At 59.4% G+C, this 53,740-nt stretch carries 66 protein-coding genes and 1 pseudogene (2 of these 67 running past the window's edge); 7 read left to right on the forward strand and 60 right to left on the reverse strand.

Annotation, left to right across the window (positions count from 1 at the left end):
• Positions 1-360, forward strand: partial view of a DUF1456 family protein gene (locus tag JFU48_RS01130; RefSeq protein ID WP_003222279.1) — the 3' portion only. 108 nt of this gene lie to the left of the window's left edge; the window shows 360 of its 468 coding nt (coding positions 109-468); its start codon lies beyond the left edge, outside the window; it ends in the stop codon at positions 358-360.
• Positions 361-528: 168 nt separating this feature from the next.
• Positions 529-1,227 (forward strand): tRNA (N6-threonylcarbamoyladenosine(37)-N6)-methyltransferase TrmO, encoded by a 699-nt coding sequence (tsaA, locus tag JFU48_RS01135; protein WP_201135647.1) that lies wholly within the window; start codon positions 529-531, stop codon positions 1,225-1,227.
• Between the two features lie 171 nt (positions 1,228-1,398).
• Here tsaA and fpr read toward each other — a convergent pair whose 3' ends face one another.
• A complete protein-coding gene (gene fpr / locus JFU48_RS01140; RefSeq protein ID WP_003222277.1) occupies positions 1,399-2,178 on the reverse strand; it encodes a ferredoxin-NADP reductase in 780 nt (259 codons plus the stop codon).
• 133 nt (positions 2,179-2,311) lie between these two features.
• Between fpr and JFU48_RS01145 the strand changes: the two genes are divergently transcribed.
• Positions 2,312-3,238 (forward strand): LysR family transcriptional regulator, encoded by a 927-nt coding sequence (locus tag JFU48_RS01145; protein ID WP_045122319.1) that lies wholly within the window; start codon positions 2,312-2,314, stop codon positions 3,236-3,238.
• Here JFU48_RS01145 and JFU48_RS01150 read toward each other — a convergent pair.
• The 3 genes from JFU48_RS01150 to JFU48_RS01160 form a co-directional block, all read right to left on the reverse strand.
• Positions 3,235-3,597 (reverse strand): diacylglycerol kinase, encoded by a 363-nt coding sequence (locus JFU48_RS01150; protein ID WP_003222276.1) that lies wholly within the window; start codon positions 3,595-3,597, stop codon positions 3,235-3,237. The genes JFU48_RS01145 and JFU48_RS01150 overlap by 4 nt on opposite strands.
• 74 nt (positions 3,598-3,671) lie before the next feature.
• A complete protein-coding gene (gene erdR / locus JFU48_RS01155; protein ID WP_003222275.1) occupies positions 3,672-4,322 on the reverse strand; it encodes a response regulator transcription factor ErdR in 651 nt (216 codons plus the stop codon).
• Positions 4,323-4,547: 225 nt separating this feature from the next.
• On the reverse strand, positions 4,548-5,294 hold the full coding sequence (locus JFU48_RS01160) for a tRNA-uridine aminocarboxypropyltransferase (protein WP_201135648.1): 747 nt from the start codon (positions 5,292-5,294) through the stop codon (positions 4,548-4,550).
• A gap of 189 nt (positions 5,295-5,483) precedes the next feature.
• On the opposite strand from JFU48_RS01160, the gene JFU48_RS01165 reads away from it, so the two are divergent.
• Positions 5,484-5,909 carry a PA3611 family quorum-sensing-regulated virulence factor gene (locus JFU48_RS01165; protein WP_201135649.1) on the forward strand — a complete coding sequence of 142 codons (426 nt, stop codon included), beginning with the start codon at positions 5,484-5,486 and terminating at the stop codon, positions 5,907-5,909.
• On the opposite strand, the gene JFU48_RS01170 is transcribed toward JFU48_RS01165, so the two are convergent.
• Complete coding sequence (locus JFU48_RS01170; RefSeq protein WP_003222272.1) at positions 5,910-6,104, reverse strand: hypothetical protein; 195 nt, start codon at positions 6,102-6,104, stop codon at positions 5,910-5,912.
• 352 nt (positions 6,105-6,456) lie between these two features.
• On the opposite strand from JFU48_RS01170, the gene JFU48_RS01175 reads away from it, so the two are divergent.
• Positions 6,457-7,575, forward strand: coding sequence for an LOG family protein (locus tag JFU48_RS01175; RefSeq protein ID WP_201135650.1), 1,119 nt, complete (start codon positions 6,457-6,459; stop codon positions 7,573-7,575).
• 55 nt (positions 7,576-7,630) lie between these two features.
• Here JFU48_RS01175 and recX read toward each other — a convergent pair whose 3' ends face one another.
• The 51 genes and pseudogenes from recX to JFU48_RS01430 form a co-directional block, all read right to left on the reverse strand.
• A complete protein-coding gene (gene recX, locus JFU48_RS01180) occupies positions 7,631-8,101 on the reverse strand; it encodes a recombination regulator RecX (RefSeq protein ID WP_003222270.1) in 471 nt (156 codons plus the stop codon).
• A gap of 8 nt (positions 8,102-8,109) precedes the next feature.
• A complete protein-coding gene (recA, locus tag JFU48_RS01185; protein WP_003222269.1) occupies positions 8,110-9,168 on the reverse strand; it encodes a recombinase RecA in 1,059 nt (352 codons plus the stop codon).
• A gap of 83 nt (positions 9,169-9,251) precedes the next feature.
• Positions 9,252-9,752, reverse strand: a complete 501-nt coding sequence (locus tag JFU48_RS01190) for a CinA family protein (RefSeq protein WP_103484542.1) — start codon at positions 9,750-9,752, stop codon at positions 9,252-9,254.
• Between the two features lie 68 nt (positions 9,753-9,820).
• On the reverse strand, positions 9,821-10,339 hold the full coding sequence (locus tag JFU48_RS01195; protein WP_201135651.1) for a lysis system i-spanin subunit Rz: 519 nt from the start codon (positions 10,337-10,339) through the stop codon (positions 9,821-9,823).
• A complete protein-coding gene (locus JFU48_RS01200) occupies positions 10,318-10,884 on the reverse strand; it encodes a glycoside hydrolase family 19 protein (protein ID WP_201135652.1) in 567 nt (188 codons plus the stop codon). Before JFU48_RS01200 ends, JFU48_RS01195 begins: the two co-directional genes overlap by 22 nt.
• 33 nt (positions 10,885-10,917) lie before the next feature.
• Positions 10,918-11,136 carry a hypothetical protein gene (locus JFU48_RS01205; RefSeq protein ID WP_201135653.1) on the reverse strand — a complete coding sequence of 73 codons (219 nt, stop codon included), beginning with the start codon at positions 11,134-11,136 and terminating at the stop codon, positions 10,918-10,920.
• A gap of 10 nt (positions 11,137-11,146) precedes the next feature.
• Positions 11,147-12,349, reverse strand: coding sequence for a carbohydrate binding domain-containing protein (locus tag JFU48_RS01210; RefSeq protein WP_201135654.1), 1,203 nt, complete (start codon positions 12,347-12,349; stop codon positions 11,147-11,149).
• 32 nt (positions 12,350-12,381) lie between these two features.
• On the reverse strand, positions 12,382-12,822 hold the full coding sequence (locus tag JFU48_RS01215) for a phage tail assembly chaperone (RefSeq protein ID WP_201135655.1): 441 nt from the start codon (positions 12,820-12,822) through the stop codon (positions 12,382-12,384).
• Positions 12,823-12,824: 2 nt separating this feature from the next.
• Positions 12,825-13,745, reverse strand: coding sequence for a gp53-like domain-containing protein (locus JFU48_RS01220; protein ID WP_201135656.1), 921 nt, complete (start codon positions 13,743-13,745; stop codon positions 12,825-12,827).
• A gap of 39 nt (positions 13,746-13,784) precedes the next feature.
• Positions 13,785-14,111 (reverse strand): phage tail assembly chaperone, encoded by a 327-nt coding sequence (locus tag JFU48_RS01225; RefSeq protein WP_446739769.1) that lies wholly within the window; start codon positions 14,109-14,111, stop codon positions 13,785-13,787.
• Positions 14,103-14,420, reverse strand: a pseudogene (locus JFU48_RS30430) (hypothetical protein); the annotation flags it as partial. The pseudogene JFU48_RS30430 and the gene JFU48_RS01225, both read right to left, overlap by 9 nt.
• A gap of 22 nt (positions 14,421-14,442) precedes the next feature.
• Complete coding sequence (locus JFU48_RS01235; protein ID WP_201135657.1) at positions 14,443-15,009, reverse strand: tail fiber assembly protein; 567 nt, start codon at positions 15,007-15,009, stop codon at positions 14,443-14,445.
• A gap of 7 nt (positions 15,010-15,016) precedes the next feature.
• Entirely contained in the window at positions 15,017-16,114 is a 1,098-nt protein-coding gene (locus JFU48_RS01240; protein ID WP_201135658.1) for a phage tail protein, read from the reverse strand.
• Positions 16,115-16,250: 136 nt separating this feature from the next.
• Positions 16,251-16,766 carry a phage tail protein gene (locus tag JFU48_RS01245; protein WP_201135659.1) on the reverse strand — a complete coding sequence of 172 codons (516 nt, stop codon included), beginning with the start codon at positions 16,764-16,766 and terminating at the stop codon, positions 16,251-16,253.
• A complete protein-coding gene (locus JFU48_RS01250) occupies positions 16,763-17,914 on the reverse strand; it encodes a phage tail protein (RefSeq protein ID WP_201135660.1) in 1,152 nt (383 codons plus the stop codon). Before JFU48_RS01250 ends, JFU48_RS01245 begins: the two co-directional genes overlap by 4 nt.
• A 71-nt stretch (positions 17,915-17,985) precedes the next feature.
• Positions 17,986-18,405, reverse strand: a complete 420-nt coding sequence (locus tag JFU48_RS01255; RefSeq protein ID WP_201135661.1) for a tail fiber assembly protein — start codon at positions 18,403-18,405, stop codon at positions 17,986-17,988.
• Positions 18,406-18,422: 17 nt separating this feature from the next.
• Positions 18,423-19,301, reverse strand: a complete 879-nt coding sequence (locus tag JFU48_RS01260) for a gp53-like domain-containing protein (RefSeq protein WP_201135662.1) — start codon at positions 19,299-19,301, stop codon at positions 18,423-18,425.
• A 14-nt stretch (positions 19,302-19,315) separates the two neighbouring features.
• Entirely contained in the window at positions 19,316-19,915 is a 600-nt protein-coding gene (locus tag JFU48_RS01265; protein ID WP_201135663.1) for a YmfQ family protein, read from the reverse strand.
• Positions 19,903-20,949, reverse strand: a complete 1,047-nt coding sequence (locus JFU48_RS01270) for a baseplate J/gp47 family protein (protein ID WP_201135664.1) — start codon at positions 20,947-20,949, stop codon at positions 19,903-19,905. The genes JFU48_RS01265 and JFU48_RS01270 overlap by 13 nt, the downstream gene beginning before the upstream one ends.
• Positions 20,939-21,337 carry a phage GP46 family protein gene (locus tag JFU48_RS01275; protein WP_003222234.1) on the reverse strand — a complete coding sequence of 133 codons (399 nt, stop codon included), beginning with the start codon at positions 21,335-21,337 and terminating at the stop codon, positions 20,939-20,941. Before JFU48_RS01275 ends, JFU48_RS01270 begins: the two co-directional genes overlap by 11 nt.
• Positions 21,337-21,846 (reverse strand): phage baseplate assembly protein V, encoded by a 510-nt coding sequence (locus JFU48_RS01280; protein ID WP_003222233.1) that lies wholly within the window; start codon positions 21,844-21,846, stop codon positions 21,337-21,339. Before JFU48_RS01280 ends, JFU48_RS01275 begins: the two co-directional genes overlap by 1 nt.
• 143 nt (positions 21,847-21,989) lie before the next feature.
• Positions 21,990-23,033: a phage baseplate assembly protein gene (locus tag JFU48_RS01285; RefSeq protein ID WP_201135665.1), complete on the reverse strand. Its 1,044-nt coding sequence runs from the start codon at positions 23,031-23,033 to the stop codon at positions 21,990-21,992.
• A gap of 3 nt (positions 23,034-23,036) precedes the next feature.
• Positions 23,037-24,272, reverse strand: a complete 1,236-nt coding sequence (locus JFU48_RS01290) for a DNA circularization protein (protein WP_201135666.1) — start codon at positions 24,270-24,272, stop codon at positions 23,037-23,039.
• Positions 24,259-25,947: a phage tail protein gene (locus JFU48_RS01295; RefSeq protein ID WP_201135667.1), complete on the reverse strand. Its 1,689-nt coding sequence runs from the start codon at positions 25,945-25,947 to the stop codon at positions 24,259-24,261. Before JFU48_RS01295 ends, JFU48_RS01290 begins: the two co-directional genes overlap by 14 nt.
• Positions 25,948-26,077: 130 nt before the next feature.
• Positions 26,078-26,374 carry a phage tail assembly protein gene (locus tag JFU48_RS01300; RefSeq protein WP_003222226.1) on the reverse strand — a complete coding sequence of 99 codons (297 nt, stop codon included), beginning with the start codon at positions 26,372-26,374 and terminating at the stop codon, positions 26,078-26,080.
• Positions 26,371-26,718, reverse strand: coding sequence for a phage tail tube protein (locus JFU48_RS01305; protein WP_003222224.1), 348 nt, complete (start codon positions 26,716-26,718; stop codon positions 26,371-26,373). Before JFU48_RS01305 ends, JFU48_RS01300 begins: the two co-directional genes overlap by 4 nt.
• A 67-nt stretch (positions 26,719-26,785) precedes the next feature.
• Positions 26,786-28,282: a phage tail sheath subtilisin-like domain-containing protein gene (locus JFU48_RS01310; RefSeq protein WP_201135668.1), complete on the reverse strand. Its 1,497-nt coding sequence runs from the start codon at positions 28,280-28,282 to the stop codon at positions 26,786-26,788.
• Positions 28,282-28,461, reverse strand: a complete 180-nt coding sequence (locus JFU48_RS01315; protein ID WP_103484531.1) for a DUF2635 domain-containing protein — start codon at positions 28,459-28,461, stop codon at positions 28,282-28,284. Before JFU48_RS01315 ends, JFU48_RS01310 begins: the two co-directional genes overlap by 1 nt.
• The gene (locus JFU48_RS01320; RefSeq protein ID WP_201135669.1) at positions 28,458-29,042 is read right to left on the reverse strand and encodes a phage tail terminator protein; all 585 of its coding nucleotides are present in this window, start codon (positions 29,040-29,042) and stop codon (positions 28,458-28,460) included. The genes JFU48_RS01315 and JFU48_RS01320 overlap by 4 nt, the downstream gene beginning before the upstream one ends.
• Positions 29,043-29,201: 159 nt before the next feature.
• Positions 29,202-30,224, reverse strand: coding sequence for a phage late control D family protein (locus JFU48_RS01325; protein ID WP_201135670.1), 1,023 nt, complete (start codon positions 30,222-30,224; stop codon positions 29,202-29,204).
• Between the two features lie 9 nt (positions 30,225-30,233).
• A complete protein-coding gene (locus tag JFU48_RS01330; RefSeq protein ID WP_201135671.1) occupies positions 30,234-30,446 on the reverse strand; it encodes a tail protein X in 213 nt (70 codons plus the stop codon).
• On the reverse strand, positions 30,439-30,822 hold the full coding sequence (locus JFU48_RS01335) for a phage tail protein (protein ID WP_047601251.1): 384 nt from the start codon (positions 30,820-30,822) through the stop codon (positions 30,439-30,441). The genes JFU48_RS01330 and JFU48_RS01335 overlap by 8 nt, the downstream gene beginning before the upstream one ends.
• The gene (locus JFU48_RS01340) at positions 30,822-32,957 is read right to left on the reverse strand and encodes a phage tail tape measure protein (protein WP_201135672.1); all 2,136 of its coding nucleotides are present in this window, start codon (positions 32,955-32,957) and stop codon (positions 30,822-30,824) included. The genes JFU48_RS01335 and JFU48_RS01340 overlap by 1 nt, the downstream gene beginning before the upstream one ends.
• Before the next feature lie 128 nt (positions 32,958-33,085).
• Positions 33,086-33,667 carry a phage tail assembly protein gene (locus JFU48_RS01345; RefSeq protein ID WP_103484526.1) on the reverse strand — a complete coding sequence of 194 codons (582 nt, stop codon included), beginning with the start codon at positions 33,665-33,667 and terminating at the stop codon, positions 33,086-33,088.
• Between the two features lie 152 nt (positions 33,668-33,819).
• Entirely contained in the window at positions 33,820-34,326 is a 507-nt protein-coding gene (locus tag JFU48_RS01350; RefSeq protein WP_201135673.1) for a phage major tail tube protein, read from the reverse strand.
• The gene (locus tag JFU48_RS01355) at positions 34,326-35,492 is read right to left on the reverse strand and encodes a phage tail protein (RefSeq protein ID WP_103484524.1); all 1,167 of its coding nucleotides are present in this window, start codon (positions 35,490-35,492) and stop codon (positions 34,326-34,328) included. Before JFU48_RS01355 ends, JFU48_RS01350 begins: the two co-directional genes overlap by 1 nt.
• A gap of 2 nt (positions 35,493-35,494) precedes the next feature.
• Entirely contained in the window at positions 35,495-35,680 is a 186-nt protein-coding gene (locus JFU48_RS01360; protein WP_003222199.1) for a hypothetical protein, read from the reverse strand.
• Positions 35,681-35,782: 102 nt separating this feature from the next.
• Positions 35,783-36,211: a phage tail protein gene (locus JFU48_RS01365; protein ID WP_201135674.1), complete on the reverse strand. Its 429-nt coding sequence runs from the start codon at positions 36,209-36,211 to the stop codon at positions 35,783-35,785.
• 1 nt (position 36,212) lies between these two features.
• Entirely contained in the window at positions 36,213-38,612 is a 2,400-nt protein-coding gene (locus JFU48_RS01370) for a phage tail-collar fiber domain-containing protein (protein ID WP_201135675.1), read from the reverse strand.
• The gene (locus JFU48_RS01375; RefSeq protein WP_201135676.1) at positions 38,613-39,248 is read right to left on the reverse strand and encodes a phage tail protein I; all 636 of its coding nucleotides are present in this window, start codon (positions 39,246-39,248) and stop codon (positions 38,613-38,615) included. It lies immediately after the preceding gene.
• Positions 39,245-40,240, reverse strand: coding sequence for a baseplate J/gp47 family protein (locus JFU48_RS01380; protein ID WP_201135677.1), 996 nt, complete (start codon positions 40,238-40,240; stop codon positions 39,245-39,247). The genes JFU48_RS01375 and JFU48_RS01380 overlap by 4 nt, the downstream gene beginning before the upstream one ends.
• Positions 40,237-40,569, reverse strand: a complete 333-nt coding sequence (locus JFU48_RS01385; RefSeq protein WP_003222189.1) for a phage baseplate protein — start codon at positions 40,567-40,569, stop codon at positions 40,237-40,239. The genes JFU48_RS01380 and JFU48_RS01385 overlap by 4 nt, the downstream gene beginning before the upstream one ends.
• Positions 40,570-40,583: 14 nt before the next feature.
• Complete coding sequence (locus tag JFU48_RS01390; RefSeq protein WP_201135678.1) at positions 40,584-41,192, reverse strand: phage baseplate assembly protein V; 609 nt, start codon at positions 41,190-41,192, stop codon at positions 40,584-40,586.
• A 3-nt stretch (positions 41,193-41,195) separates the two neighbouring features.
• The gene (locus JFU48_RS01395) at positions 41,196-41,717 is read right to left on the reverse strand and encodes a hypothetical protein (RefSeq protein ID WP_201135679.1); all 522 of its coding nucleotides are present in this window, start codon (positions 41,715-41,717) and stop codon (positions 41,196-41,198) included.
• 183 nt (positions 41,718-41,900) lie between these two features.
• The gene (locus tag JFU48_RS01400) at positions 41,901-42,743 is read right to left on the reverse strand and encodes a putidacin L1 family lectin-like bacteriocin (protein ID WP_201135680.1); all 843 of its coding nucleotides are present in this window, start codon (positions 42,741-42,743) and stop codon (positions 41,901-41,903) included.
• A 37-nt stretch (positions 42,744-42,780) separates the two neighbouring features.
• Complete coding sequence (locus tag JFU48_RS01405) at positions 42,781-42,939, reverse strand: Com family DNA-binding transcriptional regulator (RefSeq protein ID WP_201135681.1); 159 nt, start codon at positions 42,937-42,939, stop codon at positions 42,781-42,783.
• A gap of 35 nt (positions 42,940-42,974) precedes the next feature.
• Positions 42,975-43,322, reverse strand: a complete 348-nt coding sequence (locus tag JFU48_RS01410; protein ID WP_201135682.1) for a phage holin family protein — start codon at positions 43,320-43,322, stop codon at positions 42,975-42,977.
• 145 nt (positions 43,323-43,467) lie between these two features.
• Positions 43,468-43,896: a tail fiber assembly protein gene (locus JFU48_RS01415; protein ID WP_201135683.1), complete on the reverse strand. Its 429-nt coding sequence runs from the start codon at positions 43,894-43,896 to the stop codon at positions 43,468-43,470.
• Between the two features lie 268 nt (positions 43,897-44,164).
• Complete coding sequence (locus tag JFU48_RS01420) at positions 44,165-44,587, reverse strand: tail fiber assembly protein (RefSeq protein ID WP_201135684.1); 423 nt, start codon at positions 44,585-44,587, stop codon at positions 44,165-44,167.
• Positions 44,588-44,636: 49 nt separating this feature from the next.
• Positions 44,637-45,041, reverse strand: a complete 405-nt coding sequence (locus JFU48_RS01425; protein WP_201135685.1) for a tail fiber assembly protein — start codon at positions 45,039-45,041, stop codon at positions 44,637-44,639.
• 511 nt (positions 45,042-45,552) lie between these two features.
• The gene (locus JFU48_RS01430) at positions 45,553-46,287 is read right to left on the reverse strand and encodes a LexA family transcriptional regulator (protein ID WP_103520488.1); all 735 of its coding nucleotides are present in this window, start codon (positions 46,285-46,287) and stop codon (positions 45,553-45,555) included.
• A 209-nt stretch (positions 46,288-46,496) separates the two neighbouring features.
• On the opposite strand from JFU48_RS01430, the gene mutS reads away from it, so the two are divergent.
• Positions 46,497-49,079, forward strand: coding sequence for a DNA mismatch repair protein MutS (gene mutS, locus JFU48_RS01435; RefSeq protein WP_007964305.1), 2,583 nt, complete (start codon positions 46,497-46,499; stop codon positions 49,077-49,079).
• Between the two features lie 163 nt (positions 49,080-49,242).
• Positions 49,243-49,566, forward strand: a complete 324-nt coding sequence (fdxA, locus tag JFU48_RS01440; protein WP_003222178.1) for a ferredoxin FdxA — start codon at positions 49,243-49,245, stop codon at positions 49,564-49,566.
• A gap of 613 nt (positions 49,567-50,179) precedes the next feature.
• Here the strand turns inward: fdxA and rpoS are convergent.
• The 4 genes from rpoS to surE form a co-directional block, all read right to left on the reverse strand.
• On the reverse strand, positions 50,180-51,187 hold the full coding sequence (gene rpoS / locus JFU48_RS01445) for an RNA polymerase sigma factor RpoS (RefSeq protein WP_103486013.1): 1,008 nt from the start codon (positions 51,185-51,187) through the stop codon (positions 50,180-50,182).
• A gap of 105 nt (positions 51,188-51,292) precedes the next feature.
• Positions 51,293-52,174: a peptidoglycan DD-metalloendopeptidase family protein gene (locus JFU48_RS01450; RefSeq protein WP_003222174.1), complete on the reverse strand. Its 882-nt coding sequence runs from the start codon at positions 52,172-52,174 to the stop codon at positions 51,293-51,295.
• Positions 52,175-52,386: 212 nt separating this feature from the next.
• Entirely contained in the window at positions 52,387-53,022 is a 636-nt protein-coding gene (locus tag JFU48_RS01455; RefSeq protein WP_169841266.1) for a protein-L-isoaspartate(D-aspartate) O-methyltransferase, read from the reverse strand.
• A gap of 41 nt (positions 53,023-53,063) precedes the next feature.
• On the reverse strand, positions 53,064-53,740 hold the 3' portion of the coding sequence (surE, locus tag JFU48_RS01460) for a 5'/3'-nucleotidase SurE (protein WP_003222170.1). 73 nt of this gene lie beyond the right edge of the window; 677 of the gene's 750 nt are visible here — the last part of the coding sequence; its start codon lies off the right edge, out of view; it ends in the stop codon at positions 53,064-53,066.

Consider the following 53,740-nt stretch of genomic DNA (forward strand, 5'->3'; position numbering starts at 1 on the left):
GTCGTCGCGTACCTCGACAAGAAAGAAGAAGACGAAGAAGGCTTCGTACGCTGCCCGGACGAAGTCATGGCGCATTTCCTCGACGGTCTGGTGGTGTTCAAGCGCGGCAAGGACGAAAGCCGTCCGCCGCAGCCGATCGAAGTGCCGGTGACCAACAACATCATCCTGAAGAAGCTGCGCGTGGCCTTCGAACTCAAAGAGGACGACATGCACGCGATCCTCAAGGCTGCCGAGTTTCCGGTGTCCAAGCCTGAGTTGAGCGCACTGTTCCGCAAGGTCGGCCACACCAACTACCGCCCGTGCGGCGACCAGTTGCTGCGCAACTTCCTCAAGGGCCTGACCCTGCGCGTTCGCGGCTGATCTGCGCCACAAGCTCTGAATCGGCGGCGCGACCTTCGCGAGCAAGCCCGCTCCCACAGGTTTTGTACTCCACCCGAGATCCCTGTGGGAGCGGGCTTGCCCGCGAAGGCGTCGGCCCGGCCACCTCGGGTTATCATCCCAACCCCGCTCCCACCTTGACTCCAGACCATGACTTACAACGTCTCCCCCATCGGCTTCGTGCGTTCCTGTTTCAAGGAAAAGTTCGCCATTCCGCGCCAGCCGCAATTGGCCCCCGCTGCCCGTGGCGTGCTGGAGCTGGTGGCGCCGTTCGATCAGGGGGACGCCGTGCAAGGGCTGGAGCAGGTCAGCCATGTCTGGCTGTTGTTCCTGTTTCATCAGGCGCTGGAAGAAAAGCCGCGCCTGAAGGTGCGGCCACCGCGTCTGGGCGGTAACAAGTCCATGGGCGTGTTCGCCACCCGTGCGACCCACCGGCCCAATGGCATCGGGCAATCGGTGGTGAAGCTGGACAAAGTCGAGGCCCATCGGCTGTTCATCTCGGGGATCGATTTGCTCGACGGCACGCCGATACTCGATATCAAACCCTACGTGCCTTACGCCGATATCATCGCTGACGCCTCCAACAGCATCGCCAGCGCTGCGCCACAGCTGATTGCCGTGGAGTGGACGGACGTCGCGCTGCAACAGGCGCACGGCCATGCTCAGCGCCTTGGCGAGCCTCTGGTCGAGTTGATCGAGCAGTGCCTGGCGCAGGATCCGCGTCCGGCGTACCAGACGCCGGCGCCGGAGCGCGAGTACGGCGCGCAGTTCTGGGATCTGGACGTGCGCTGGCATTACCCGACGCCGGAGCAGATCCGCGTACTGGAAGTCATCCCCGCCGGCAACTGAACCCCCGGAAACGCAAAAGCCCGCGTTGCCTTCTCAGGCAACGCGGGCTTTTCTGTCTAGCACAAAACCATTGTGGGAGCGGGCTTGCTCGCGAAAGCGGTGCGCCATTCAGCATTGACGTCGACTGACAGCCCCCTTCGCGAGCAAGCCCGCTCCCACAGGTATTGCGGGTTACTTCTCGACGAATGCACGCTCGATCAGGTAGTCACCCGGCTCGCGCATCCGCGCCGAGATCTTCAGGCCGAAGCTGTCGAGCACTTCGCTGGTCTCGTCGAGCATGCTCGGGCTGCCGCAGATCATTGCGCGGTCGTCCTGCGGGTTGATCGGTGGCAGACCGATGTCGCTGAACAGCTTGCCGCTACGCATCAGGTCGGTCAGACGGCCCTGGTTCTCGAACGGCTCGCGGGTCACGGTCGGGTAGTAGATCAGCTTGTCACGCAGCGCTTCACCGAAGAACTCGTTCTGCGGCAGGTGCTCGGTGATGAATTCGCGGTAGGCGACTTCGTTGACGTAGCGTACGCCGTGCACCAGGATCACTTTCTCAAAGCGCTCGTAGGTTTCCGGGTCCTGGATCACGCTCATGAACGGCGCCAGACCCGTGCCGGTGCTCAGCAGATACAGGTGCTTGCCCGGGTTCAGGTCGTCCAGCACCAGGGTGCCGGTAGGCTTTTTCGAGATGATGATCTCGTCGCCTTCCTTCAGGTGCTGCAGCTGCGAGGTCAGCGGACCATCAGGCACTTTGATGCTGAAGAACTCGAGATGCTCTTCCCAGTTCGGGCTGGCGATCGAGTAAGCGCGCATAAGCGGGCGGCCATTTGGCTGTTGCAGGCCGATCATCACGAACTGACCGTTCTCGAAGCGCAGGCCCGGATCGCGGGTGCACTTGAAGCTGAACAGAGTGTCGTTCCAGTGATGAACACTGAGGACACGCTCGTGGTTCATGTTGCTCATGTACGTGGGACTCCTGGATATTGGGTCTGCGCTCGCCTTTGCGGCCGACAGTGCGCAATTGCAACGCATTCTAATAGCGACGACAATATCTGTTAACTGGATTATTAAGATAAGGGTTATCGGTTATATCGATATGCGATTTACTCTTCGTCAACTGCAAGTCTTCGTCGCCGTCGCCCAGCAGGAAAGCGTATCCCGTGCTGCGGGTCTGCTCAACCTCTCGCAATCGGCGGCGAGCACCTCGATCACCGAACTGGAGCGCCAGTCCAGCTGCCAGCTGTTCGACCGCGCCGGCAAACGGCTGAGCCTCAACGCCCTGGGCAAACAGCTGCTGCCGCAAGCGGTGGCCTTGCTCGACCAGTCCAAGGAAATCGAAGACCTGCTCAACGGCAAATCCGGTTTCGGCTCACTGTCGGTGGGCGCCACCCTGACCATCGGCAATTACCTGGCGACCCTGTTGATCGGCGGTTTCATGCAGCGCCATCCGGAAAGCCAGGTGAAGCTGCATGTACAGAACACTGCCAATATCGTGCATCAAGTCGCCCACTACGAAATTGATCTGGGTCTAATCGAGGGCGACTGCAGCCATCCGGACATCGAAGTGCAGAGCTGGGTCGAAGATGAACTGGTGGTGTTTTGCGCGCCGCAGCATCCGCTGGCCAAACGTGGCAGCGCGACCATGGAAGAGTTGACGCACGAGGCGTGGATTCTGCGCGAACAGGGTTCCGGTACGCGCCTGACCTTCGATCAGGCGATGCGTCATCATCGCAGTGCGCTGAATATCCGTCTGGAGCTGGAACACACCGAAGCGATCAAACGCGCGGTGGAATCAGGGCTGGGGATTGGCTGTATTTCGCGGCTGGCGCTGCGTGATGCCTTTCGGCGCGGCAGTCTGGTGGCGGTGGAAACGCCGGATCTGGATCTGTCCCGGCAGTTTTACTTCATCTGGCACAAGCAGAAATACCAGACCTCGGCCATGCGCGAGTTTCTCGAGCTGTGCCGCGCCTTCACCGCCGGGGTGCAGCGCAGCGACGAGATCGTCTTGCCGAGTATCGCTTAGAGCAGAATCACCGCCCATACCAGGGCAATCATGCTCAGGGCCACGAATTGCGCGGCGCTGCCCATGTCCTTGGCGTTCTTCGACAGTGGGTGCAGTTCCAGCGAAATGCGGTCGATGGCCGCTTCCACCGCCGAATTCAGCAACTCGACGATCAGCGCCAGCAGGCAAACGGCGATCAGCAGCGCCTGTTCGACGCGACTGACATTCAGGAAGAACGTCAGCGGAATCAGCACCACATTGAGCAGGACCAGTTGGCGAAATGCCGCTTCACCGGTGAAGGCGGCGCGCAGACCGTCCAGCGAGTAGCCGGATGCGTTGAGGATGCGTTTCAGGCCGGTCTGGCCCTTGAAAGGTGACATAACGTAAAAACCAACCAGAAAGGAGTGGGAAAGCTAGAGCAACAAAAGTCAAAAAAGCGTGAAGACGCCAGCCATTATTGGCTCGGAATTGACTCAAGTTGTTGCAGAAGTAAGGCCGCCTGTGTCCGGGTGCGCACGTTCAACTTGCGAAAGATCGCCGTGACGTGAGCCTTGATGGTCGCTTCGGAGACGTTCAGCTCGTAGGCAATCTGCTTGTTCAGCAGGCCCTCACAGACCATGGTCAATACGCGGAACTGTTGCGGGGTCAGGCTGGCGAGGCCGTCGCTGGCGGCTTTGGCTTCGGCGGAGACGCTGACCGCCTCGAACGCCTGTGGTGGCCAGAACACGTCGCCATCGAGCACTTTGCGCACGGCTTGCTGAATCACGCTCAGGTCGCTGGACTTGGGGATGAAGCCACTGGCGCCGAACTCGCGGGATTTGACCATCACCGAGGCTTCTTCCTGCGCCGAGACCATTACCACCGGGATCTGCGGGTACTGTCCCCGCAGCAGCACCAGTCCGGAAAATCCATAGGCACCGGGCATGTTCAGGTCCAGCAGGACCAGATCCCAGTCAGCCTTTTCGGTCAGGCGGGTTTCCAGTTCGGCGATGCTCGCCACTTCCACCAGCCTTACATCCGGGCCGAGTCCCAGGGTTACTGCTTGATGCAGCGCGCTACGAAACAGCGGGTGATCATCGGCAATCAGGATTTCGTATGTGGCCATTTTTCAAAATGATCCTGTTTTTGATGGCAGGCCCGGTGTATTCGGGCCTGGCCAAAGCAACTCAAGATGCCGCTACAAAGCGGTATCCACAAGGGCACGTTCAACGCCAATCACAAGCAAACACGGCGTTTCAAAACCTTGGCCGCACCCTAATCGGCGCCAAGCATGCCCAGCGCAGCCGGGGTGGTCAAGCAGCACGGCCGGCGCTCTCTGCAGTATGGGCCACTATCGGGCCAACACCGCTTGCGGCTTTCGTATATAAGGCAACAACTCGGCGTGGGCCGGGGTCGCCTCGTTGACGTCCAACTGCTGTTTGGCACCCAGATAATGTTGGCTGAACACATCGAAATAAGCGTCAAGGGCAGAAGCGGCATCACTGTCACCTGCCAGCTCAAGGCACAACGCCGCGACCTCGGCGGTGCACAGGTGCTCACTGCGGGTCGAGCGACGCAGGCGATAACGCGAAAGTTTGTCGGGCAGCAGGCTCAGGATCGGCAAGCGGTCGAAATACGGACTCTTGCGGAAGATCTTGCGCGCCTCGGTCCAGGTCGCATCCAGCAGAATGAACAGCGGACGCTTGCTGCTATCGGGTGCGACGGTGTTGGTCACCCGTGACGGCTCGACGTATTCGCCGGGAAACACCAGGTACGGCTGCCATTGCGGGTCATCGAGCAGCGCCAGCATCTGCGGGTCAGGTTCGGTGCGCGACCAGATGAATGCATGGTTGTCGCACACCACATCGGCGATCAGCCAGCCGGTGTTGCTCGGCTTGAACACTTCCTTGCCGGTCATGATCAGGCATACGCCGGATCGAGTTTCCACCGTCGGACGCCAGGCGCACAGGCAGTGGCTGATGATCACACGACAATCGCGGCAACGCTCGGAACGGAAACCACGGGCCTGGATCGGCTTGATACCTTCATCTTCGCGCTGGTCGCGCAGGCGGGCGACGGCGTTAGGGGCGTGATTCATTGCAGGCAGCGCCCGGAGGCAGGAAAACTCGACACGAACAACACTCGGCAAGGCAATAAAGGCTGGCAGTTTATCAGAGCGACGGGGACAAGCCTGTACCGTCCTGACCGGCTCCCCTATAATTCGCCGCCACTGAACGCACAGCCACGGGGCTGGTCGAACCACCAGTCACTGAATCAGGAGAGTTTCATGCTGCGCCTTATCGTTCCTACCGCGGCCATCGCCATGGCGTTGTCCTTCAGCGCACACGCTGCGTCCCTGAGTGAGCAGAATCTGAACAAAGAGCTGCGCCGTGTCGCCGAGGAAAGCAGCGTGGGCACCCCACGGGCGATCAACGAAGACATTCTCGATCAAGGCTACACCGTCGAAGGCACTACGCTGATCAACCACCTGAGTGTGCAGGCCAGCCACGCCGAGAAGATGCGTGCTGACCCAAAAGCCGTGTATTTCCAGCTGGGCGCTTCGGTGTGCAATAACCCGTCGTACCGCAAGCTGATGGCCAAGGGCGCCGTGATGCGCTACGACTTCAGCGAAGTGAAGACCAACCGCGCAATCGGTTCGGCCAGCTATCAAGAGTCGGATTGTCCGAAAGCTACACCGGCGAAGAAGAAGTAATCATCGGGAATTGGCGCGCCGTTGTTCATCTTCGGCGCGCAATTCGGCCACCAGAGCCTGTAGATAACGCGAACGGCGTTCCCCGCCTGCCAACCGTCGGCAGCACTCCTCTTCGAGACTCACTTGGTTGGTCTCGGCTGATGCTTTCAACATCCGATACAGCTGCGTATCGATTTCCAGAATCACTCTGGCCATCTATCCCGCCTCCTTGCCACCACGAATCCTTGAAAAGCGCGCACCTTGCATACGCCCGTTGACGCGAAGCTGTCGTGCAGTGCCTGTAGGTTAGTAAATCAGAGCGATTGCTCTACGGTGTACGTTCGGACGAGCGGTGACTGATTACGTGAAGAGGCAATCAGCAGTTGCCAGAAAGGATTCTGCGGGGCAATGATCAAGTCAGCGCAAACCCGTGTGAAGGTCTAGATTCAAAGTGTTCCCGATCACTTGTTCACGGCAGCAAAGGAGCTGCCGATCGTGTGTGTTTTTTGCAGCGCGGCACTGACGCCGCACGTCAGGGCCACCCGCTCTGTGCAGAAGGAGACGTTGAATGCCTTACCAACCGAATGACCTGCTCAGTCGGCATTTTCAGGAACAACTCCCCGACCTCATCAGCAAGGTCGAAGAACAACTCAACCAGATTTCCCCCAACAGTCCGAACCTGCCGATTTACCGCGACATGATCCTGACCGTGCTGCGCATGGCCGAGGAAGATCACAACCGCTGGAACGCCAAGATCACCCTGCAGGCCCTGCGCGAACTGGAGCAGGCGTTCCGGGTTCTCGAGAAGTTCAAGGGACGACGCAAAGTCACGGTGTTCGGTTCGGCACGCACGCCGGTCGAGCATCCGCTGTATGCCATGGCCCGGGAACTCGGCGCGGCTCTGACACGCTCGGACATGATGGTCATCACCGGTGCTGGTGGCGGGATCATGGCCGCCGCGCACGAAGGCGCCGGGCGCGACCACAGTCTCGGGTTCAACATCACTCTGCCCTTCGAGCAACATGCGAACCCGACAGTGGACGGCACAGGCAACTTGCTGCCGTTCCATTTCTTCTTCACCCGCAAACTGTTCTTCGTCAAGGAAGCCGATGCACTGGTGCTGTGCCCTGGCGGGTTCGGCACACTGGACGAGGCACTGGAAGTACTGACACTGATCCAAACCGGCAAAAGTCCATTGGTGCCCGTGGTGCTGCTCGATGTGCCGGGCGGAACGTTCTGGCAAGGCGCACTGGATTTCATTCGCCAGCAGCTCGAAGAGAACCACTACATCCTGCCCACCGACCTGAAACTGATGCGCCTGGTCTACAGCGTCGATGAGGCGGTACAGCAGATCAATCAGTTCTACGGCAACTTCCACTCCAGCCGCTGGCTCAAGCGTCAGTTCGTGATTCGTATGAACCACAAGCTTAGCGATCAGGCCCTGGAACATATGCAAGAAGCTTTCGCTGATCTGTGCCTGAGTGACCAGTTCCATCAACACGCCTACAGCGGCGAGGAACACGACGAAGCGCAGTTCAGCCATCTGGTGCGACTGGCCTTCGCGTTCAATGCCCGGAACCATGGCCGACTAAGGGAACTGGTGGACTACATCAACCTCCCGGAAAACTGGGCCCACAGCAAACCGCAGACCACCCAACGTGCGCGTGAGCCATCGAAGGTAATCTGAAGGCAAAAAAAAACGGCCCGCTATTTTCATAGCGGGCCGTTGTTGTTCAACCGTTTTAATCGTCCATCCCTCTACCGCTGAACAAGCGGTTGATCATCTCCATCGAGAAGCCCCGATAGGCGAGGAAGCGGCCCTGTTTGGCGCGCTCCTTGGCATCGATCGGCAAGTGTCCGGAGAACTTGCGTTGCCATGTCTCGCGAAGCTGCTCCTGCCAGTCGATACCGCTTTCACGTAGGGCGAGTTCGATATCGGCGCGTTGCAAACCTCGCTGGCCCAGCTCTTCGCGAATGCGCAAAGGGCCGTAGCCGGAACGGGCACGGTAGGAAACAAAGCTTTCAAGGTAACGGGCTTCGGAAAGCAGCCCCTCTTCCGTCAATCGGTCGAGGGCTGTTTCGATCATTTCCGCCTCAGCGCCGCGCTGACGCAGCTTGCGCGTCAGCTCGACTCGACCATGCTCGCGTCGAGCGAGCAGATCCATGGCGGTTCGCCGCACCGCGACGAGGGTATCGAGTACGGCGGTGGTCATCGCTGTTATCAGATATCAGCGTCGGCCAGATCGTCTTCGGTCTCTTTGACCGCAGAGGCCTTGGAGTCCGCAATCACGGCTGGCGACAGCAGTTTGTCACGCAGCTGCTTCTCGAGCTTGGCAGCGACTTCCGGGTTGTCTGCCAGGAACTTGGCCGAGTTGGCCTTGCCCTGACCGATCTTGGTGCCTTCGTAGGCATACCAGGCGCCGGACTTCTCGACGAAACCGTGCAGCACGCCCAGGTCGATCATCTCACCGTTGAGGTAGATGCCCTTGCCGTAAAGAATCTGGAACTCGGCCTGACGGAACGGCGAAGCCACCTTGTTCTTCACAACCTTGACGCGGGTTTCGCTGCCGACCACTTCGTCGCCTTCCTTCACCGCACCGGTACGGCGGATGTCGAGACGAACCGAGGCGTAGAACTTCAGCGCGTTACCACCGGTGGTGGTTTCCGGGCTGCCGAACATCACACCGATCTTCATGCGGATCTGGTTGATGAAGATCACCAGGCAGTTGGCGTTCTTGATGTTACCGGTGATTTTACGCAGCGCCTGGGACATCAGACGGGCTTGCAGGCCCACGTGCATGTCACCCATTTCGCCTTCAATTTCAGCCTTCGGCACCAGTGCCGCCACGGAGTCGACGATGATCACGTCAACCGCGTTGGAACGCACCAGCATGTCGGTGATTTCCAGGGCCTGTTCACCGGTGTCCGGCTGGGAAACCAGCAGGTCGTCGACGTTGACGCCCAGCTTGCCGGCGTACTCAGGGTCGAGGGCGTGTTCGGCGTCGACGAAGGCGCAGGTCGCGCCGGCTTTTTGAGCCTGGGCGATCACGGACAGCGTCAGTGTGGTTTTACCGGAAGATTCAGGACCGTAGATTTCAACAATACGGCCTTTTGGCAGACCGCCGATGCCGAGTGCGATGTCCAGACCCAGAGAGCCGGTGGAGATAGCCGGGATCGCCTGACGGTCCTGATCGCCCATACGCATCACGGCACCCTTGCCGAATTGACGTTCGATCTGACCCAGGGCCGCAGCCAAGGCTTTCTTCTTGTTGTCGTCCATTAAAGTCCTCACGTAATCAATAAGGCCTGACGGCCAACACCTGTATAAGTAGCCAGTATTATTCCACAGCGTTCGCGGATCGCCTACCCCTGATTTTCGATTTCTCGTGCCGCTAGTCGCAGCAGCCCCTCTAGCGCGGCCTTCACCGTTTGTCGGCGCACCTCGTCGCGGTTGCCCGAGAAGTGCTGAACCTCGCTGGAAACCGCATCGCCCACGCCCCAGGCCAGCCACACCGTGCCCACCGGTTTGTTCGGTGTGCCGCCGTCGGGCCCGGCCACGCCGCTGACCGCCACGGCAAACCGCGCCAGGCTGTGCTTCTGCGCGCCACGCACCATCGATTCGACCACCTCGCGACTGACCGCCCCCACGGTGTCGAACAATTCGGCGGGTACGTTCAGTTGCCGGGTTTTCTGCCGGTTGGAGTACGTCACATAACCGGCCTCAAACCATGCCGAGCTCCCGGGAATCCGCGTGATCGCTTCAGCAATCCCGCCACCGGTACACGATTCGGCCGTGGTGACGTGGGCGTTGAGCAACTGCAAACGTCGGCCAAGCTCGGCAGCCAGTTGAGTGATCTCTTTCACGGTGCGCTCCGGATCGGGTGGAATGACTACCACCGTACACGACCCGGTTGCGCTTTCAATACACAGACTCATTCAAAATGTTCAGGCGCCAGCGCTCTGACATAGGCCTGACAGGCTTGCAGAGCAATCAGTCCGCGGTCACCGGTGTCGGTGATGGCGATAATTCGTTGAGCATGCGCCGGGTCAAGTCGGGCGCGTACGGCTGCATGATCCACGCCGCCGGGGCCGGTGGCGGCTGGCACCCCGCAGCCTGGGGCAGCATCGCCGGCGTCGATGAGGACTGACAGGCGCACATCAGCAGTGGCAAGACGATCGCGCAGGCGATCCTGATCACGTTGGGCATCGCTCATGGCTCGGTAGTGGGTTTGTTCACTGGCTGTGAGCCGTTGCTCCAGCGCCAGACGCTTGTCCTGCTCGGCCTGCTGTGCGGTGGCGGCGGCCGAGGTCAGTTGATTGAGGGTGTCGGCGTGCTGCCGCGCCTGCTCGGCCAGTTGTCGCCCGTAGCGCCAGTCCTGAAACTGCCAGGCCAGCGCGGCGGCCAACGCAGCCAGCAACAAAACGCCGATCAGGCGCCAGGAGATGGACATAGCACCGCCCTCGCCCGCGCCCAGATATCGAGGCGATCCTGCAAACCGTTCAACCCGCCGTTGATTCGGCGGGTGATGCTGTTGAACTGATCGCGGTCGGCCAGATCGTTCAAGCCGTTCTGTTCCCAGAACCATGCTGCGGATTCGGCCGCCCATTGCGGTTGCTCCAGCAATTCCGGCAGAGACAGCAGACGTTCATCGCCGAACAGACCGAGACTGCACTCACGATAGTTGTTACGCCCGGTGATCTGGATCAGCCCGCGACCACGGTACTTCTGTCCGTCGCCGTCGGCCTCGGGCGTGTTGCCCAGACGTAACGCCAGCGTGCCGGTGTCGTATTTGCTCAGATACTGGTTGTTGCCCAGTTCGCGCACGTATTGCAACTGCCCCGACTCGTGGCCGATTTGCGCGAGAAACGCAGCGATGCGTTTTGGCGTATTGATATGCCTGCGCGTCATCGCGGTGTTGAGCGCGGAAACAAAAACGCCCGCTTGGCTGCGGGCGTTGGGCATGATGGTTTTAAGGTTGTCTTCTGTTATTTGCATAATGCGTAATCCTCCCTGGATGCTCCGATTGAATCATGGTTGACGGGCAACAGCCCCCAGCCATTTTTTTGCCAGAGTTGTCAGGGTGTTGTTCGGTACAGATTCTTCGAGAGCTTCATTTAGTGGCAGCACTTGCCCACCGGTTAACAGCCATTGCTGATACTCAAGCCAGTCACGATTGGTCGTGTCCTGCGGAATAAACGCAGAATCTTCAACGCGCAATACGCCACAGGCAGTCAATTGATACGTCATGAGCTTCCCCTTAGATTTCAGCGTCCGCGGTCCATTCAATCTGCAATCCGTTACCGGGCTGACTGCTCACGGGCGTCACGGTGCCGATGGCGAAACTTCGCTGTGTCACACTTTGCACCGTGGTCCCCGTGCAAGCCACACCCTGCGAGTAGTTCCAGACCTGACTGCTTTCATTTCCGGGGCAATACAGGACGATGGTAGGTTGCACTCTCTTCTGAACCTGCATGTCTATGACCATGCCGTATTGACCGGTATTCCCGGCCGCTGCCTGGGTGAAAGTAACGATGCAGGTTTCCACACCATTGTTTGCCCGGATCTGTAAGCGGTTGACAAAGGACTTCTCGAAGTAGCGCTGACACAACATCAGCTCTTCACCAACCGGACGATATTCGAACGGAGTCGAAACCGGTCCCTCCTCGAGTTGAACCCGTGCAAGATCCACAGTTTGCAAAACGTTAAGTGGCAGATCAAAAGCCAACCTCAAGTAATCATTGGCACCGAGCATTTTCCCAGCGATCACTGGCACCTGAAATGTTGCGCTGAATTTGGTCCATGCAGTGCTCAATGCAAAGACATCGACCACTTTGACGACGGCTTCCGAACCACCGTTGCCGAAGTACTGACCGATGGTTACCTTCAACGGGCGCGCGGCGTCGGAGCGCGCCCAAAATGTTACGGTGGCGGTTTTTCCAGCCAGAGTCCTGACGGATTCAACGCTTTGGGAAATCTTGTGCTCGGTAGCGCCAACGCCCGCCGTGGTTTGCTGCCAGCGCAAGAAATAGCTCGGCTCACCTGCCACGTCTGTCTGGCCAGGGGCAAAATCCTGGCGAGAGATGGCCACGGCAGCATTACCATTCCAGTCGCAACGAAAACGATCGGCGACATATCCACCAATATTGGGGCCTTGGTTGGTCGTTCCGCGCTGCCAGATATCGAAGCCGCCATTGATCAGCACATTCCTGCGATAGACCTGTGCCGGAAACTGCTGCAGTGGATCAGGCCTCGATAATTGGCGGATGGCCTGCGCCAACTGATCGGTTTGTGCTTCATCAGGCTTCAAACCAGCCGCAGTAATCGCGCCGAGAATCTCCTGGGTAACGCTGTTGCCCCAGCTCGCCGGGATCAGCGATCCCGGCGTGCCGGCGATGGCATCTTCATCGACGAACTTTCCGTCGATCAGGCCTGAGCCCGGGACACTTTTTGGGTAATCCATATTTATTTATCCTCGGCCGATAAGCAAATCGCTCAGCCATTGGTCCGTAGCAAGTCTTCCAGCCAATCGGGTTCGACCGGCCGTGCACATGCGTCCGGGAACTCGGGGTTGTCGGGCCAGTCACGCAGTGCCTGCCGGTAAGCAAGAAGTTGTTTGAATTCTTCGGTGCGCAGGGTGGTGCCCTCGCACATTTCCAGTTCTTCGGCATCGCGAAGGACCAACCACTGAGTGCTCTGCAGAACGTTATTGCGCCAGGCGCGTTCCTGCGCGGTCAGCGCCGCCGGCGATACAAGCGGTTCACTCAGGACTGGCTGACCTGTGGCAGTGGCGCTGATGACCTTGCCTGCCGCCTGCCCGGCGAATAGCTCAACATATTGGGCCTGAGTGATTTCCACTGCGCCGTCGGGCAGTTCCGGTCCCGGGTTTTCAACCCGATCAAATCCAAGGGTTTGTGCGTAAAAGTAAATAGCCATGGTCAAACTCCCCAAACCAGAATGCGACCCGAAATTCCCGTCGATGGCTTGATCCCAGTGGAATCGATGTTGCGAACCCGCGCCACGACCTGAGTGGTGGTCGATACGCCCAGATCGAACGCCCAGACGGTCGCATTTCCGGCACTCCAGCCTGCCGGATTCGCCTCATTGGCGACGCCACCCAAAATGGCCGATGGAAACCTGATCGGCAGTGAAAGCGTCATGTTGCCGTTGGCGTCAGAGCCACCGACGACCCATTGCAGGATCAAACCGCTGGGGAATTTCTGATAACCCGGCGTGGTGAACTGAGCGCCGTAGGAGGCGCAGTACTTCAACGCAGCCGTGCCATAAACCACCCAAAGACCAGACTCCCTGACAAAGTTCGCACTCTCGCCGGCGTTCATCACGATCGCTCCCACATAAGCCCCTTGAGGGCTGATCTGGGTGCCGGTTTTGCTGGCTACCGTGACCGAGCCTGCATTGCGGCAATGCAGACTGATCGTCGCGCCATTCGGCGCCGAGGCTGCATCCGGAAGCGTCACGGTATAAGCCACTGTACCGCCCAGACCAATCGAGGAACCGACATCGGCCAGCGTCAACTGAGTCGCTGCGGATATCCCGCGGGCACTCGCATAACTGCCCAACGCTCGTTGCACAAATTCCGCAGTTGCCGCCGAGCGTCCACTATCAAACTGCGGTGCGGTGTTGAACAACGTCTGGCTGCGCAGCGCACCGAGCAATTGATTATTGGATGCCTCATTTGGCGTCATGCCGGCCGCTTGCACGACATTAAGAATTTCCTGGGTGACGCCATTGCCCCACGTCGCCGGAATCAGCGAACCCGGTTTACCGGCAACCGGGTCCTCATCAGCAAATTGTCCATTCACCAGCCCGACACTGGGCACACTCTTGGGATAGTCCAAGGTTTATCTCCTTAATCTGAAAATACATGGGCGCCGGTCTCAGCCAATTAGTGCGACTAACCATGTGGGGCCCAAAGGCCGGGAAACTGTCGAAGGAAAAAGACTTGAACCCGGCCAGTCGCGCAGCGCCTGGCGGTACTCCAGCAATTCCAGATACTGCGCCGCCTTGAGCGTCGTCCCGCGCCCCAGTTCCTGCTCGTCACGATGTCGCGTCACCCACCATTCGGTGGCCGACAGACTGGACTGGCGCCAAAGCCGCGCTGCCGCCAGAGGCTCTTGCTCATCGGGGACTGTTTCAGGGGTAATGACCGGACTGCTCGTTACAGGCAAAGGCGCAATTTCCTGGCGCAGTTCGCCGACGGGCACGCCGATTTCGATCTGCCGGATCGCCAGCAACCGCCCCACCGCATCGGTGATGCCGTAACCGGCCAGCGTGGTCGGGGTGTTTTTCAGTTTGGTGAAGTCGACCAGCGCACCAATGGCCGTTGCCACTTGGTCGGTTCTGGCCTCATCAGGCGTCAGCCCGGCAACCTTGATCGCGTTGAGAATTTCCTGCGTGACGCTGTTGCCCCACGCGGCCGGAATCAACGATCCCGGTGAACCGGCGATCGGGTTTTCGTCGACGAAACCGCCGTTGACCAGGCCAACGCCGGGAATACTTTTTGGATAATCCATTGCACTGCTACCTGTGCTGAGATCAGTTGGCTACGACTGCGCAGGGAGCGACCGGCCAGGTAATTTCGTCGGGGAAACCGGCCTGCTTTTCGATGCGGTTCAGCTCGACGCTGTAGAGCTTCCATTCGATCAGCAGCAGTTGTTCGTCGTGGTTGGCGTCGCCGATGTCTTCAGCGTATTGCAGCGGGGCGATGCGCAGGACAGCGTCGCGCAGCAACACATCTCTTTGAGCAAGAACGACGCGTTTGCAATCCGCCAACTGCGCGACGTCATCGACTTGCCACGCATTGTCCACCCAGGCATGGAAGCCGCCCGGCCATGGCAACGTGGTGAAGCCTTCCGGCAACTCGCCCAATGCCGTCCAGGTTTGCCTCATGCCGGTGTCAGTGCGGTAAACATCGCCGCGATAGTCCGCTTGCTGTTGCAGAGAACCATTGACATAAGCCCAGGCATAACCGCTTGGGGCCGGGGAAAGTTCGATGCTCAGCGTCACGGCGTTACTCGGCAGTTGCAGACCGATCCCCGGCACTAGTGGAAACTCGACAGGGCCGGTTAATGCACCGCTATCGTCTATCAGATAATTGAACATGTGCACCTCAGATCAGTTTGATACGCGCGGGATAGGCAATATTTCGCGGACGGGTTTCAGCCGAAAAATTGCCGATGTTGCCGATGTAAGTGTCCGAGTCGAATGCAGGGTTGGGGTACGTTGTTGCCACGGTCGTTGTCGTCGGTGAAAAGTTGACATTGGTGCCGACATCCCAGACACCGTCTGGAATCGCCGGGGCCGGTTTGAAAGAAGCCCCTGTTCCCGTCGGCAGATAATGGTTGTGACTCTGCAACGCATGCATTTGCAGGCTGCCGGACACGCGACCGGGATCAACGTTTCTGGTTTCACTGAGCACTCGCAGAAACTCGCCGCGAATCTCGGGAATCCGGAAATTCGAGGCACCATCGCCACTGGTCCATCCGCCTTCCCGGCCAGTTCTGGCCGCTTCGGTCGTCAATGCGCCGGACGCCTGAGCAAAATCCCACAACCAAGGCCATTCGGCGCGCTTGAACAGATCACCGTTGGGAAAGCCATAGCCACCTGGATTGAGCGACAGAGTGGTTTCAAAAAACGGCCGCCCCAAAGCGCTGTTATCAAAGCGACCGATCGGCCACCAACTCCCCGCCCCGTCACTGCGCAGATGCCACCAGTCCCCGTTGCCCATCAGCACCAGAAAGGGGTAACCGCCAGGCGAGAGGTGTGTGTGAAAACGAACCTTGTCAGCGTCGGAGGTCTGCACAACGAGTCGATTGCCGCTGTTGTCCATCCGCCGGACAATGACGTCGCGAATACCCAAGGCCGAGTCGGCCGATGGCAATGTCACCGTCATCGGCGCGGAGCTGCCGTCGATCAAAACGAGTCCCAACTCAGCTTCAGTCAGCGATCTGGATGTCGCCAGACGAGTGACCACCGAACGCATCGGACTCGCTCTGCCGATGATCGACTGAATCGCCTTGTACAACTGACCGGTATCGGCTTCAGAAGCCACCAACCCGCCGCCGTTAATCACACTCAGGATCTCCTGAGTCACGCTGTTGCCCCACACCGCCGGAATCAACGAACCCGGGGTTCCTGCCACCGGGTTTTCATCGACAAAGCGGCCATCGACCAGGCCGACGCTGGGGACGCTTTTTGGATAATCCATAGGTCTTTCGTTCCTCTGAAATAACAAATGAACCGCGTCGCGGCGATCGCTGATGCGAGCCAGTGGCGGTCTGTTTCTGAAAATAAAAAGCCCACGGTGAAGTGGGCTTGGGTGATGGAGAATGACGGCGTTGCTGCTAGAGAGTCTGGCTGCTGACCAGTTCGCGAATCGCCGCCAACGCGTCATCGCCAGCACGGCGCGCCAGATCGAGATTGCCTTTGGCCGCATGCGTGCGGATCTGGTTTTTGGCCTTCAGGCGCAAGGTGCGCAGGGTCAGCAGATGGTCAGTGAGTTGGTCGGCCTTGCTAAGAATCTGCTCGGCGGCCTGTTTGGCAGTACGACCTTTAACCACCCACGCAGCAACCGACAGTGGCACCTCTTTTTTCGGGTAACCAGCGTCCTGATAGGCCTGGGCGTCTGCAGTAGCCTGGGCGTACTCCATGGCTTTGAGCGGGTCGCCGGCCAAAACGGTGCGAGCACTGTCGGCCGCCGCGTCGATCTTGGAACATAATTGCTCGGCTTCCTGAATCTCCAACTCGGCGACTCTGGACGCATTAAGCTGCCATTTTTCTCCATCCCAATCATGGGCACCGGACGGCTGGGCCGGACGCAAGCCTTCCTCGAACTGATGCAGTTCTTGAATGATGATCATCGGATCAACTCCCAGGACAAATGCACATTGATGGCTGAGGCAAAGTTGATCGCAATACCGTTGGCGTAATCGGCTTGAGAAAAACTCTTGATTCCCATACCAAATAACAACTCATCACTTGAGGCATTCCCCGAGCCGAGGGTGTGTTCGCATTGAAAGACCTGCCAAAGCGAACGCAACTCTGCATGGTCGAAACTGGCCGATAGTGTGGAAACCGTCGTGTCGTTGACAACGTTACTCGTGAAGATTCCCACCGAGGCACCGACGGTGCTCCAGCCATCCCAGTTGCTGGAAGTAGTAACTGTCGGATTTAGGTAAGAATAGTTGCCCCCCAGCCATCCTCCCGGGGCAAAGGCCACCGTGGTAATACCGGTCGGATGTGGGGTCGGGTTACCCACCACCAACCGTGCCGCTCGGGCATGCGGATCAAGTGGCAGATAAACCACGCCGTTGCCATTAACCGTTTGCGTCCACGACAATCGATTACGGTTGTAGATCGCTCTGACAGTGGGCATCGCACCCGGCCCTGCCGTGACGACCCAGGCCAGACAGAGATCCAGTGGCGTAGACTGGAAACCACCGCCCGCCGCACCATTGATCGTCCCCTTCAACCCCTCCGGTGCGGCGTCATAAACCGTGCCGCGCTGCATGTAAAAGGTCAGCGCGCCCGCAATCACCTGCGCCCGGAGGAAGTAGCCGGTACTTGGCAGCAAATCGGGACTGCTCCACAACTGTGTAGTGAACGTACGCGAGCGGCCCAACTGCCCCGCTATCACTTCTTGGCCGAGGCTGATCAGCACGCCAGCCGGAATCGACACCCTCCCGCCACTGGTGGCAACAGCCGCTGGCGTGATCGGCAGTCGCCCGTCTGCCGTAGCAACGGTAGCGGTCGGCAACGACCCGATCGGCAACGCCGAATCCAGATTCCAGCCCTTGGCCGAAACGCTCTGAATCGCCTGCAACAACTGATCGTATTTCTTCTCGTCCGGAGTCAGATCCCCGGCCTTGATCACGTTGAGAATTTCCTGCGTAACCCCGTTGCCCCAATCTGCAGGAATCAGCGACCCCGGCGTCCCGGTCAGCGGGTTTTCATCAATAAACTTGCCATTCACCAGACCGGCGCTGGGCACACTTTTTGGATAGTCCACGGACGGACCTCCCGTTATTCAGAGTGATGGATTTTTTAGACAGGTTTCCAGGCTTCCGACCGGAACAGGTCTCAGGCGGGCAGCACAGGCCAGGCCACGTTTTGCGGATAACCCGGCTGCTTGTCGATTTTGTTCAGCGCCAGTTTGTAGGTGGCGAATGCCTTGAATCGCTGCATGTCGTCTGTGTCGAGCAGGCCCGCGATGTAGGCGTCCGCCATGCCGACGGTTTGCTGATCGGCTTCGGCCAACAGCTCATCACGACGCGCCAGGGCAGCAGCTCTTTGCTCGCCATCAACCACTTGCGAAGCGTTAGGCAAAGAGTGTTTGGTGACCTTGCCTCCGGTGTATCGCCAGATGCCGTCACGCTCATCAATCGTGCGCAGGAACAGTTCGTCGGAGATCTCCACCGCGCCGGCAGGAATCTGCAGATGAATAGCCGAATCGTAGCGCCCAAGAAGTTCGCCCTGGGCATCGAAATCAATGTATTTCATGGTGTTCACCTCCGATTTCAAAAGCCCATGGCGAACCAGTTCCAGCCACCAGGATCGATATTGGAGAAGCGCTGGAACTGGCTGAGCGAGAGTCTGTAAAAAGAAAAACGTATATCCGCGAATCCCGGTGAGATATCGCTGCCGGACAGAAAAAGCACCGAGTTCGGAAAGGCAATCGGGTAGGTGATGGTTTCACTCAATGCACCACCGGTGGCAAGGCCCCATTGCAAAATCAGGCCGCTTGGAAGACGTTGGTAGCCCCCGCTTGTACCCAGTGAAGCGCTGAACATCGGCGAATATTTGAGCGCGCCATCGCCGGAGTCCAGTCCCCACCCCCCACCCAATAGCAGTCGTCTGAATGTTACGAAACACCCCCCTGCAAATGACAAGGAATTAGCGGATACCCCATTGATGGTACTCAGACTTTCGCCACTACGAGCCTTTACCGTCAAACTACCGGTGCTGCTCAGAATCCTGACCAATCCACCAGGAGAAACACTGGACCAATCAGGCAGAGTCACCGTACATGGGCCAGTGAAGACTGAAAGCTTGCCAACATCAGCAGCCGTCAGCGTCACATCCCCTACATAGTTGGTCTGCCCCGCCAGACTGCCCAGCGCGCGCTGAACAAATTCTGTCGTCGCAACCTTCTGACTGACATCGAACTGCGGTGGCGTTTCATACAGTTTCTTGCCGCGCAACGCCTCCAGCAATTGCGTGTTCAGCCCCTCGGTGGGTTCGATCCCGGCCGCCTTGATAACCGTCAGAATTTCTTCGGTAAGGGCGTTGCCCCACTCCGCCGGAATCAACGATCCGGGCGTTCCGGTGATCGGGTTTTCATCGACAAAACGGCTGTTGACCAGACCGACACCCGGCATGCTTTTCGGATAATCCATCCTGTCATTCCTCCCTAGTCATAATTGATGTGCACCTTGGTATGCGCCGGCGCACTGCGGTGGATCAGGCACTCCAGTGCCGAGCCCGGGTTGACGCCGAAGCGCTCGCCCCAGTAGCTCGCGCCGTAGCGCCGGCCGAGCAGCAGGCGGCCGCCGGTGTTGAGCGTCCACATGAATTGCGCCTCCCAGGTGCCCCAGTGTGCCGCGCCGAAACGCGCGCGGCCCATGCGGGGGGCTTCGTGCTCGGTGATGCTGGCGTTGGGGTAGCCCTGGCTTTTGGCGATGTCGAGGTAGTAACCGACGGCCTGACTGCCGACCGCGAGCAAGCGGCGGCGTACGGCGAGGCGGCGGTCGTCGAACAGCGGCGTGGCGCCCAGGCACGGATCGGGCAGTTCCATCACCCGTTCCCAGTCCGGCACCAGTTCGCTGACGCCGGCCGGGTCCATCTCGTTGAGCAGGTCGGCGGCGCGGGAGTCGAGGCGTGCCAGTTCGACGGCGACGCCTTGCAGCACCTCCTCGAGTTCCGGAACGCGCTCCGGATCCCACGCCGGGCCGCTGGGCAGCAACGCGCGCAGTTGCGCCTGATATTGCGCGGCGGTTCTTATGCCCCCCATACGCAACCTCCGAAGGTCAGCAGTTCGCTTTGCCCCGCAGGCACGTCAGCGGCCGGCGCGGTCAGCGTGTGATCGTACTCACCGCCGGCGCTGCTGATGGCTTCGCGGATATGGCTGATCAGCAACGGCACACCCAGATCGGCCTCGCGGTTGTGCAGGTCGCGCAGTTGCGCTTCAACGGCGGCGCGCACGGCGGTGGTGTCCGGATTGACGCTCTTGAAGCGATACACCACCGGCACCTGAATCGGCCGCTGCACATGCACTTCTGCTGTCACCGGACGCAGCGGTTCGATGTACTCCTGAACCTCCGCCAGTTGCTCATCGTTGGGCACCGGTTGCGGGTCTTCGTCACGCATGATGAACACCGTCACCGTGCCCGGCCCGAGCAGGCCGCCACGGCACCAGGCGCGCGTCACACCTGGCACTTCCAGCGCCCAGGTTTCGTAGTCGCTGGCCGAACCGCCATGGGGAATTACGCGATAAGAACGGATCACCCGCGAGCGCAACGACTCCAGACTTTCTCGCGCCACTCCGCCGCTGAGGCCGGGCGCGAGCACCAAGAAGCTGTTGCCGACCACGCCAGCGATCGGTTGCACCGGGGTCAGTGCCAGGCCGGCGTCAGCATTGCCCAGGCTGCCGGCGTCGAGCGCGGCGATAGTGGTGGTGTTGCTGCCATTGGTGGTGGTGCGTGAAGCGGTGACTTTGTAGGTACGGCCATCGCTCGCTTGCAGCAGCGTGTCGACGTCAAGCACGGCGCCTGCGGTCGCGGTGAAGCTGACGCTGCCGGTCGCCACTTGCGCCGGTTTGCGCGGCTGGTTCAGGCGCAGCGCGGCGATGCGTTCCAGGGTCGACTCGTCGGCCTTGTCCGGCAGGATCTGCTCGGCAATCCAGTCGAGATAACCGTACAGACCATAAGCCGCGCCACCCAAGGTGCGGGCCAGCACTTGCGCATCGGACTGGCGCAGCGAATCGCCGGCCAGGTCGCTTTGGGTGCGCTTGATCAGCACCGGCAGCGAAGGGGTTTCAAACGGCATAGATCACCTGCCAACTGTTATCGGGGTTGATGTCCAGACGTTCGCCATCGGCCAGGGTCAGAACCGTGCGCAGGTTCAGGCGCTGGGCGTCGAGGCGTTCGCTGATGATGTCGATGGCGCTGCAGTGGCCGTCATCGATCAGCCATTGCAGGGCTTCGCGGGCATAGAACTCGGCGTCCATCTGGGTCTGTCGGGTCAGCTTGACCCGGCGCAACAGCCACAGCCGCGAACCGATGCGATCGTCGGCAACGGTGGGAAAGCTGTCGCCCCACCAGCCGAAGCGCTCCTCGTCGTCGAGGGCGTCGTCATCGGCGGCGCGGCGCCAGGTGAACAGGCTGATGAGTACGGCGCGGGTCAATGCGGCGTGGAGGTTCTGGCTGATGAGCATCATTTGCCTCCTGCCGGCGCACCGGTCTGGCCGCTGCCGGCCTGCACGCCGACGTGCACGTGTTTGATCTGGCTGATGCCACCGGCGAGCTGATCGCCGGTGGAGACGATCTTGCCGGTCTGGTTGATCACCGGCGTGTCGAAGTTCACCGCGCTGCTGGCGCGGATGTTCAGGGTGGCGGTTTCGATGTCGATGATCCGCCCGCGCTTGAAGTGAATTTTGTCGCCCTCGTCGGTGTAGATCGCGACTTCGCCCGAGGCCAGCGACTGCAGGCGATAGCGACGGTCGGCGACCACCAGGGCGATGGCATGAGAACGGTCACCGCCGAGAAAAGTGACGATGCCTTCGGCGCCGGCCAGCGGGTTGCTGGTGAAACCGTAGGGTTCGAAGTGCTCCATGTCGTCGTTCACTTCGCCGGCGGTGAGGCGCATTTGCAGCGATTGCAGCTTGGATGCCGAGTTGGCGAGCACGACAGTGCCGCGCGCCAGCAGGCGTGTCAGTAGGCTCATGAATTGTCCTCAGGGAGCAGACCCGACACGGACAACATGTGGGAGCGGGCTTGCTCGCGAAAGCGGTGGGTCAGTCAATGGGATGTTGGAGCTGCTGACGCTTTCGCGAGCAAGCCCGCTCCCACAGAGGTTCGGTGTCAGGCTCAGGTTTTTTTCGGAGGCGTGGGATCAGGATCGAAGGTATGCGGCGGCGCCACTTGCAGTGTGGTCACCGAGCCCTGCGCCGACAGTGAATACGTGACTTTGGAAATCAACATGTCGCCGTCGAAACCGAGCACCGGATCCGTGACCTTGACCAGCGTGTTGTGGCGCCACAGGTCGCCATTGGTCTGGCGCCAGCCCTGTACCTGATAGGTCGTGGTCTGGGCCCGGCCCATGCGGGTAGCGCTTTCCCATTGGGCGCGTTGCTGGGCCAGCTCGAACGTGAGTGCGGTGCCCTCGTTGATGATCGTGGTGCGACGGCGCTTGAAGCTCAGATCAGCCGCGCTGGATTGAACCTCGCTGACGGCCGCCCCGCTCTTCTTGTCCGAGCCTTTCTGCTGACCGATCACCCGGTATTCGGAAAACACCTGGCTCTGATCCATCGGCGCGTTCGCCGACAGAATGTTCTTGCCCAACTCCAGCGCGTCACTGGCCCGACCACCGCTACCGGGCTTGGCCAGCACCAGCCGGCCCTGCTCGTCATCGGTGGAAAACACCCGAAACAGCGAGAGCAATCGGTCGATCGACTGGAACACTGTTTCGCCCGGCACGATGGTGTGTTTGGCGAGCCGCGCGGTCTCGGGAATTTCGTTGACCACGTACAGCGAGTACTCCGCCGCCAGAGCCTGGACGATGCTCAGCAGCGGTTGCTCCTGCCATTGATTCGGGCGGTTGGTGGCTGCGCAATCGACCAGATCCTGAGTCTTGGAACTGCCCTCGATACTCAAGCTGATCTGGCGTCCGTCGTAACTGATCGGTGCCTTGAACACGTAGCCGGTGAGCACCAGATCCTGGCCGATTTTCACTTCGCAAGGGTCACCCGGTTTGATCCGTTGATCCACCGTCTGCCCCGGCCACTGCCAAGTGATGTCGAGTTTGAAGGTGCGGAACTGGCGCTCCAGATCAGCGGTGATTTCCACGCTTTTCCAGCCGCCGTATTCCATGTTGTTAACGGTCAGCGTGACTTGGTTATCCATCTCGCTCATGGCTCACTCCCTGGACACTTTCACGTCGTTGGGTGAAAAGCCCGGATGGTTCATCGCGTTGCTCTGCGTCACTTGAGTCACCCGTGTGGCATCGGCAAATTGCTTGTAGGCCACAACCAGCGCCGGCAGGCTTTCCTGGAACGATTTGGTGACCTGTCGCACACCGGATGACGCCACGGCCTTGAGATGCGCCATCAGCGCTTCCTTCACATCGTTGATTGCCTGGTGATGCTTGGGATCGGCCTTATCCAGCATCGGGTCAATTGCCACCCCGACCGCCTTCTGCAGCGCTTTCATTTCGTCGGTCACCGGCACTTCCTGACGGGTCACCGGTTGATCCGCCTGATGCGCCACCGAAGGTGTCGACGACAGTTTCACCGTCGGAGTCGCCACCGGCATCGACGCGACCCACTGCGCCACTTTCACCAGCATGGTGTCCTGCACCAGATCAGCCATGGCTTGCGCCGCCGCGTTGGTGTCCTTGCCGGTGGTGATCTTCGGCGCATCCAACTTGCGGATGGCTTCGAGTTGTTGGGACACGTCGGCAATCACGCCACGGTAGCCCTCCTTCGCGAACGCCTTCAGCTCCTTGATATCGCCGAGCAGGCCCTTGAACTCCGCCGCCACTTCCTTGGGCAATTCCTTCACGGCTTTGACCAGTTCAGTAATTTGCTTGTACTGCTCGATCAGCGGCTTGAGCTGCTCTTTGATCACGTCATAGACCCCGGTCAGGCTGTTGCGCAGATTGGCAATGCCGATCCGCGCAGCCTTGATCAACGTCATCGCCTGCTCGAAGCGCGCCACCGCAGAACCCAACAAAGTGTCAGCCTTGGCCAACAGAACTTTTTGCGTACTGACCGTGGCAGTCGGAAACGGCAGCGGCCGATCGGGATAGAACTTCAGGCTGAACGTCACCAACCCGCCGTCCTGGCGGGTGTGGGTCATGTCGCATTCGCCAACCTTGACTTGCAGGCGCCCCAACCACGGATGCACCAGTTCACCACTGCCCGCCTCCAAGGCCTTCAGCAGCTTGTCGCGCTGCTCCAGGCAATCGGCGCCGATGATGAACGCCGTGATGTCGTGGGTCTTGGCCTGCTGGCCGAGATCCTCGAAATACGGCAGGTCGCGTTGCGGGTATTCATGCAACTGACCTTTGCGACCGACCGGGGTTTTCGCCTGGTCGATCCAGAACCCGACACCGCGAAACGATGCTGGCAACAAACGGTCACGCCAGTTCATTGGAACCTCCTGCCGACAGCGAGCGATAGCCGATGCGCGAAGACAGCGCCAGGCCCGGTTGATTGGTTTGCGGTTGATCGGTGCGCAGCCCGGCCGGCGCATTTTCGAAGCGCACGGTCAGGCCGCCTTCGAGTTGCGTACGGTTGTTGGCGGCGCTTTGCTGGATCAGGGTGTTGGAGGTTTGCGACAGTGAGCCGCCCTGCAGAGCAGGTTTATCCTGCGCGATGTCAGAGCCCGACAATGCATTCGACGCTGGCTCGCTGTTGCCGCCAAAGAACGCCGGCGCCAGCTCACCCTTACCTTCGGCATTGGTTTTTTTCTGAGCTTCGGACAGGCCTTCGATCTTGCCAGTGATTTTGGTGACGAACCCACCAAAACTGCCGCCGAGCATTTCCCTGATCGGCGCCATGTACGACTCGATCTTGTCCGCAAACTCTCGGATGCGATCGGTCAGCGGCGACCACTTCAAGTCAAACATTTCCAGCGGTGACCCCATGAACGGCAGACCGAAAATCGCGCCCAGCGCCATCATCACCGCACGAATGGACTCCGCTTTTTCGGCAAAGAACGCAGGCACCTGGCCCCAGAGTTCGTTGATCTTGTCCATGGGAACGTAGTCGTTGAAGACACTGCGCAACGTCTCCTTGAGCGGCACGACCAGCGCTGCCAGCAAGTCCCAAATGGCCGCGAACAATCCGGTGACAGGTCCCCAGTTATTTACTATCAAGCCCAGCGGCGTCCAGCCAAAGCCCTCCTTGAGGGCGGCGAAGGTCGAGGCCACGTTTTCCTTGATGCGCCCGAAAATTGCCGCAAATATCGGGCTGATTGTTCCCCAGTTATTGAGGATCATGCCTTGAGGAGTCCACGCGAACATCGACTTGTAGAACTCGATCACAGGCACCGCCACGGCCTTTAGACCTTGCCAGAATGCCCTGAAGAACTCGGTGACCGGGCCCCAATTGCTGATCAGCATCCCCAAAGGCGTGTAACTGAACATCGTCTTGAAAAACTCGGCCATCGGCATGACCACCGGGGCGATTTTCTGCCAGAGCCCGATAAAAAACGTCGAGATCGGTTTCCAGTAAGCCACGATCAAACTGGCGGCCAAGGCAACGCCCGTGACAATCAGCATGATCGGATTGGCCTTCATCACCATGCTCATCACGTCGAACACCTGGGTCGCACCGGCCACGGCGGTTTGCATCGCCGAAAACGCGATCGCCCCCGCCGCCAGACCTTGCACCAGTTCCGGGTTGTCATCGAGCAAACTACCGAAACCGGTCAGCATCGGCTCAAGCCCAACGACCACAGCACCGACCGCCGGCACCAATGCGGCATTCACCGCATTGGAGACCTTCTCCATCGACGCACTGAACACGTTCATGTTCTGCGCGGCGACTTTCGGCGCCGCAGGCAGATCCACGGTTTTCGCCGTCTCGCTGACTTCAGTCAATTTGCCCTGAAACGCCGCCGCCGATTTGATCCCGTCCACGAACGGCGTGATCACGCTGCCGCCCTTGAACAGACCACTGATATCGAGCTTGCCAAGTCCGGTCTGTTCGAGATTTTTCTTGAAGCTCTCGACCTTTACTCGCAGGGCGCCGAGTTTGGGCGACAGTTCATCGATGCCCGTGATCAGCACCGGTGTTTGCACTTTCTTTTCTTCGTCTGCCATCACTGCACCTGCTGCATCGCATTGATCCGTTGCGCGTGCTCCAGCGATTCGCGGAGCACATCCAGTGGCCTGGCCATCATCTGTTCGGGGTCAACCTTCCAGAACCAGGCCAGGTCATAGGCGACTGCGATCAGGTCGGTGATGGCTCCGACGCCGCACTCATGAAAAAACTCGCAACGGCCCAGCTCAGCGCGTTGAGGTCAGCCAGATCGAGCTGGTTGACCGACGACGGCGGAATGCCGGCGCACACGGCGATGTATTTGGCCGCCACGTCCATGTCGAGGCTGACTTCTTCGCTCTTGTCGATCTTGTACGGCAGCGCCTTGATCGCTCGCACTTCCTGCACCGTCGGACGGCGCAGGACGAGTTCGGTCAGGGGCTCGCCGTGAGCTTCGATCGCAACCTGAAGCTTCACGGCGCCGCTCATTGCCAGGTCCCCTTGATGCCTTCGAATTTCAGTTCGATGGTGGCGTCATCGCCCTTGGAAACCGGTTCTTCGACCAGATAGGCACCGGCCAGCACGTAGACTTTGCCGTTGCTGAATTCGCAGGTGACGGTGATGTCGGTGCCTTCAATCAGCTTCTTCAGCGGGAAGTCGGCGGTGTGCAGCGCGGTCACTTTGAACGACGGCGCAACGTCGGTTTCCTTGTAGAAACCCGGTACGACGGTTTCGCGTTTGACGGCCATCAGCGGGGCTTCGCAGCCGCCGCTGATAGTCAGTTGTGCACCGTCGACTTTGACGTAGCAGGTGCCTGCAATCACTTGACCCATGGTGTTACTCCCTTCAAATAAAAAAGCCCACCGAGGTGGGCTGAATGCTTACGGCCTAACGCGGCGATCAGGCCGCGTCGTCGTATTGCAGACGGAATTGGTTGAGCAGTGCGAACACGCGCAGACCGTTGATGTAATCCGGCGGGAACAACACGTTCACGCGGCTCGGGTCCTGCACGTCGCGCTCGACGATCAGGTGCTCGGCGAACAGTTCGGCGTTCTCCACGTGGCCTTCCAGTTCCAGCTTGGCGTACTGCGCGATCAGCTCGCCGCGAATGGTCGCTGGCGTCACGATCGGCTGGCCGGCGCCGAAACGGGTGCCGTCGGAAGCCAGTTTGTGGCGACCGTATTTGCTGGTGATCACGCTTTGCAGACGACGCACGATAAACGCCGACTGGTGCATGGTTTCGCTGTCCAGGTAGGAGTTGTCGGCCTGACCGTAAGCGTTCTTCTGGTAGGTGGTGATCGAACGCTGGATGCGCACGTAACCGCCTTCGTAGTAGGCCGTGGCGATGCCGTAGTTGAGCAGCGACTGACGCTCGGTCAGGGTGAAACGTTCGCTGGCCGGCGCCGGATCAACGCCCGGCAGGCTGCCGCTTTGGGTCGGACGGCTGGCATCGGCGGAGATGAACACCGCGGTGCGCGCAGCCAGTGCTGCAGCTTGTACCCAGAACGGTTGCGGTACGCCCGGCTCCAGCGCCTGAATGGTCATGTGCTGGTCGTTGCGGCCCTGGCCTGCGGCGACCAGAGTGCCAACGGTGCCACGCTTGGCGCTGTAGACGTGACCGAACAGTTGCTTGGCCCACGACCAGCGACCGGTGCTGTCATCCATCACCGCTTGCCAGGTGTTGAGGGTCGACAGATCCGACCAAGGCAGTGCGATGAACTCGAACGGCTCGTCGCCCAGTGCAGCCACGGCTGCGACCTGGTCAGGCACACCGGCACCACCGGTCATGGCGGTGATCGCGGTGGTCAGGCCGGCCGGAGTTTCTTCGCCGTTGCTCTTGCCCAGGCGATTGAACTGCAGGCTGATGTCGTTACCACTGTCGCCCGTCCACTTGGCGCTCAGGGTCACTACACCTTCGGCAGCGGCAGCGCTGACCGGCAGATCGGCCGTGGCGTTGATTTTCTGTGCCAGTGCGGTGGCTGCCTGAGCAGCGGTGGCACCGTTGACCACGGTGGCCTGCACCCGCACACCAGCGACGTACAGGTTGAGCACGCCAGCCTGGGTCGCGGTGCCGGTCAGGGTCAACACGCCTTTGGCGATCGCGCCTTCAGCGTTGTGCAGCGGCAGGCACCAGATCTCGCCGATCGGGTCGGCCTTGCGGAAGGTCTCGTACATCGAGGCAAGCATCGAGCCCTGACCACCGATGCTTTTTGCCAGCGCGACGCTGGAGACCAGCACCAGTTTGCCGACTTCGCTCGGGGCGATATTGTCGTTGACCTGAGCGACGATCAAACGGCGCATGGTCGACGTCGCGCTATTAGCGGCCGAGTTGTCCATTTCGGCATAGAACAGCGGTACACGAATGTCCGCGGGGATGTTGCTGAATCCGATCGCCATTATTTGGCTCCCTGTGCTTTGACTTTTACGGTTTTGATTGTGATATCGCCGTCGGCCAGACGCCGGCGCCACCAGGCGCTGTCCAGCACTTCACGGCCTTCGAGGGGCAGCAGATCGCCCGCTTCCGGGTCAGGCACGGCACGGCCAGCGGCCGGCAGTACGGTGATGCGATTGCTCATGGGGTTACGTCTCCAGAGAAAGTCAGTTCCACGCGCCCGTCAGGGCCCGGGTGTTTCAGATTGGGGTCGGCCGGATCGATCGCATCGACCCGCACGGTGACCCCGGTAAAGGACGACAAACCGTCCAGTTCACGTTCGTGCCAGCTCTCCGCAGGCTGACTTGGCAGATTGCGGCCAAGCTGGAACTCGGCAAAAAAGCGCAGCCGATAGAAGGCCCGGCTGCTGTTGATCGAAACCATTTCGCCGCCGTCGTAGACGATGGCGCTGTAATCGGTGCCCGGCTTGAACCCCACCAGCGCACGCCACAGTTCGGCGCGCAGGTCGTGCAACAGATCCAGCGCTTTTGTAGCGTCGGTTGCGTCAAGCGCGAGGACGATTTCGAAGCGGTCACGGATCGGTTGGGCGGTGAGGTTTTGCGCGGTGCTGGTACTGGCGAGATCGGCCAGCGGCAGCACGTGGGCCGAGGGTGTCGGCAGATCGGCGTTGCCTTGCAGCAACGCCAGATCGACACCCACCGAAATGTGATTGGCAAGCCCAGGGCATTGCCCACGCAGTTGCGTGAGGATCGGGGTGATCTTCATGGTGGTGTTCCAGAGTTGAAATGAGTTGCAGAAAACACCGCGAATCCACTGTAGGAGTGAGCCTGCTCGCGATGGCGGTGCCACATTCACAATCAATGTGCCTGACACACCGCTATCGCGAGCAGGCTCACTCCTACAGGGGACTCGCGGGCTGTGAGATCAGGCTTTGGCTTTCGGGTCGAGGCACGCGGCATCGATCACGCAGCGATAGCTGTTCTCGCGATTGCCGCTGGCGGTGACTTTTTCGATCGACCAGCGACCGCGCATGAAGTCCGGCCAGGTCTCATCGAGCAGCACCAGACCTTCGGCTGCCAGCAGTGGATTGCCGGGACAAGTGATTTTCACCTTGTACTTCTGGCGCAGCATCTTGCGCACTTCGCCCTCGCCGACGGCGATTGCATCGGCTTCAGTGGGTTGCTTCTGGCGGAGGGTCTTGAACGGCGCGATTCCTGTTTCAACCCAGCGCAACACACCTGCAGCGCCATCCCAAAAACAGGTCTTGCAACCCTTGGTCTGCTCGCGGGCAGACTCCTCCAGCGTGGCGCTGACGAACGCGTGATCGCCGGGACGGTTGTTGCTGGTCACCGACAATGTCACGTCCGCCAGCACCTGGCCCGACAACGATTTGGTCTGGCCGGGACGGGCCAGCACGTACACGTCGTTGTAGGGTTTGGTCACCGCGTTGTACTTTTTCGCCAGGCGCGTCAAAAAGCTCATGTCGGTTTCGTTGGACTGGTCGACGTGCTCGATCCTGATCATCGCCACCTCGGGCGCGACGCGCGGTGAAAAGCCATGGCTCGACACCAGTTCGCGAAACAGCGCCCCCAGTGTTGTCGGGCCATGACTGGCCGTGCGACGTTGCTTGAAGCCCGTCTCGTCATCCTTGCTGAACGGCGCCGCCGTGGCCACCAGCGTCAGGCGAAACGGGAACAGCGTCGGCGTCAGGCGCGTCACTTTGAACTGGCCCTTGTCGACCATTCCCGACTCCAGATAACCGACCTCAAGGCCGATTTTTCCACCCAGATTCGGCAGCCCTTCGAGGCCTTCAAGATCAATCGTCAAGGTCAATTGATCGGACTCGAAACCGGCAGCGTCGATGTGCTCCCAACTGATCAGGCGTTGATTGAGCAGATCCGCGTTTGCGCCGTAAATCTTAACGACCGGCGTAAAACCCAGTGTCATGCAACCTCCTTAATCCCAGGCCGTGAGTGGTTTGATCGTGGCCGGTTTCGAATCGAGCTCCGGCAACGTGACCCAAACGCCCGCGGGCAGGATCGGGCCGTGCTCGGCCAGGGTCGGGTTGAGTTTCCACAGAGCTTCTTCGGCGGCGTCATCACTGCGCCCGGTTTCGCGGTAGAGCAGCAGATTCACCGAATCACCGGCCATGCTTCGGACCTTACGCATTGTTGAACTCCGTCAATCCGACCACCCACTTGATCACCATCGCGGTGCCGTCATCGATGACCTCGCTCTGGTTTTCGTCAATGCTGTTGATCCGCCACAGGCCCCAGTTGCGCCCGATACCGTCAATCAACGGCAGCGGCACACGCTGTGCCTGAAGGGCGCGCAATTCATCGAGTCGATCCATGGCCACGGCATACATCGAGGTACCGCTGATGGTCAGCGATTCCGCTTTCTGCCCGGTCTGACTGGACTTGGGTTTGCTGGTCAGGATCTGGATGTCGCTCCAGCCACCGTCGGACTTTCGCGCCAACGTGCTGTAAGCAAAGTTGCGCGAGAGGCCGAAGATGAAACTGCCTAAAGCCATTTGTTGTTTCATCAGTCGACTCCATCAGTCAGGGCTGCGTCACGGCGGGTGGCGAGGCTGTTGGTGTTCATCAGTGGAATGAATTCGTTGCTGAATTGAGATCTCAGGTGAAAGTCGACCAACTGACCGATCTTTTCCACACTGCCCGGGTCGCTGCAATACACCTGAACGGTGGGCGCGTAGGGGGGTGGCACCGTGGGCACCGTGGGCGCCTGGGCGCTGGCCAGCGCCTGACTAACCTGAGCCGGTGCTGCGAGTTTGTCCGGTGTGGTACTACCGAGTTTTTCGCCCAGAAGGGAACCGCCCTCACTGCCCAGCCAACCGCCAAGCAATCCACCGAGAAGGCCGCCTATGGCCATGCCGGGTGGGCCACCCACGGCTCCGAGTGACGCGCCGAAAGCAGAGCCTGCAAGAGCGCCGGCCATTCCACCGCCCGCTGCGCCGACGCTTTTGGCTATCTGGGTTTCGTCACCAGTGGCCACCCCCGCCGCCAGGCCTGCGAGGGCAGCGACGGTTTTTACAGGCCAGGGCATTGCGCGTGACAGAGGGCGCATGGCAGCGGTGGTCGACTCCAGGAGCGGAGCCCGCACCCGCGAAGTTTGCTCGAGGATCTTCAAACCGCTGCCAGCAGCGGCGGCCCCCGCTGTGCCGGTGGCGGCACCGGTGAAAACGGACAGGCCCTTATCCACGACTTTCTTGCCAACCCGGCCTTTGATATCGCTGCCAATGGCATCGAGCGCTTGATCGAGCAACGGTTTGAGAAACGCGCTCACCGTCAACACCATGCCAGCAGTTTTCGGATAGGTTTCAGTCAGTTCACTGAGCTTGTCGACCCCGGCAGAGGCCAGCGAATCGCTGGAGGGTGCCAACGCGTTGCCTTTGGCGACGGCCAATCGTTCGCTACGGGCATTCAGAATATTCAGCTGTCCTTGCTGAGTACCGGAAAGCGCCAGGGCAGCCTGTTTTATCGACCCCTTTTCGCCCAGCTCCGACGTCGCGTATCGCTGCTTGTCCTTGACCTGCCAGAACGTCTCATTAACCTCGCCGAGGTTTTGCGAGAGTTTCTGCGCAGCATCACCGCCATCGGAGAACAACGTCCTGGCCAACACTGCGCGTTGTTCTGGCGGTCTGGCGTTCAATGCGGCCAACACTGTCAGCAACGCACCTTGCGCATTGTCCTTGTTCGGATCACGCATCGCCGCAGACACGGCCCTGGGATCGAGCCCCAGTTGTTTCCACGCACCCTGTTCGGCAACAGAGACCTGGTCTCCCTTGCTCAAGGCTGTGGAAATGCTCTTCAACGCGACGCTTGCTTCACCTTCTTTCGTTCCGGTGTTCAGCAAGGCTGCCGACAGCGCTGCGGCTTGCTCGGGTTGCAACCCCGCAGCAATCGCCGCGTCGCCGGAACGCTGCAACACCGAGCCGATGTCTGCCGCGTTTACATCTCCGGGCATTTTGCCCAAGTGGTGAGCCGCATCTGCCAGATCAATGGCCTGATCACGGGTCAGTTTCATCGAGGTACGCCAGGCCGCCATCATCTCGGCGACTTGTAGCGCAGGCACCTTGAATGCTGACGCGGTGAGCGCAGCGTCATCGGCAAACTTCAGCAGTTCGAACTGCTTGTCCGAGGCATTGGGCAAGTCGATGCCAATCCCCGCCTTGGCACCCAACGCCGCGGCATTGAGCAATTCGACCCCGGTGGTTCCTCCGGCAGCCACCAACGGCGCACTGGCCATGATCAGGCTTGCCTGAGCCATTTCCTTGCCCTGAACTGGAGTCAGTCGAGCGACTTCGCTCACGTTCGCAGCGGCTGTGTCCATCGCGACAGCGGCTTTAAGCAGTTCGGGAGGGACGGCGCCGGCTACCTTGTCTGCAGCCTTCTGCGCGGAAGATCCGCCTTCACCATTGACCGCGCTCTTCGACAAAGAACGTTGGGTCGCCAAGGTGAGGATCAGCGAATCGATGGCTGCAGTCAGCGAAACGATTCGGTCACTTGCCGTACTCAACGCATTCCTCAGGTCGGCGACCTTATCCCGATCCAGGCCTACTGTAGTCGTGCTCGTTGCTGCAGTGGTCAAGCCGATATTGCGGCTCGCGGAACCCGTGCTCTCACCGGCGTACATGAGCGCGTTTTTACTCTCTGCCATGCCGCTCTACTCCTGTTTCACGCCAAGGCGAGTGATCGCTATGTCATAGCGGCGCAACGCCTTTTCGGCGTCCCATTCCAGAATCTCCGCCTCACTTACCGGGTAAATGAGCGGGACGATATCGAGGATTACTTCGATGTCGCGTTCCGAAAGTAGGCCGCCGGCTGGTTTAAAAAATCGTCGATGCGCACCTGCAATTGCGTCCAGTCAGGGACGCTCAACTGGGCCAGATCGGGGATCATCAGGCCGGTGCAATGGGCAGTAATGAACTCGGCGCGTTCCTTGGCCGTTTTCAGTTTCTTCATCACTTTGGTGGCGCGCAGTGCGGGCATTTCCAGCGACAGCGAGGTCACGGTGCGGCCGGTCACGGCGAGCGGTTGCAGCAGCTGCACTTCGTCAGGATCGTCGGACTTTTCCGCGTCCTCGACCTGCTCCAGAAAGTACGCCGTCGGACGGGTCGACATCTCGTGCACGTACTGGGCGATGCTCACGTAGTCCGGGCGTTTCAGCTGGTCGAGTTCCTTGACCGACAGGCCGGTGGCGAGCAACGCCAGTTCGAAGAACTGATCGTCTTCATCATCGCCGGCGCGTTCCAGCGCTTCTTTCTGAGCGGCGTAGAACAGCGGCTTGAGCTGGATCTGTTCGATCTGCGCGCCGTCGTCACCGCTGATCGGCGACAGCAGGTCATGCTTGGGTGGCATCCACGACATGTATGAATTCCTTGGTGATTCTTTTAGATCCACTGTGGGAGCGAGCTTGCTCGCGAAGGCGTCGGGTCAGTCAACATCAATGTTGAACAACAGACCGCTTTCGCGAGCAAGCTCGCTCCCACAGGGTTTTGTAATTGCCTGTAAGCCGCGGGTTACGGCATCAGCACCGCACGGCGCGCATCACCGAGGATGTCGACGCCGTTGAGCACGAACTTCTGGGTGCGCACGTCGATGTCGATCACCGGGATGCCGTTTTCCAGGCGGTTGTAGGTGCGGCAGGAGAACTCCAGAGTCGTCAGGGCTTTGCCGCCCATCTTGATCGCGTCTTCACCCATGGTTTTGAGCTTGCCGCCGATGGTGTGATAGGTGAACCAGGTGTTGCCGTCCTGATCCTGACCGGCTTCACGCACGTTCAGCAGGATGTCGTCGCCCAGCTTCACACCCATCGCCAGCAACACTTCAGCACCGGTGCCTTGCAGCTTGAGCGTGGCGTTCAGAGCCTTGGCACTCTTGGCCATTTCCTCAACGATGAAGCGCCCGCCCGTCATGCTTTCCATGTCGAAATCGATTTTCGGCGGGGTGAATTCCTCAACGGTCGCCGACAACGGCAAACCTTGCAGGGTGGCCGCGATGGCCTGTCTTACGCGGTTGGTAAACATTAGAGAACGTCCTCCAGGAACTGCTCGATGATTTCATCGCGGGCGTTGAGTTGATAAACCATGTGTTCGTTCGGCGCGTAGCGGCCATAGTCGATGACCACGTACCAGGTGCCGTTCTTGTACTTCTCGACGCTGTTGAGTTCCGGGTGCAGGTACACGCTGCCGCCAGGAATGGTTTCGTCGGCGACCAGAGTCTGCAGCCAGTCGTTGATGCGCTTGACCTCCTGATCCATGAACGACTTGGTCAGGTTCTTGGCCATGGCTTTCTGGCCGGCCTTGACCAGCTTGCGGCTGATCGCATCTTCGAGGCCGACGTAGCTGATGAACTTGCCGGTGATCGAACGGTTACCCAGCAGCGAGAAGCCACCGAGCACCGTGCGGGCGTAGTAGCTCACGCCGTAACGGTTGAGCAGATCGCCTTCGGTGGAGGTGTCGAGGATGTTGTACTCAACGACCCGGGACACGTCTTCGGCGTAGGTCACCTGGTTGCCCGGGCTCTCCCACTGCTTGACCTTGGCCAGCGCGGCAATCGCCAGGCTGGACGGCGCGAGGAAGACGTTTTTCTTCGCGGCTTTCGAGTACACCGCCGGCATGTTGTGCACCACCAGGCAACGGTCGAAACCGAGGTCGGCGCCGCCCAGTTCCTGGCTGTAAGCCACTTGATCAGCGACCGAAGCGTCTTTGCCGTCCAGTACCACACGGGCCTTGATGCGCTTGCCGAACGAGGCGAACTCGCTGGCCACGGCTTTGGTGCCGGTGAAGCCCGGCGCGCCGATGATGGTCAGGTCTTCCGGGACGCTGCCCAGCGCGGCCAGACCGAGCTTGCGGCCGGTGGTTGGATCGACACCACCGATCACCGCGTTAACGGTGTCGGCCGGGGTCGCGCCCGCTTCGACGATCACCACGTACACCGGCACCTTGACCACTTTGAGGATCTGGTAAACCGCGTGGTACAGCGTGCCCTCTTCGGCGCCGGTCGGATCGAGCAGCGCGTGAGTGGTGAAGCTGTTGATACGAAACGGTGCGTTGCGCGGAATCAGCGGATCGGCTTTCGGCGCGGTGCCGACCAGACCGATGACGTTGTCACCCAGGCCACCCATGGCCTCGGGGGATTCAGTGGCATTGACGGTAATGCCGTTGTGCTCGAAGTTCAAAACCTCAGCCATGTTCAGTCAGCCTTCTTGGCAGCGGCCTTTTTGGCCTGGGTGGTAGGTGTTTTCAGTTCCAGTCGACCGGCGGTGTGCAAGGCACTGGCTTCGACGTCGAGCAGATCAAGGTCTTGACCGACGCTCGACCAGTGCCCACCGCCGGTGGGGAATGGGACGAGCACGGTGTAGGTTTGGCGGGTTGCCATTTTTCGTTTCTCCATAAACGGGAAAGCCCCTCGTGGGGAGGGGCTTTGGCGGTTGTTGATTGGTTTTAAGCGGACAAGAAAACGCCCCGGGGTGCGGGGCGTTCATTGGGGCTGTTCGGCGATCCAATCAGGTTCGACGGGACGCGCGTCTGCCGACGGAAACTCTAAAGATTGTGGCCAGTCGCGCAGGTCGCGAATGTAGGTCAGCAACTCGTTGAACTGGTCAGCCGTCAGAGTGGGTGACTGATTCAGATCAAGTTGGTCTCGATGACGTTCGCGCAGCCACAGAATCCCGTTGATCTGTTCGTCTCGCCAATCGCGTTCTTGCTGCGCTCTCTCGACTGACGTCAGAGCGGGAGGATCAATCAGGATCGGCAGCCCCTCATCGTCATGACCGCAAACCTTGCCCAATGGCCGATTAGCAAAAACTTCCAGATAGCGATCCTCAGTAATCGGAACTACGTCATCGGGCATGGTGCTGTGCAGGCTGTCCAGATAGGTGCTGCCAGTTGTCTTACTGTAATAACGCATGTCATGCACCTATTGCGAAGTAACGGAAGTTCGTTGTTGCCACATTTCCGTAGGCAGTGAAGGACGCCAGGCTTATCGCGGTAGCTCCCAGCGAATGGGCTCCACTTCCCGCATCTGTCGCCACCATCTGATAAACCTGTGAACGAAAGGCTGTCGGGTAGTTGAAGGTCTGAGTGGTTCCCTGCATAGAGGCCTGTCCCCATTGCAGCATCAGGCCTCCCAGCCACGACGGGAACACTATGTATCCATTAGGAGCGAGGCTCGCCTCAAAGCCGAGACGAAGCTTTTTGGGAGTGACGATGGCACTGTCATCTGAGCCAGCATTCACCTGAATTTGGGTGGCTACCTTTGCCGAGCCTTGTTTGATTTCGGTCGCTTGTTGGGCAAGAACGGACAACGCGGCAATATCAATGCTTCCCTGATCGACCGGTGCGTTCCAGGCCTTGATGCACCACATCACCGCTAGGTTGCGTGGGCGTGTAACCCCCCCCTCAACAGGGTATTCGCCTACACTAAGGTTGGAAGCTGTGTAAGTAATTCCGACACCCGGATAATCGGTCGAGCGATAAACGTCCGCTTGAGCTTGCGCTGGACTGCAACGCAGGGTGTCGACCGAAGAACCGCCGGGTGTGTTGCTGTCGAACGTCGCCAAAGTACCGAGTTGATAGCTGCCAATTGCCCGAGCAGGGTCCGCGCCGCGCCCATGATCCCAACCCCGCAGAAACTCTCCTCGCGACTCCGGCAAGCGGAAATTGCCCGTCCCCTCATTACCTTTGTTGTAAGTGGTGCCGAGATAAGCCGCCAGATCCGGATAAGTCGCAATGCTCTGCACACTGCCATCGAGCTCCAGATAACCGGGAGCGACAATACCCGTCGGGAACGCCAGGACAGCGCCAATCGGAACGGCAGATTTCAACCGTTCGACTTCCTTGGCCAGTGCGGCTACATCGATGGTTCCCTGATTGACCGGGGCGTTCCAGGCTTTGATGCACCACATGACAGCGACGTTACGGGGCCGAGTTTCGGTACCACCTCGGACTCCAGTGGTAGCCATCTGCTGCCCTTCTCCCGAGTACGTCGGAGCACCAGATGAACTCGTTCCGTGATACGCCTGAATCGTCGGATACTCATTACTCATGAAACCAGGGCGATTACTTAGTGGCGGATGATTGTGCGACTTGAAGTCATCAGTCTGATACGTGCCAACACCTCGCCCCGCATCCACCCCACGCCCATGATCCCAACCCCGCAAGAATTCCCCACGCGCCTCAGGCAACCGGAAATTCCCGACACCCTCATCCCCCTTGTTGAACTTGCCACCCAGATAGGCGCTCAAGTCCGGGTAAGTCGCGCTGCTCTTGACGCTGTTGTCCAGCTCAAGAAAACCCGGCGGCGGTGCATCCACCGGGAACGCAACAATCGAACCCACCGGCAATGCCGATGCCTTGGCAATCAACGCCTCGACTTCAGCCTTGGTGTAGGAATCCTTGATGCCAAACCCGGCCAACGTTTCAGGATTCGCACCTGCCGTCGCCCGACCATATTCATCAACCGTCAGACTCTTGTAAGTCCCGGCCGCAATCCCCGTGCGCCCGGCGAGCATCTTGAAGGTCAGCGCAGTCGTGCCAAGGGCGATCGGCGCATTGGTGGTCAGGTGCCACAGCGAATCGCCATTGGCCGTGCCCTCCTCCACCATGACCGTCAGGCCCGGCGTGACCTTGGCGCTGGTATTGGCATCAGTCGCCCGCACCCAGTCGCCATTGGCGACGATCCACAGGCCGTTGTCCTTGGCCAGGGTCTGGTTCGCCAGCAGCACGCGGTCACCGGCAATCACGGCCACGCCGTCGATCTGTTGCGCACCGTTCAGCACGATGTTGGTAGAGGCCGCGACGCGCACCGATTGCTTGCCATCGAGTTTGCCGAGTTCTTCGGCGAGGTAACTCATGACCCAGGCACGGGTGGCCTTGACCACGGTGTCATCGATCAGCAGCGTTACCAGCGATGCATTGCTGGTCTCGAAAATCGAGCGAATGTAGAACTCTTTGCCCGAGCCCGAAGTCGCCAGCACCGGCTTGAACGACTCCGGATATTTGACGATGGCGTAGAGAATCCCGGTGTCGGTCCACAACCCGGCTTCACGCACGTACCAACCGCCAACGTCCGGCGGAATGGTGACTTCGGCGAGCAGCCAGCTCGGATTCTTCTCGTCCTGGAACAGGGCATTGAGCGGCCCGCGCCAGACTTCGCGTTTCAGCGCGGTGGCGGTCGCGGCCGGGTTGTAGACCGCGCCGCCGCCGTCGCCGACGGAAATCTGCGTCAGCTTGATCGGTGTCCCCGCGGCCTTGCACGCCGTTTCGTAGGCAATCCCTGCGTTGGTGAGCAGGGTGTAATAGTCAGCCATTCAGGCCCCCTGAGGATAAATAGTGGATGTTTCGACGGTGTACATCGCGGCGGCCATGAACGCCTCGCCAGAGGTTTCAAGCCCTTCGATGAACACCGGATAAACCGTCGTCAGCTCACCGCAGAAAGTCGCGGCGGCGATGCAATGGCTGCCGAACGCGCTCAAGCCAACCGTCACCGAAAGAATGTCTCGTTCGCTCTTGGCATCGGCCAGGCGTCGGTCGAGACGGGCGTCGATTTCTGCGCTGTAGGGTTGCTCGCTGAAGGCGCGCACGGAGAAGCTGTAAGGCACGCCGGGCGGCGTCTGTTCGTACCAGGCGCGAACTTCCGGGCGCAGTTGCAAACCCTTGGCTGCGTTTTCCAGCGCCTTGCGAGTGCCGGCCTGCCGCGCGGTGGGCCAGGCCAGTTCGACGGTCAGGCGCTTTTCCGCTTCCGGTGCGCTGGTGCTCCATTCGGCGACACCGCGATCCGCTGCCAGATACGGCAGGAATGCGACCGGTGTCTCGCTCGGGTTCATCAGTTCGGGGAACGGCGGCGCGATGCGATCAAGCAATGCGCCAAAGCCCAGATCCAGCCCGCGCTCGAGTGCCGAGCTGTTGGCCGGCAGCAACGTCGGGCTATGCGTTGGCTCACTCATAGCGTCAGCACCTCGACCTCGACCGCCGTGCAGTACGGCGCCTGAAACGCCGTGGTGACGATCGGCGCCAGCGGTTCAAGAATCTGCAGTTGCACGGCGCCAGCGCTGTGCAGCGTGTAGTCGATCCAGCTCGGATCGACCCGCCCTTCCAGGCGATGACAACTGTCGGCGTAGGCCTGCAATTGCTGCTGTGCGGCGACTTTGGTCAGGCCCGAGTCGGGGCCGGAATTGATCTTGGCCACCACACGAATCTTGTAGCGTTGAATGTCCGCAGCCTTGACCGTGACCAGGTCGGTTTCAGGTCGCACATCAGGGCGGGCGAAGTGCTGACGCACGCCATCGAGCAATGCGGCGGATGGCGTGCCATCGCCGTCTCGCGACAACACCGTGACCTGCACTTCGCCCGGCGCAGTGCGCCGACCATTGCCGTCCTTGACCTGTGCCGCCAAGCCGTCCGGGTTGAAGGTGTAGGTGACGTTCACCACACCGGCATCGCTGGATTCGACCTTCACCTTCGGCCGCTCACCGAGGGTGAAAACCTCGCGGCGATACTGCATTCGCGAGCCCGCTGCCGGGGCGTGCGGTGCCAGGTAATAGCGCAGCCGGGCGTCGTCGTCGCTTTCGTAAATCGCGGGTACCGGCGGGAAGGCTGCAGGATCGCCCGGATCGAGCAACTGCCGCTCCAAGCCCATGTCCGCCAGCCGTGCATCGAGGTTGCTGCCGGTCGCCCACCACGCCAGCATCTGCTTGATGCGAGCGTTGTATTTGCGTTCATGGGTTTGCAAGCGCACGCAGAAGGCTTCCAGCGCCAGGGTCAGCAGCTCGCTTTCGTTATCGAGGCTGGTCTTGAGTTTTGCCGCGCTGTCGGGCGCTCGGGCGCCGACGTATTCGATGACGAAGGTCTTGAACTCGGCGAGCAGGTCTTCGAAGGCGTCGACGGTGATCAGCGCCGGTTCGGCCAATTGGTTCTGGCCGGGGATCAACATGCTCATGTCACTACCTCGAAGGTCTGTTGACGGTTTTTCCAGGTGCCGGCGAAACGCAGCAGCAGACCGGCGCCCTGACGGCTGGCGACGATCACGCTCGGCTGAAAATCGCTGATCCCGTTCTGCGCGTTGTAAAACGCCTGAGCCGCGTGGCTCTGCGCCAGAAGCAGAACGTCGTCACCGAGGTTCTGCCCCAGCAGCGTGGGGATCAGCGAGCCATAAAGGGGCCTTTTTTGCCGGGTGCCCAGCGGCGTGGTCAGGGCTCGTGTCGCGCGCTGCACAAACTGCAGCCAGTCGTCGACCGTGGCCCCGGAGTCTCTATCGATTCCGATCATGGGAAGCTCTTGATTCAAGGGCTGATGACGCGGCCCTGGTGATCCACCAACGGGCCGCTGAAGTGCACGCCCGAGGCGTCGATGCTCAGGCCGACGCCGCCCAGTTGCAGGCTGATCAGCTGTGGCGTCATCGTCAGTTGCGCCGGGCCGATGCTCAGTGCAAGCGACTCGCGAGAGCCACTGAATGCGGCCGGACCGTTTTGCCAGTGCAGGGTGTGCGTGGCGTCGTCGTAGCCGCTTTCGCTGCCGTCGACATGCACCCGGCGCGTCAGCGTCGGTACCGTCGCCGTCGGCGGAAAGCGGTCACTGTTGAGGCCGAACAACGCCACGCTTTGCGCGCCGCTTTCACCGCTGCCGTAGTTGAATAGCAGGCACTGCTCGCCCACGCTCGGAATCCGCGATTCGCTCTGCGCTCCGGCGCTGGGGTTGAAGAACTTGATCGACGGCGTGAGCAATCCTCCGTGGCTGACTTGGCAGGTGTTGCTCGCGGCATCGACGGTCTGGCAAATGCCGATGCGACAAAAACTCTCGGCACGTCGGTGCAGGTCGTCGATTTCCGCTTCCATCTCCGCCAGCCGCTCGATGATCGGCCCCAGTTGCATGCGCAGTAATGCGTCGAACATCGGTCAGGCCTCCAGCGCGGTGTATTGGTCGGGGTCGTCGATGTCGCTGACTTCCCAGGTGCGAGCGAATTTCGGTGTGCCGAGCGGGTCGTCGAGCAAGGTTGGGCCGAGATAGAGGGTCTGGGTGAAGGTCAGCGTCCACGCCTTGAATTGCTGGTCGGCGCGTGTGAGTACTGACGGCAGACCATCAAGGTTCATCGGCAGATCACATTGAGCACCGGGCAGTCCCCAACGGTTGTCGGTGATCAGGTTTTTCAGTACGGCGATCAGATCGCAGGCGGCAAATGCGCTCGCAGAAAGTGCCGGAATGACTTGCAGCGATACGGTCATGACGTGGGCGATACGCCCGTCAGCGGCACGTGCGCCCGGTGCATTACGGTCGAAGTCGATCAACGCCCAGGCCTGAGCGCCGGGTGCCGTGAAGTCGTCGTGATTGCCGACCTGCAGGTTCAGGCCGGCGCTGTTGCGCAAGGTTGTCGCCATCGCCGTGAACAGCTGCGAAGGCTGCTGGATCGGTGCGGGCATGCATGACCTCCTTTTCAAATGTCCACGCGCAGCCTCGCCGCAGAACATGCAGCGAGGAAAAAAAATGAGTGATGGCCAGATGGCTTTTAATTTAAATCGAATACTTTAACAGCACGCAACTCGTCGAATAAAAACACTATTAAAAGGCCTCCCAGGGAGGAGGCCAACTTCAGAATTAATTAATTAAAAACTCCACAAAGGAATTTCTTTTGGATCCCACGGCTTGTTATCCCACTGAAATACACGCTTTGGTAAAATTGTTGGCGTGAATCCAAATCGCGCCCAAACAGGTTTTTCGCTGACAATAGAGAAACTGCCATTTGCCTGAACTTTTGCCATCGCACCTGGTTGGCCGGCAGTGCCGGTAAACCAGAGCGGTGTATTGTTTTGGCCATAGATCACAAAGTTCCCATCTCCCTGCATGACTGCACGGGTGGCGCCTTTATTCTGTGTCCAACTCGCCCAAAGGACACCCAGAGGCCCGTTTGAAACCACCAGATTTCCGTCCGATTGGAAGACCAGAGTCGTCCCTCCAACAACATATCGACGGTCAACCTCAAGCGTTGTGCCTGCCGGAATATATACGGACTCCACAGATGGGCTGATCGGAATGGCAGAGTTGCTTGACCAGACAGGGATCGAGTCGACCACTACAAGGTTTCCATCATTCTGCAGAGATAGATAAGCACGATTGTAAGCGGCCCAGATATCAGCATTGAGAGGCGTGCTGTTAGCGGTGCCCCACATACGGCCGCGCGTTGGATCATTGAGGAACGCGTAATACATCAGATAAAAGTAAATTTTTGAGTTGTCTATCTGCTTTCCAGAGCTTGTATAGGGTTGACCGGCAATCGCCACCCAAACTGTATTTGCTCCTTCGTAAATCGCCAGATTGCCGTCGGATTGAACAATCAATTTAAAACGCTTGTCTGGCGACTGAAGATATTGTCCAGAAGACATTTCATGCAGTGGCAACAGAATCGAACTGCCGTCGGTTGTAAAGGGGTAACGCGGTAATGTAGCCATATATATCACCTATAAGTCGATTATTTATTATTAGCAGTCAATGCTGCCCTGGTTCGCTCACAGGCGAGTTTTTAAAGCATCCCGTTTTCGCGTAATTCAACGTCCTGCATCTAGGGCATTTGATTTGCACTTGATGAAGTGGATCTACTTTTGCGAGTAACCGATTACATTTGCCACAACGAAAATCGCTCAACATGAAATGAACTCCTTTTCAAATACCGCTGTATTTTTTCATTGCTCCTTATTCGTATTGGCGGGCGGAACTTCGCAGACGCCGATGCGCTTGGCAGCCCAGCGTTCGTACAGACCTATGGCCACGTCGGCGCCGGCCATTGCGGTCAGGCAACCGAAGGCGCCGGCGGCCCAGATCGACATGCCGGCGGCGTACAGCAGCATGATCGCCGAGACGCCGCAGATCATGCAGGCGCCGGAGCGCAGGGCCAGCCGCCGCAGCAACGGCCAGCCGCGGGCGCCCTCCTTGTCGGCGCGCCACATTTCGCCGGACACCCCGCCCACTACAGCGAGGAGGATGACCAGCCAGATCGGCATGTCCGCCAACGCTTGTTGCTCGTTTGTCATGTCACGCCTCCTGGTTTCAGTTGATGAGTGATGTGTGTTGGGTTCAAGCGATGTCTCTTCAGGTAGGCATTCCAAAAAGCCCGGCACTGAGGCCGGGCTTTTCAGTAATGCGCTCCCGCTGACGGGGTTGACGCTTATGCCTGAATCAGAACGGAGCCACTGGCCAGTCAATCGTGTAGGGATAGCCAGCCTGTTTTTTCACGTCGGAGACTGCAATGTAATATTGCTGATAAGCGAGCCAAGCGGCTTCTTCCTCTGGCGTGGCAACACCGAGATTCACCTTGTAATTGACCGGGTTGATATCAAGCCAGCCAGCGGCTACGCCGAGCCGCTGTCGTACAAACAGCGTTACCTGATCAACATGGTCTTGATAAGTGGGCTCAGAAAACTCCCAGCCATTCGCGCCGTATGTAGCCTTCCAGCCCACTTGAACAACGGTGTCAATTGCAAAGCCGTACCAACCGCCGGATATGCCCGTGGGATTGGTGTCAGGTTGTTCCTCAGAGACCTGAATCATTACCGCCTTGGAATACGCAGCAATATTGCTCATCTCAATGAAAACGTACTTCTTCATAATATTTCCTTATAACAAAATGGGCCGAGACTAAGTTCTCGATGCGCCGCACAGATTCAGTAAGGCGCAACAGGCCAAATGATTTTTTTCGGATAGCCGGACTGTTTTTCTATGTCACTGACAGCGATGCAATACTGCTTGTGAGCCAGTAGCAACGCATGTTCTTCTGGGGTAGCTACAGAATCAGGCAGGCATTTCAAAAAGCCCGGTGGTGAGACCGGGCTTTTCCGTAATGCGCTCTAGAGGCAGGCGCGTTAACGCATTTGCATCAGAACGGGGCGACTGGCCAGTTGATTGTCGGGAAGGTGTTTTGTTTGATAACTTCGCTGACGGCAACGCAGTACTGCTTATAGACAAGCAGTGCCGACTCATCTGCCGCAGTGGCGATGCCTAGATCCAGCTTGTATTGCAAAGGGTTGAACATCAACCAGCGCCCGGCTGCGTCAAAGCGTTGTTGCATGCGGCCATTGGTGGTCATCTGTTGCTCGAGGAGAGTTGTCTCAACATACTCATCGCCAAAAGGCCCCCAGCTGATTTTCATTCCCGGTTGCGCAATGTCGTTACCGGTGATGTTTCGCCATTGGGCAAAAGGTTCACTCGCCGGAACAGCGGGTGCCGCGCCCTCAGAGTCGACTATCTGAAGAATCACGGTGTAACCCATTACTGTGGTTGTAAGTGCGTAACGATTCATTCCAACTTCCTTTTTATTGATTCCCAGCGAACGCTGTTTTTCATGTCTGTCAGTACGGGGCGACTGGCCAGACGATAGTTGCCGGATAACCCGGCTGTTTATCGACGTCGCTGACGGCGATGCAATATTGTTTGTACGCCAGCAGCAGGGCTTGCTCTGTTGGAGTGGCAATGCCGGTATCAACTTTGTAATTCAGCGAGTTGAGCAGCAGCCAGCCCGCAGCGAAATTCAGCAACTGCCATTTCTGCTGTTCAGCTTCATTGCGCAGGTCTTGCTCGGAGGGCGGCGTGAACGTCCAGACGCCATCGAATGTTGCGCCCCAGCCGACGCGAATCTGCGTATTACCTGTTACATCAACCCAAAACGAAGTTGGCGAAGCAGGTGCTTCCGGGCTGACTTCACTTTCCTTGAGCTGGGTAACTTTGCTGTATTCAACCAGTGCATAGAGATTCATTTAGTCTTCCTTTGTGTAGTGTTAGCGATGAACGTCGTGATGAAACCTGGCAGGCATTCCAAAAAGCCCGGCACTACGCCGGGCTTTTCAGTAATGCGCTCCTTCGCCTTCCTTCAATTCCTGTGTTCGAGAAGGAAGCTGACTTTTCGGCGCTACTGGCGCGGTACGAGTCCATTCAAATTGTTTTTCCGACCGCGGTCCCTGCCCGCCGGATAACTGCTCTTGGTGCTTTACGCTGCACACCCGGGTCAGTTGCCAACCCTCTGAACCGTTGAGGCCGGTTCATCGCTGCCTGTTCTTGTGGAACTAAAGAGCTGTTGTTGCCAGCCGCTTTGTCGAGCGGCTTGGTGGCAAGGATATGCATGGATGCATATACAGTCAATGCATAAATGCATTTATTTATGCGCAAGAAATGCACCGACGCATGAAGGCCGCATAAATCAAGGCGTTGGGGGTTTTACTCGGGCGAAAAAAAACCCGCCAGAGGGCGGGTTTTCAGTGAAGGGGAAGTCTATCGGGCGTACATGCCCCACCAGAAGACGTGACCGAGGATGACAATCTGCTCGTCCTGCATGTCCTGGAAGCTGTAGTCCTCGTCCGGATGCTCATCACGATTGAAGCTGCGCAGACGGATGCCGGTCGGCAGGCGATAGAGCTGCTTCACGCGCAACTGACCGTTGTGATTGATCGCGTACAGGTCGCCATCGATGATGTCGCCGATCCCGCACTTGCCGGCGTTGACCCCGACCGTGGCGCCATCACGCAGTACCGGCATCATGCTGTTACCGCGCACCGTCACGCATTTGGCCTGGTCGAACTGCACACCGTTGTGGCGCAGGCTGCGCTTGCCGAAGCGCAGGCTAGAGCGTTCGCTCTCTTCGATGACGAATCTTCCTGATCCAGCAGCCAATTCAACCTCGCGAAGAAAGGGCACCGACACCTCGTCATCATCGACAGGGGTATCGTCGTCCCACAGGCTTATGTCCTTGAGTTCCGCATGCACGTCATCACGCGCGCCGCCCGTCGCCGGTGCGACGTCTGCGCGGCCGCGCAATTGATCAGTGCTCACATTGAAGTATTCGGCGATCTTCGAAATGTGTTTATCCGAAGGATCGACGATCTTCCCGCTGAGAATCCGCGAGAGCGTTGATTGAGGCACGCCGGTGCGACGGTGGAGCTCCGTAGGGGAGATCCCGTGCTGGTCGAGCAGTGCTCTTAAGACGGAGGATACGTTGCGTTTTTGCATAACGCGCATAGTGCTTGAAGTTTTTTCCGAAGACAAATGCTGATTTGCATAAATCGTGCATATATCACAATTAAACGCAGAAAGCGCCAGCGGACTGTCATGCCTGCGTCAAGCAGACCGCCCATGGTAACCTTGCGCCCATCGCGGAAAAGCCCGGCGGTTGCCCTTGCTTTTGCCCTACATCATTTAACGAGTTACCTGACAATCCGATGAATAAAGCCGTCTCCGACCTGTCCTCCCACACCCCGATGATGCAGCAGTACTGGCGCCTGAAGAACCAGCACCCGGACCAGCTGATGTTCTATCGCATGGGCGACTTCTACGAGATCTTCTATGAAGACGCGAAGAAGGCTGCCAAGTTGCTCGACATTACCCTGACCGCGCGCGGTCAGTCGGCGGGACAGGCGATTCCGATGTGCGGGATTCCTTACCACGCGGCGGAAGGTTATCTGGCGAAACTGGTCAAGCTCGGCGAGTCGGTAGTGATCTGCGAGCAGGTCGGCGATCCGGCTACCAGCAAGGGGCCGGTGGAGCGCCAGGTGGTGCGGATCATTACCCCGGGCACGGTCAGTGACGAAGCGCTACTCGATGAGCGCCGCGACAATCTGATTGCGGCGGTACTGGGCGACGAGCGTCTGTTCGGTCTGGCTGTGCTGGACATCACCAGTGGCAACTTCACCGTGCTCGAGATCAAGGGCTGGGAGAACCTGCTGGCGGAACTGGAGCGGGTCAACCCGGTAGAGCTGCTGATCCCGGACGACTGGCCGAAAGACCTGCCGGCGGAAAAACGCCGTGGCGTACGTCGTCGTGCACCGTGGGATTTCGAGCGTGACTCGGCGCTGAAAAGTCTCTGCCAGCAGTTTTCCACGCAAGACCTGAAAGGCTTCGGCTGCGAAACCCTGACCCTGGCCATCGGCGCCGCCGGTTGCCTGCTGGCCTACGCCAAGGAAACCCAGCGCACCGCCCTGCCCCATCTGCGCAGCCTGCGTCATGAGCGCCTGGATGACACCGTGGTGCTCGACGGCGCCAGCCGCCGCAACCTGGAACTCGATACCAACCTGGCCGGCGGTCGCGACAACACCCTGCAGTCGGTGGTCGATCGCTGCCAGACCGCGATGGGCAGCCGCCTGCTGACTCGTTGGCTGAACCGTCCGCTGCGTGATCTGACCGTGCTGCTGGCGCGGCAGACCTCGATCACTTGTCTGCTCGATGGCTACCGCTTCGAAAAACTCCAGCCACAGCTGAAGGAAATCGGCGACATCGAGCGGATTCTGGCGCGGATCGGCCTGCGCAATGCGCGCCCTCGCGACCTTGCTCGACTGCGTGATGCTCTCGGCGCCCTGCCACAACTGCAAGTGGCGATGACCGACCTGGAAGCGCCGCACCTGCAACGCCTGGCAACCACCACCAGCACCTACCCGGAACTGGCAGCGCTGCTGGAAAAAGCCATCATCGACAACCCGCCAGCGGTGATCCGCGACGGCGGCGTGCTGAAAACCGGTTACGACAGCGAACTCGATGAGCTGCAATCGCTGAGCGAGAACGCCGGCCAGTTCCTGATCGATCTCGAAGCCCGGGAAAAGGCGCGCACTGGCCTGGCCAACCTGAAAGTCGGCTACAACCGCATTCACGGCTACTTCATCGAGCTGCCGAGCAAGCAGGCGGAATCCGCTCCGGCCGATTACATCCGTCGCCAGACGCTCAAGGGCGCCGAGCGCTTCATCACGCCGGAGCTGAAAGAGTTCGAAGACAAGGCGCTGTCGGCCAAGAGCCGTGCCCTCGCCCGCGAGAAAATGCTCTACGAAGCGCTGCTGGAAGACCTGATCAGCCAGTTGCCACCACTGCAGGACACCGCCGGCGCACTGGCCGAACTGGATGTGCTGAGCAACCTCGCCGAACGTGCGCTGAACCTTGACCTGAACTGCCCGCGCTTCGTCAGCGAGCCGTGCATGCGCATCACCCAGGGTCGTCACCCGGTGGTCGAGCAAGTGCTGACCACGCCGTTCGTGGCCAACGACCTGAGCCTGGATGACAACACCCGGATGCTGGTGATCACCGGTCCGAACATGGGCGGTAAATCCACCTACATGCGCCAGACCGCATTGATCGTGCTGCTGGCGCATATCGGCAGCTTCGTGCCGGCGGCCAGTTGCGAGTTGTCGCTGGTGGACCGGATCTTCACCCGGATCGGCTCCAGCGATGACCTCGCCGGTGGTCGTTCGACCTTTATGGTCGAGATGAGCGAAACCGCCAACATCCTGCACAACGCTACCGAACGCAGCCTGGTGCTGATGGACGAAGTTGGACGCGGCACCAGCACCTTCGACGGCCTGTCGCTGGCATGGGCGGCCGCCGAGCGTCTGGCGCATCTGCGTGCCTATACTCTATTTGCTACGCACTATTTCGAGCTCACCGTGTTGCCGGAAGCCGAGCCTTTGGTGGCCAACGTGCATCTGAACGCCACCGAGCACAACGAGCGCATCGTGTTCCTGCACCATGTGTTGCCGGGGCCTGCCAGCCAGAGCTACGGCCTGGCGGTAGCGCAACTGGCCGGCGTGCCGAGTGAAGTGATCGTGCGTGCCCGTGAGCACTTGAGCCGACTGGAAGACACCGCATTGCCGCATGAAGCGCCCAAGCCTGCCGTCAAAGGCAAACCGGCCGCTCCGCAGCAGAGCGATATGTTTGCCAGCCTGCCGCACCCAGTGCTCGATGAGTTAGCCAAAGTGGATCTCGATGACCTGACCCCGCGTCGAGCGCTCGAATTGTTATATGCACTCAAGAACCGGATCTAAGCACTAAAGAACCGGATATAACGCAAACGGCTTCAAGCTGTTAGAATCTCGCGCGGTTTGGGATGCTGCTGGCTAATAGCCTGGCTGGCAGACATCGCTCCCGAACCTGGCGACCCCAACCGTGAAGGGGCAACGCTGCCGCCGCCTGAGGAGAAAATTAGAAATGACCTTCGTCGTCACCGACAACTGCATCAAGTGCAAGTACACCGACTGCGTAGAAGTCTGTCCGGTGGACTGCTTTTACGAAGGCCCGAACTTCCTGGTGATTCACCCGGATGAGTGCATCGACTGCGCCCTGTGCGAACCGGAATGCCCGGCCGTCGCGATTTTCTCCGAGGACGAAGTTCCGGAGGATATGCAGGAGTTCATTCAACTGAACGTTGAATTGGCCGAAATCTGGCCGAACATCACCGAGAAGAAAGAATCGCTGCCGGATGCCGAAGAGTGGGATGGCGTCAAAGGCAAGATCAAAGACCTAGAACGCTGATCTGTCGCGCGTTACGAAAAGGCCCTTTGCGGGCCTTTTTGCTTTCCGGGTTTTACTTTTCTACAGGCAAAAAAAGGGGCGGTTTGACCCGCCCACATTTTTTCCCTATTCCCTGTGTTCCTTTTCATCGTCCTGATGAATCGCGTCCTGCGATGTCCATTCCCCTCTTCCTTGAAGGGCGTGTCTGTCCGTCGACACAGTGCTGATACTAAAGAGTTCCCTGCCGAGATCAATCGGCGTTGCGGGCTGAAAAACCCTGTAATAAGCACTTCACAATAAAAAATAAGCTTTTAAATCAACTAGTTAAACTCGATCACTCTGAGCAATCGACGTCTGCCGTCCTGCAAAAATAGGGAACACTTACGAAAGAGTAAGCCAAGGCTTACACCGTGAGACTACAAACGATGGAAATGCTGACCGTATGTCCGGCAATGAACTTTGTGGCGAGGCAGCTTGCTCTCGCTTGAGTGCGCAGCGCTCATGAGTCTTTGGGGATTGCTGCGCAATCCGGCGGGAGTAAGCGCCCTCACCACAGACAGTCATCAGCCAATATCCGAGCAATAAAAAAACCCCGAACCAGTCGGGGCTTTTTATGGGCGGGTTTCAGAGGCGCTTACTGAAACAGCGACTCGCTCGACAGGCCATTCTTCTCGAGAATCTCCCGAAGGCGCTTCAGGCCCTCCACCTGGATCTGCCGCACCCGTTCCCGGGTCAGGCCGATCTCCAGGCCTACATCTTCCAGCGTGCTGCTCTCATGCCCGCGCAGGCCGAAGCGGCGTACAACCACCTCGCGCTGCTTGTCGGTCAGTTCCGAGAGCCATTGATCGATGCTCTGCGACAGGTCGTCATCCTGCAGCAGTTCGCATGGATCGGTCGGACGGTCATCCGTCAGGGTGTCCAGCAGGGTTTTATCCGAATCCGGACCCAGCGAGACGTCGACCGAAGAAACCCGCTCGTTCAGGCCGAGCATGCGCTTGACCTCGCCCACCGGTTTTTCCAGCAGGTTGGCGATTTCTTCGGGTGAAGGTTCGTGATCGAGCTTTTGCGTCAGTTCCCGTGCCGCCCGCAGGTACACGTTGAGTTCCTTGACCACATGAATCGGCAGCCGGATGGTCCGGGTCTGATTCATGATCGCGCGCTCGATGGTCTGACGAATCCACCAGGTAGCGTAGGTCGAGAAGCGGAAGCCGCGCTCGGGATCGAACTTTTCCACCGCGCGGATCAAGCCGAGGTTGCCCTCTTCGATCAGATCCAGCAGCGACAGCCCTCGATTGACGTAACGCCGGGCGATCTTCACGACCAGCCGCAGGTTACTTTCAATCATGCGCTTGCGCCCCGCCGGATCGCCACTTTGCGACAGACGCGCGAAGTGAACTTCTTCCTCGGGGGAGAGCAGTGGAGAAAAGCCGATTTCGTTGAGATACAGCTGCGTGGCATCGAGTGCCCGAGTGTAGTCGATGTACTTGTGTTGCTTAAGTGAAGCGGAGTGTTTGGATCTGGAACGAACGGAAGGTGGAGCAGCCCCTTCATCATTCGACATCGAATCCGAATCGATGCCGGTCTCCATAAGGAGAACCTCATCGTCGATGTCAAACTCCGGCACTTCTTTACTGAGAGCCATTGTTATAGTCCTTTGGTGAGTTCGACCCCAAGCTCAAGCGACGCCTTTATCCTTGGCAGCGCTGGAGCCTGTCCCCTCTACGCGACGGAACAGGCTGGCCTCAAATCAACGTTTGGGCAGGAACTGCAGCGGATCTACAGGTTTACCTTGTCGGCGAATCTCAAAATGCAGTTTCACCCGGTCTGTACCCGTTGACCCCATTTCGGCAATTGTCTGTCCGACCTTGACCTGCTGCCCCTCCCGTACCAACAGCCTGCGGTTATGTCCGTAGGCACTGACGTAGGTTTCGCTGTGTTTGATGATGACTAATTCGCCGTAGCCCCTTAAGCCACTCCCGGCGTAAACCACCGTCCCATCAGACGCAGCTAAAACAGGCTGTCCCAAATCTCCGGCGATATCAATTCCTTTATTCAAACTACCGTTTGAAGAGAATTTTCCAATCAGAATGCCATTAGATGGCCATCCCCAGCCGGTCGGGGCCGGACCCGGTGGAGGCAGTGGAGCAGGTGCCGATTTACTGGCGACGGACGGTGCAGCCCCCGCAGAACCAGCACCGGAGCCGGTCACCGTGGTGGTCGTCGTGCCATTCGCCTGGCGCCGGATTACCGTAGTCTTGCTCGACGATGATGGCGCGGAACCACCGTTGCTTACCACCGCCGTCGGCGTTGAACCGGTACGGCCGTCAAAGCGAATTGTCTGACCCGGGTGGATCGTATACGGCGTAGGAATATTGTTCCGGGCAGCGAGGGCTTTGTAGTCCCAGCCGTAGCGAAAAGCGATGGAAAACAGCGTATCGCCCGGACGGACTACATACTGCCCGGTCGTGACGGCCGGACGCTGGGCCGCCGCACTGTTGCGATCGACCACCCGCACGTTGCTCGATTTGGTGCTGGAGCAACCGACCAGCAAGGTGCTCAAGACAAGGCCAGTCACCAGGCGCTGAAAGCTCGTGTTACCCATACGCTGCGCAATGACTGTGAGACTCACCCGCCGCTCCCTTTGTGGTGGCTGAAAAAATTTGGAATGCCCATTCAGGCATGAGGTGTCGCAAGTATAACGGGCCGCGCCGTCTTTACCTTTAATGAAGCGAAATCGCTGCACGCACACGTTTGCCAAGGCCCGATCGACTGCGTTTAAACGCTCGCTGCCGCTGTAAGACCGAAGCCAACGCCAGGAATTCAGCGCCCGCAAACAAATGCTCAGGCCAGTGGGCCATTGAGCAATGGCACGAAGCGCACCGCCCCCAGAACGTGACGAGAAAAGCCGTGTTCTTCGCGCACGATCAGCATCAGTTGCTGCACTTCCCCCGAGCCGACCGGAATCACCATCCGCCCACCCGGTGCCAGCTGATCGAGCAACGCCTGCGGCACATCGGTCGCAACCGCGGTGACGATGATGCCGTTGTACGGCGCCAGCGCCGGCCAGCCTTCCCAGCCATCGCCCCAGCGGAACACCACGTTACGCAGGTTCAGTTCGACCAGACGTTCCTTGGCCCGATCCTGCAGAACCTTGATGCGCTCGACCGAGAACACCCGTTCGACCAGTTGCGACAGCACGGCCGTCTGGTAACCCGAACCGGTGCCGATCTCCAGCACCTTGTCCAGCGGCCCCGCCTCCAGCAGCAGCTCGCTCATGCGCGCCACCATATAAGGCTGAGAGATGGTCTGGTTGTGGCCGATCGGCAGCGCGGTATCTTCGTAGGCACGGTGCGCCAGCGCTTCATCGACAAACAGATGACGCGGCGTACGGCGGATCACTTCCAGCACCTTGGCGTTGGACAGGCCTTCTTCGTAGAGACGCTGGATCAGACGTTCGCGCGTGCGCTGCGACGTCATGCCGATGCCGCTGCGCAGTCTGTCTTCGTGTTCACGAGCCATCAGCGCAGTCCCTCCAGCCAGCCGTCGAGGCTTCTGAAGGCATCGTTGAAGGTGCGATCGAGCTGCAACGGCGTGATCGACACATAGCCCTGCATCACCGCATGAAAATCAGTGCCCGGGCCGCCGTCTTCGGCATCGCCGGCAGCAGCAATCCAGTAACCGGCCTTGCCCCGCGGATCGACCACTTTCATCGGCGCTGCCGCACGGGCGCGATGGCCCAGACGGGTCAGCTGAATGCCCCGAATATGGTCGATCGGCAGATTGGGAATGTTCACGTTCAGCACCGTACGCGGCGGCAGGTCCAGCCCGGCATGGGCCTCGACCAGTTTGCGCGCGAAATGCGCCGCTGTCGCCAGATTGTCCACCTGTCGCGAACACAGCGAGAACGCAAACGAAGGGCGCTCGAGAAAGCGTCCTTCGAGGGCTGCCGCCACAGTGCCGGAATACAGCACGTCATCGCCAAGATTGGCACCGAGGTTGATCCCGGAAACCACCATGTCCGGCTCGCGCTCCAGCAGGCCGTTAAGGCCCAGGTGCACGCAGTCGGTCGGCGTACCGTTGAGGCTGATGAAACCGTTGGCCAGGTATTGCGGGTGCAGCGGACGGTCGAGCGTCAGCGAACTGCTGGCGCCGCTTTTGTCCTGCTCCGGGGCGATAACCACGCACTCGGTGTAAT

Source organism: Pseudomonas sp. TH49 (assembly GCF_016650625.1).
Classification (GTDB): domain Bacteria; phylum Pseudomonadota; class Gammaproteobacteria; order Pseudomonadales; family Pseudomonadaceae; genus Aquipseudomonas; species Aquipseudomonas fluorescens_H.

What these genes read in the sequence shown, in the direction of transcription:
- tsaA (WP_201135647.1), top strand. Translation starts at nt 529, where the DNA reads ATGACTTACAACGTCTCCCCCATCGGCTTCGTGCGTTCCTGTTTCAAG.
- fpr (WP_003222277.1), bottom strand. Translation starts at nt 2,178, where the DNA reads ATGAGCAACATGAACCACGAGCGTGTCCTCAGTGTTCATCACTGGAAC.
- JFU48_RS01145 (WP_045122319.1), top strand. Translation starts at nt 2,312, where the DNA reads ATGCGATTTACTCTTCGTCAACTGCAAGTCTTCGTCGCCGTCGCCCAG.
- JFU48_RS01150 (WP_003222276.1), bottom strand. Translation starts at nt 3,597, where the DNA reads ATGTCACCTTTCAAGGGCCAGACCGGCCTGAAACGCATCCTCAACGCA.
- erdR (WP_003222275.1), bottom strand. Translation starts at nt 4,322, where the DNA reads ATGGCCACATACGAAATCCTGATTGCCGATGATCACCCGCTGTTTCGT.
- JFU48_RS01160 (WP_201135648.1), bottom strand. Translation starts at nt 5,294, where the DNA reads ATGAATCACGCCCCTAACGCCGTCGCCCGCCTGCGCGACCAGCGCGAA.
- JFU48_RS01165 (WP_201135649.1), top strand. Translation starts at nt 5,484, where the DNA reads ATGCTGCGCCTTATCGTTCCTACCGCGGCCATCGCCATGGCGTTGTCC.
- JFU48_RS01170 (WP_003222272.1), bottom strand. Translation starts at nt 6,104, where the DNA reads ATGGCCAGAGTGATTCTGGAAATCGATACGCAGCTGTATCGGATGTTG.
- JFU48_RS01175 (WP_201135650.1), top strand. Translation starts at nt 6,457, where the DNA reads ATGCCTTACCAACCGAATGACCTGCTCAGTCGGCATTTTCAGGAACAA.
- recX (WP_003222270.1), bottom strand. Translation starts at nt 8,101, where the DNA reads ATGACCACCGCCGTACTCGATACCCTCGTCGCGGTGCGGCGAACCGCC.
- recA (WP_003222269.1), bottom strand. Translation starts at nt 9,168, where the DNA reads ATGGACGACAACAAGAAGAAAGCCTTGGCTGCGGCCCTGGGTCAGATC.
- JFU48_RS01195 (WP_201135651.1), bottom strand. Translation starts at nt 10,339, where the DNA reads ATGTCCATCTCCTGGCGCCTGATCGGCGTTTTGTTGCTGGCTGCGTTG.
- JFU48_RS01200 (WP_201135652.1), bottom strand. Translation starts at nt 10,884, where the DNA reads ATGCAAATAACAGAAGACAACCTTAAAACCATCATGCCCAACGCCCGC.
- JFU48_RS01205 (WP_201135653.1), bottom strand. Translation starts at nt 11,136, where the DNA reads ATGACGTATCAATTGACTGCCTGTGGCGTATTGCGCGTTGAAGATTCT.
- JFU48_RS01210 (WP_201135654.1), bottom strand. Translation starts at nt 12,349, where the DNA reads ATGGATTACCCAAAAAGTGTCCCGGGCTCAGGCCTGATCGACGGAAAG.
- JFU48_RS01215 (WP_201135655.1), bottom strand. Translation starts at nt 12,822, where the DNA reads ATGGCTATTTACTTTTACGCACAAACCCTTGGATTTGATCGGGTTGAA.
- JFU48_RS01235 (WP_201135657.1), bottom strand. Translation starts at nt 15,009, where the DNA reads ATGTTCAATTATCTGATAGACGATAGCGGTGCATTAACCGGCCCTGTC.
- JFU48_RS01240 (WP_201135658.1), bottom strand. Translation starts at nt 16,114, where the DNA reads ATGGATTATCCAAAAAGCGTCCCCAGCGTCGGCCTGGTCGATGGCCGC.
- JFU48_RS01245 (WP_201135659.1), bottom strand. Translation starts at nt 16,766, where the DNA reads ATGATCATCATTCAAGAACTGCATCAGTTCGAGGAAGGCTTGCGTCCG.
- JFU48_RS01255 (WP_201135661.1), bottom strand. Translation starts at nt 18,405, where the DNA reads ATGAAATACATTGATTTCGATGCCCAGGGCGAACTTCTTGGGCGCTAC.
- JFU48_RS01260 (WP_201135662.1), bottom strand. Translation starts at nt 19,301, where the DNA reads ATGGATTATCCGAAAAGCATGCCGGGTGTCGGTCTGGTCAACAGCCGT.
- JFU48_RS01265 (WP_201135663.1), bottom strand. Translation starts at nt 19,915, where the DNA reads ATGGGGGGCATAAGAACCGCCGCGCAATATCAGGCGCAACTGCGCGCG.
- JFU48_RS01270 (WP_201135664.1), bottom strand. Translation starts at nt 20,949, where the DNA reads ATGCCGTTTGAAACCCCTTCGCTGCCGGTGCTGATCAAGCGCACCCAA.
- JFU48_RS01275 (WP_003222234.1), bottom strand. Translation starts at nt 21,337, where the DNA reads ATGCTCATCAGCCAGAACCTCCACGCCGCATTGACCCGCGCCGTACTC.
- JFU48_RS01280 (WP_003222233.1), bottom strand. Translation starts at nt 21,846, where the DNA reads ATGAGCCTACTGACACGCCTGCTGGCGCGCGGCACTGTCGTGCTCGCC.
- JFU48_RS01285 (WP_201135665.1), bottom strand. Translation starts at nt 23,033, where the DNA reads ATGAGCGAGATGGATAACCAAGTCACGCTGACCGTTAACAACATGGAA.
- JFU48_RS01290 (WP_201135666.1), bottom strand. Translation starts at nt 24,272, where the DNA reads ATGAACTGGCGTGACCGTTTGTTGCCAGCATCGTTTCGCGGTGTCGGG.
- JFU48_RS01295 (WP_201135667.1), bottom strand. Translation starts at nt 25,947, where the DNA reads ATGGCAGACGAAGAAAAGAAAGTGCAAACACCGGTGCTGATCACGGGC.
- JFU48_RS01300 (WP_003222226.1), bottom strand. Translation starts at nt 26,374, where the DNA reads ATGAGCGGCGCCGTGAAGCTTCAGGTTGCGATCGAAGCTCACGGCGAG.
- JFU48_RS01305 (WP_003222224.1), bottom strand. Translation starts at nt 26,718, where the DNA reads ATGGGTCAAGTGATTGCAGGCACCTGCTACGTCAAAGTCGACGGTGCA.
- JFU48_RS01310 (WP_201135668.1), bottom strand. Translation starts at nt 28,282, where the DNA reads ATGGCGATCGGATTCAGCAACATCCCCGCGGACATTCGTGTACCGCTG.
- JFU48_RS01315 (WP_103484531.1), bottom strand. Translation starts at nt 28,461, where the DNA reads ATGAGCAATCGCATCACCGTACTGCCGGCCGCTGGCCGTGCCGTGCCT.
- JFU48_RS01320 (WP_201135669.1), bottom strand. Translation starts at nt 29,042, where the DNA reads ATGAAGATCACCCCGATCCTCACGCAACTGCGTGGGCAATGCCCTGGG.
- JFU48_RS01325 (WP_201135670.1), bottom strand. Translation starts at nt 30,224, where the DNA reads ATGACACTGGGTTTTACGCCGGTCGTTAAGATTTACGGCGCAAACGCG.
- JFU48_RS01330 (WP_201135671.1), bottom strand. Translation starts at nt 30,446, where the DNA reads ATGCGTAAGGTCCGAAGCATGGCCGGTGATTCGGTGAATCTGCTGCTC.
- JFU48_RS01335 (WP_047601251.1), bottom strand. Translation starts at nt 30,822, where the DNA reads ATGAAACAACAAATGGCTTTAGGCAGTTTCATCTTCGGCCTCTCGCGC.
- JFU48_RS01340 (WP_201135672.1), bottom strand. Translation starts at nt 32,957, where the DNA reads ATGGCAGAGAGTAAAAACGCGCTCATGTACGCCGGTGAGAGCACGGGT.
- JFU48_RS01345 (WP_103484526.1), bottom strand. Translation starts at nt 33,667, where the DNA reads ATGTCGTGGATGCCACCCAAGCATGACCTGCTGTCGCCGATCAGCGGT.
- JFU48_RS01350 (WP_201135673.1), bottom strand. Translation starts at nt 34,326, where the DNA reads ATGTTTACCAACCGCGTAAGACAGGCCATCGCGGCCACCCTGCAAGGT.
- JFU48_RS01355 (WP_103484524.1), bottom strand. Translation starts at nt 35,492, where the DNA reads ATGGCTGAGGTTTTGAACTTCGAGCACAACGGCATTACCGTCAATGCC.
- JFU48_RS01360 (WP_003222199.1), bottom strand. Translation starts at nt 35,680, where the DNA reads ATGGCAACCCGCCAAACCTACACCGTGCTCGTCCCATTCCCCACCGGC.
- JFU48_RS01365 (WP_201135674.1), bottom strand. Translation starts at nt 36,211, where the DNA reads ATGCGTTATTACAGTAAGACAACTGGCAGCACCTATCTGGACAGCCTG.
- JFU48_RS01370 (WP_201135675.1), bottom strand. Translation starts at nt 38,612, where the DNA reads ATGGCTGACTATTACACCCTGCTCACCAACGCAGGGATTGCCTACGAA.
- JFU48_RS01375 (WP_201135676.1), bottom strand. Translation starts at nt 39,248, where the DNA reads ATGAGTGAGCCAACGCATAGCCCGACGTTGCTGCCGGCCAACAGCTCG.
- JFU48_RS01380 (WP_201135677.1), bottom strand. Translation starts at nt 40,240, where the DNA reads ATGAGCATGTTGATCCCCGGCCAGAACCAATTGGCCGAACCGGCGCTG.
- JFU48_RS01385 (WP_003222189.1), bottom strand. Translation starts at nt 40,569, where the DNA reads ATGATCGGAATCGATAGAGACTCCGGGGCCACGGTCGACGACTGGCTG.
- JFU48_RS01390 (WP_201135678.1), bottom strand. Translation starts at nt 41,192, where the DNA reads ATGTTCGACGCATTACTGCGCATGCAACTGGGGCCGATCATCGAGCGG.
- JFU48_RS01395 (WP_201135679.1), bottom strand. Translation starts at nt 41,717, where the DNA reads ATGCCCGCACCGATCCAGCAGCCTTCGCAGCTGTTCACGGCGATGGCG.
- JFU48_RS01400 (WP_201135680.1), bottom strand. Translation starts at nt 42,743, where the DNA reads ATGGCTACATTACCGCGTTACCCCTTTACAACCGACGGCAGTTCGATT.
- JFU48_RS01405 (WP_201135681.1), bottom strand. Translation starts at nt 42,939, where the DNA reads ATGTTGAGCGATTTTCGTTGTGGCAAATGTAATCGGTTACTCGCAAAA.
- JFU48_RS01410 (WP_201135682.1), bottom strand. Translation starts at nt 43,322, where the DNA reads ATGACAAACGAGCAACAAGCGTTGGCGGACATGCCGATCTGGCTGGTC.
- JFU48_RS01415 (WP_201135683.1), bottom strand. Translation starts at nt 43,896, where the DNA reads ATGAAGAAGTACGTTTTCATTGAGATGAGCAATATTGCTGCGTATTCC.
- JFU48_RS01420 (WP_201135684.1), bottom strand. Translation starts at nt 44,587, where the DNA reads ATGAATCGTTACGCACTTACAACCACAGTAATGGGTTACACCGTGATT.
- JFU48_RS01425 (WP_201135685.1), bottom strand. Translation starts at nt 45,041, where the DNA reads ATGAATCTCTATGCACTGGTTGAATACAGCAAAGTTACCCAGCTCAAG.
- JFU48_RS01430 (WP_103520488.1), bottom strand. Translation starts at nt 46,287, where the DNA reads ATGCAAAAACGCAACGTATCCTCCGTCTTAAGAGCACTGCTCGACCAG.
- mutS (WP_007964305.1), top strand. Translation starts at nt 46,497, where the DNA reads ATGAATAAAGCCGTCTCCGACCTGTCCTCCCACACCCCGATGATGCAG.
- fdxA (WP_003222178.1), top strand. Translation starts at nt 49,243, where the DNA reads ATGACCTTCGTCGTCACCGACAACTGCATCAAGTGCAAGTACACCGAC.
- rpoS (WP_103486013.1), bottom strand. Translation starts at nt 51,187, where the DNA reads ATGGCTCTCAGTAAAGAAGTGCCGGAGTTTGACATCGACGATGAGGTT.
- JFU48_RS01455 (WP_169841266.1), bottom strand. Translation starts at nt 53,022, where the DNA reads ATGACGTCGCAGCGCACGCGCGAACGTCTGATCCAGCGTCTCTACGAA.